We start from the raw sequence: 54,800 nt of genomic DNA on the forward strand, positions 1-54,800 counted from the left end.
CCGGCGCGGCAACTGGGCGATCGCCGCCGACGACACGGGCTACCTGACCTCCGTCGACAAGGTCTATGCCGCCGGCGACGCGCGCCGCGGCCAGTCGCTCGTCGTCTGGGCGATCCGCGAGGGGCGCCAGGCGGCCCGCGCGATCGATCTCGACCTGATGGGCACGACGACGCTGCCGCTTTAGGGCATCCTCGGCCGGGGCGCCGCTTCGGCGCCTCGCTCGTCCGTCCCGTCGCAGGCTCGGAGCCTCGCGCTCGCGCCGCGGCGAGCGGTCCGGCGCGGCAGCCGGTCTATGGCGTGGCGGGGGCGGGCGCTGCAGGCCCTGCCGCGCCGCCGCGCGCGGCGGCGTTCTCGCGATCCCATTCGTTGATGATCGCGTCCATGATGTCGGGCATTTCGGGCGGCGGCGTCAGCGTGCCGCGGCGCAGCGTGTCGAGGTCCACCGAGCCGCGCGCGGCGATCGGCGCGCCCGTGGAGGAGGTGACGGCCGAGGACTTGTCGTTCCAGGCGAAACTGTCGGCGCGCCCGGCGAGCTGCCCGGTTCCCGCGCCCGAGAGCACCAGCTTGTCGCGCGGCGAGAGGGCGCCCGCGTCTCCTTTGCCGGCAGGACCGCCCCCCAGAAGCGCCTCGCCCCCGTCGAAGGAGGGATCGCTCAAGGAGATGGGCGGCTTGGCGACGATGGACGCCAGATCCAGCGTCGGCGCGGCGGCCGGGGCGGCCGCGAGCATGGCCTGGGCCTCCGGACCGCTGCGCAACAGGCGCAGGATCGGCTTCTCGGCATAGAAGGCGAGCTTGTCGTCGCCGGCATCGGTCATGGTGATGCCGTCGGAATTGCGCAGCTGCGCCGTCTGGCCCGAGACGTCGGGCCCCGAATAGGTGAAGACGCCGGAGGCGTCGACGAAGCCGTCCCAGACATCGACATAGTCGCCGTTGCCGCTCACCGCGTTGCGGTAGAGATCGTTCAGGAAGACCACGTCCTCGTTCATCTGGTCGAACTTGAAGGACGGCATGCCGACCCAGACGAGCGGGATCTTGCGCTCCTTGGCGAGATCGACGATCGCCGCGATGCGACCCTTGTAGGCCTCCACCCAGCCGTCCGAGCGCGGCTGCAGGCTGGCGCCGCCCGTCTCGATGGGCTGTCGGTCGTTGGAGCCGATCATCACCACCATGACGTCGGGCTTCTCGGCCTCCACGATGCCGGAGAGTTCCTTGCCCCAGTCGAAGTGATCGGTGCGCACGAGGCCGGAGGAGCCTTCGCTCTTCTCCACGACCACGAGGTTGGGATCGTCGGCGAGACTGTTGCGCAGGCCGTCGGCCAGCGCGTCGGCCATGAAGTCGCCGACGACGAGGATCTTGCGCGCGTCCGCCACCTTCTCGGGCGTTTCCGGTGCGGCGGTGGCCGCCGCGGCGACGGAGGCCGCGGCAGCGCCGCGGCGGCTCGCGGCGCGGGCGGGGGCTGCGGGCTTGGCCTTGCGTCCGCGCGCGGCGGTGGTGGCCGGCGAGGCCTTGCGGGGGCGCGTCGCCGCGCGCGGCGGAGGCCGCTCTCCCACCCGACCGCGCACGGTGACGCCGGGCGGAGGACGACGGTCCGAGGGACCGCCGAACAGCATGTCGAAGACGGTTCGCGAGCGCTCCTGCGCCTGCGAGGCCTCGGGCTGCAGCAGGAGGCCCGCGGCAAGGGAGACGCAGAGCGTGCGGGCGATCGCCGAGACGATCGTTCGCCGGACCCGCCCTGCGGTCTTCCCCTGCATCATGCGGTCAGTTCCCTCTGAGGAAGTCCAGAAGCGCCTTGGAGGCGTTCCCGTCGGGCGACAGGCCGGCCTGGCCCTGGAGCGACATGATCGCGGTCTTCGATCCCGAACCTATCTTACCATCGATCTTGCCATCATAAAGGCCGCGGCTCGTCAGGTGTTTCTGCAGCTCCTGGCGCTCGGCGACCGAGAGCGGCGTGTAGCCGCGCGGCCAGTCCATCGCGAGCCCGCGATAGCCGGCGATGCGGTCCGCGAGGAGGCCGCCGGCCAGCGCGTATTTGTCGGCGTTGTTATAGGCCTTCAGGACGAAGAAATTCTTGGTCAGAAGGAAGGCCGGGCCCGAATCTCCGGCCGGGCGGTAGAGGTTGCCGCGGTCGCCCGGGCTGGAGAAGGGCTGGCCGTCCGGCCGCTTGAAGCCGAGCTTGGCCCAGGCGCCGAGCGTGCGGTTCTCTCGCTCGCCCTTGCCGCGCCAGGAGGGCGGCACGATCACTTCGTAGCCCCAGGTCTTGCCGGACTGCCAGCCGTTCTTGCGCAGGAGGTTGGCGGCGGTGGCGAGCGCGTCGGGGACCGAGCCCCAGATATTGGGATGGCCGTCGCCGTCCATGTCGGCGGAATAGGCCAGATAGCTCGTGGGGATGAACTGGGTGTGGCCCATGGCGCCGGCCCAGGAGCTGATGAGGCCCTTGGCCGAGACGTGGCCGGCCTGCACGATCTTCAAGGCCGCGATGAGCTGCTGGCGCGCGAAGCCCGCGCGCTTCTTGTCGAGATAGGCCAGCGTCGCGAGCGAGCGCGGCAGGTTGCGCATGACGTCGGGTCGCTCCAGCGCCTTACCGTAATTGGTCTCCATCGACCAGATGGCCAGAAGAATGTCCTCGTCCACGCCGAAGCGTTTCTCGATCCGGTCGAGCCACGGCTTGTAACGGGCGCGCATGGCCTGACCTTCGGCAACCGTTTCTTCGTTGACGCGGTTGTCCATATAGTCCCAAACCTTGTCGCGGAACTCCGGCTGGAAGCGAGCTTTCTCGATCACTTCCATGTCTGGTTCCGTGATGCCGGCGAAGGCGGCGCGATAGACGGACCGATTGATGCCACTTTTCGCAGCGACGTCTTCGAAATTCGCTATCCAGGCCGTGAAGCCGGGATCGGCGGCGGCAGGGCTGGCAGCGAGGGGTCCCAGGAACAGCATGACGGCCGAGCCGATTTGCAAAAGGCGCGATGCGGTTCTTCCAGGCATGAGCGTTCTCCCGTCCGTGACGAAATCAAGAATGGACCGCCGAGGCTACGCGAAGGACGTTAAGAGAGCGTTTACCATCTTCGCCCGCGTTTCCGGTCCGAACCGCCGATGGAAAGTCTTTATCCAATCCTTCGCGGCCAAATGGCGGCGACACGCCTTCGCGGCGCGATGAGTCGCGCCCGTTTCCTTGGGATTGACGGCGTCGCCGACGCCTCAGCTCACGATGACCCGCCCAACGAGGCCAACTGAGAGAGACCATGAAGAAAGTACGCAAGGCCGTCTTCCCCGTCGCCGGGCTTGGCACGCGCTTCCTGCCCGCCACCAAGGCGATCCCCAAGGAGATGCTGACGGTCGTGGACCGGCCGGTGATCCAGTATGTCGTGGACGAGGCGCGCGAGGCGGGCATCGAGCACCTGATCTTCGTGACGGGCCGCAACAAGGGCGTCATCGAGGACTATTTCGACATCCAGTACGAGCTGCAGAACACGCTGGCCGAACGCGGCAAGACGATGGAGCTGACGCTGCTCGAAGACCTGCAGCCGCGCGCCGGCACCGCGAGCTTCACGCGCCAGCAGGCCCCGCTCGGCCTCGGCCATGCCGTCTGGTGCGCGCGCGACCTCGTCGGCAACGAGCCCTTCGCCGTGCTCCTGCCCGACATGATCATGCAGGCGCAGAAAGGCTGCCTCGCCGAGATGGTCGAGCTCTACGAGATCGCCGGCGGCAACGTCGTCTCGGTCGAGCAGTGCGATCCGGCCGAGACCAACAAATACGGCATCGTCGGCAAGGGCGAGACCGTCGGCAACGGCTTCAAGATCGAAGGCATGGTCGAGAAGCCCAAGCCCGCGGACGCGCCGTCGAACTTCTACATTTCCGGCCGCTACATCCTGCAGCCCGAGATCTTCCAGATCCTGGAGATGCAGGAGAAGGGCGCGGGCAACGAGATCCAGCTGACGGACGGCATGCTCAAGCTCGCCGCCCAGCAGAGCTTCAGCGCGCTGCCCTTCTCCGGCCGCACCTTCGACTGCGGCACGAAGGAAGGCTTCATCGAGGCGAATGTCGCCTTCGCGCTCTGGCGTTCGGACATCCGCGACAAGGTCATCGGCAATATCGAGCGCCTGCTCGAGACCGTCGAGCCGGTCTCGGTGCGCAACGCCGCCGAGTAGGGCGGAGGCGTTTCGCGGCGGGGCAGGGCCCTGCCGCGACATCCGTCAGCGCTGCAGCTTCACGCCGAGGCGGGCGCCGGTGGCCGAATAGTCGTCGGCGCTCGTCGCGCCGACGAGGAAGGACTGCGACACGAGGCCGGTGAACGCGGCGTTGCGGTTGATCCAGTAGGTGAAGCCCGCCTCGGCCGAATAGGTCGTCTCGTCGTCGGCATCGCGGGTGGAATCGGCGTAGCGCAGGGTCAGCGCGCCGTTGAGGTCCGTGCGCGCCGTCAGGATGTGGCGCAGGCCGAGGCTCCCCTCGTAGTCGACTTCCGCCGCCGAACTCGACAAGTCCGGCTGGAACGCGGTGCGAAGCCCCAGCGTGACGTCCGTGCCGCGCTGCGGCGACCAGGCGAGCGAGGCGTCGATCGTGGGGGCGGACGTGTCGCGCGCGCCGTCGTCGTCCGGGCGGTTGGCGGCATAGCCGAGCGCGAGTTCCCCGGCGAGCTTCTCCGACAGATCGAGCGCAAGCCCCGCCCGCACAGACGGGATCAGCGAATCGCGCCCCGGCGACGCCGCGCCGAAGGGCTGGTCCTCGTCGAACAGGCGCCGCCCGAGGCTCGCCTCCACGAAAGGCTGGAGCGCGGGGGAGAGCGTGTAGCCGGCCCGCAGCCCCGCCGTCAGAGTCGTGTAGTCGTCGTCCTGCGGCAGCGGCTTGTCGCCGTAGCTGGAGCGCGCGATCGTGCCGGTGCCGCGCAGCGCGAAGCGGCCGAGATCGCGCTCCAGATCGCCGGAGACCGAGCCGAGGAAGCGGTCGACCCGCTCCGTGCCGAACGCGGTGCCGTCGAGCGCGCTCGCGATGTCGGAGGCGTCCTCCTGCCGGTATTCGAGCGCGCCGCGAACGGTGGCGCGCGTCAGGTGGTCGATCTCCAGCCGGTAGCGGCCGTCGAGCGTGGCGCGCGGGTCGTTCTCGGGCTCGCCGGCGAAGTTGCGGCGCCAGGTGAGCCCGGCGTTCAGTTCGGCCTCGTCGGCGGAAAAATCCGACAGGAGGCGGGCGTTGAGGCTCGTCTCGCTGAACAAGCCGCTTCGGCCGCCCGGCTCGTCCTCCAGATTGGAGGAGATGCCGAGCGTCTGGATGAGTTCGGGATAGAGGATGAAGCGCCCCGCGGAGAGGCCGACGGGCGCGAAGGGATCGCCCTGCGGGCGGCGCAGCGTCTGTTCCAGCGCGGTGCTGGTGCGCCCGGCCCGGCGCGAGTCGAAGCCGAACTGCACCTCGTCGGCGATGCCGGCGGCCAGCGGCGGGTTGGGCGGCTGCACGAGGCCGAGCCCCGTCGCCGCCTCCGGCTCCGCGAACGGGACCGCGGCGCCGTCGTCCTCGGCGGCGAGGGGGGCGCCGGTGCGCGCGCTCGCCCGCGCCGTGGCGCGCGTGCGCGGGTTGAGGCGCGCCGGAGCGTTCGCCGTCGGCGTTTCGGGAGCCGCGAAGAGATCGAACGTGCGGCGCCTGGGCTCGGGCGTCTCGTCCTCGGCCGGCTCGCGCTCGGGCTCGGGGCGGATGTCCGCGCGGGGCGCAAGGGTCTGGCGGGCGGGTGCGAGCGTCCGGAGCGGCCCGATCTGCCCGGTAGTGGACAGATCGGTGTCCTCGGCCGGCCCCTCGCGCAAGGGTCCGCTCTGCCTGCGCAACTCGTCGAGCATGGACGTCTGGCCGAGCGCCGCGCCCGCCCAGAGCTCCAGCGCGAGGATCGCCAGCCCGGCGGCGGCGAGCCTCGGGGGCGGCAGGCAGGGGAAGGTTCGCATCGCAGGGCCTTCGGCTGGCCGGACGGTCGGCACGCGCCCCTCGCCTCACGCGGCGCAGGGATCGCCTCCGCCTTATCCTCCCGCATCATGGATCGAGCCTTGCGCGCGGGGCACGAGGCTCGACCGTCCCGGCCTGTCAGTCGAGCCAGCCCTTCAGCTCGCGGCGCACCATGGCCTCGATCACGTCCATGCCCGGCTCCGAATCGTTGAGGCAGGGAATGTGGCTGAAGTTCACGCCGCCCGCATGGTGGAAGATCTCGCCGACTTCGCCGGCGATCTCCTCCAGCGTCTCCAGACAGTCGGAGACGAAGCCGGGATTGAGGACGGCGATCGACTTCACGCCCTCCTTGGCCAGCGCCTCGACGGTCTTGTCCGTATAGGGCTGCAGCCATTCCTCGGGGCCGAAACGCGACTGGAACGTCGTCATCAGGCGTCCCTTCGGCCAGCCGAGACGCTCCTCGAGAAGGCGCGATGTCTTCTGGCAATGGCAGTGATAGGGGTCGCCCTTGCGGAAATAGCTCTGCGGAATGCCGTGATAGGAGGCGAGGACGCGCTCGGGCTCGAAGTCGAGCGTGGCGAGATGGGTCTCGATGGAGCGGGCGAGCGCATCGATATAGACGGGCTCGTCGTGATAGGCGGGCACCGTGCGCACCGCCGGCATCCAGCGCTTGCCCAGCATGTGCTCGAAGAACTTGTCGTTCACCGTCGCGGTCGTGGAGGCCGAATATTGCGGGTAGAGCGGGTAGACGAGGATGCGGTCGCAGCCCTGCGCCATCAGGGCGTCCGTGCGCTCCGCGATCGAGGGCGTGCCGTAGCGCATGGCCCAGTCCACCGCGACCTCGCCCTGGCCGGCCATGCGGATGGCGAGCTTCTCGCCCTGCGCCCGGGTGAAGGTGCGCAGCGGCGACTCGTTGCGCTCCTTGTTCCAGATCTGCGCATAGGCCGCGCCGGACTTCTTCGGCCGCGTGTTGAGGACGATGCCGTAGAGGATCGGGTACCAGGCCGCGCGCGGCCATTCGATGACGCGCTTGTCGGAGAGGAACTCCTTGAGATAGCGGCGCATCGGCTTGAAGTCGGTGCCGTCGGGCGTGCCGAGATTGACGAGGAGTACGCCGATCCGCGGCTTCTTCACGGGCGGGTGTCCGGCGGGCAGGGGCCCCACGCTCCGTTCGGCGACCGTCTTCGTCAGCGCGTTCATGGCATCCTCGACATAGGAATGGATCCCGGCGCCCATGCGGGCCCCGGGCATGTCCGTTTATAGGGTTCGGCGCCGCCGGCGGCAGGCGCCGAAGGCGCGGCGCAAGGTCGCCCTTGGCGGGCTCAGGCGCGCACGAGGTCGAAGGTCGAGCCGTTCGACGAGGAGCAGGAGAGGCGCGCCGGCTGGACCTGATTGCAGTTCGCCGCCACGCGCTGGCGCGTCGTCTCGGACGTGTAGGTGATGGTGATCTGGCCGGGCGCGATCTGGCTGTAGGTGCCCGACGCCAGGAGCGCGCTGGTCTTGCTCTCGACCGACTGGAACTGGCCGTTGCGGAAGGTGGCGTTGTAGGCGACCGGGCCGGCGGTCGACGCCCAGCGGCCCTCGACGCCGGCAGGCGCTGCCGGCTGCACCTGGGCGATCTGGCTGCCGGTCTGGCAGGCGGCCAGCGCGATCGGAAGGAGGAGGATGGCGAGGCGGCGCATGGGAGAACTCCTTCGGGCGCTGACGGGGCGCCGACGCACAAGATAGAGCCCGCGGCGCCGGAGGGCGACACGGGCGAGCGGGTCTAGCAAGGATCGCGGGTGAGGCGAAGGTCCCGCCGCCCCGGCGGCGACGCGAACTCCCCGGCAAAGGCCGGCCGTCCGACGACGCACGACCCTCACCCACGGACCTTGCCGGCGATAGATGGGACAGGCTCGCCGAGACGCAACGGCGGACTGGAACGATTCTCGTTTCGCCGTCCGCGCGCCTCGATCCGCCTCACAGGGCCAAGCTACTGCGCCGCTTCCAGGCGCCGCGAGGGGATGACGGAATGGATCGACCCGATCGTCTCGATGGAGCGGATGCGGTCGTCGCTCGTGAAGGCGAACCAGTACATGGTCGTGCCGGTGATGAGCGTGCCGGTCTTCTCGTCGAGCCGCGTCCAGTTGCAGCGGCTGGCGGCGCAGTCGTCCTCGACGAGGATGCCGCGCTGTTCGTAGGAAATGTAGGAGGTGCGCCGGATCAGCTCGTCCAGGAAGGCCTTGGCTTCTTCCTCGCCATGCAGGCGGAACTCGCCTTCGAGACGCCCGTACCAGGGCGCGTCCGTGCCTGCATTCATGCGCTGGTTGAACACAGCGCCGGGTCCGAAATGCCTCGCGATGGCGCCCTGCCGGCCTGCCATCACCGCTTCCATCACCTCTTCGACCACCAGGCGCTTCGCGTCGGTGTCACTCATCGGCTTCTCCATGGGAGCCGGCGATGGGCTCCGTTCGGAGCGTCCCCGCTGCCGTCGCAGCGAGAAAGCTCGGCCATGGCAAGAACCACGGCCGAGCGAAGAACGATCAGCGAACCAGAATGTTCCGGAACTGCCAGGGATCCTTGTCGTCGATGTCCTCGGGGAAGAGGCCCGGCCGGTCCTGCAGCGGCGTCCAGTCGGTGTAGTAGCCCTTCACCGGGCCGAGATAGGGCTTCTGCACCTCGAGGCAGCGCTTGTAGTCGATCTCGTCGGCCTCGACGATGCCGGCCTCCGGGTTCTCCAGCGCCCAGACCATGCCGGCCAGCACGGCCGAGGTGACCTGCAGGCCCGTCGCGTTCTGATAGGGCGCGAGGCGGCGCGTCTCTTCCAGCGAGAGCTGCGAGCCGTACCAGTAGGCGTTCTTCTCGTGGCCGTAGAGGAGGACGCCGAGCTCGTCGATGCCCTCGACCAGCTCGTTCTCGTCGAGCACGTGGTGCTGCGGCTGGATCTTGCCTGCGGCGCCGAACAGCTCGTGCAGCGACAGGACGGCGTCGTTGCAGGGATGGTAGGCGTAGTGGCAGGTCGGACGATAGGTGACTTCGTCCTCCTTGTTGCGGTGGGTGAAGTAGTCCGCGATCGAGATGGACTCGTTGTGCGTCACCAGGAAGCCGTACTGGGCGCCCGGCGTCGGGCACCAGGAGCGTACGCGCGTGTTGGCGCCCGGCTGCTCCAGGTAGATCGCGGCCTGGCAGCCCTTCTTGTGCTCCTTGGCGTTCTTGGGCATCCACTTCTCGTGCGTGCCCCATCCGAGCTCGGCCGGCTGCATGCCCTCGGAGAGGAAGCCCTCGACCGACCACGTGTTCCAGAACACGTCGCGCGGCTTGGGCTTGGCGGCGACCTGCGTGTCGCGCTCGGCGATGTGGATGCCCTTGACGCCGACCTTCTTCATCAGCTTGGCCCAGCCCTCGCGGTCGGACGTGGCCGGCTCCTCGAAGTCGAGCCCGGTGTCGCGGGCGATGTCGACGAGCGCCTGCTTGACGAACCAGGAGACCATGCCCGGATTGGCGCCGCATGTGGAGACGGCCGTGGTGCCGCCGGGGTTCTTGCGCTTCTCCTTGCGCAGCGTCTCGCGCAGCGCGTAATTCGTGCGGTCGGCGTTGGAGAGCGTCTCGTCGAAATAGAAGCCGAGCCAGGGCTCGACCACGGTGTCGATGTAGAGGACGCCGAGCTCGCGGCACAGGCGCATGAGGTCGACCGACGAGGTGTCGACCGAGAGGTTCACGCAGAAGCCCTGGCCGGCGCCCTCGGTGAGGAGCGGCGTCAGGAGATCGACGTAGTTCTTGCGCGTCACGGCTTCCTGCACGAAGCGGACGCCGCGCTCGTCGAGCAGCGCCTTGTCGCGGTCGAGCGGGTCGATGACGGTGAAGCGCGAGCGGTCGTATTCGAAATGGCGCTCGATGAGCGGCAGCGTGCCCTTGCCGATCGATCCGAAGCCGATCATGACGATCGGGCCGGTGATCTTGCCGTGGACCGGATGCTTCTCTTTGGCCATCGTGTCTTCTTCCCTGTGGCGTGGCAGGCCGAACGCGGCCGGCGATGCTCAGCGGCTAGACCAGTTCGCTGTCAAATAAAAGGGGAGGCGCTGCAGCCCTCTCATGTGTTCCCGTGCGCGGACGGGGCCGGCAGGTGACTTCCGGGCGATGGCCGGGCAAGGAAGCGGCATGGATCTTCCCGCCCCCCTCCGCCAGGCGATCGCCGACCTTCTCGACCCCGTGCCGCTCGCCGACCTGAAGGCGGCGGGTTTCGCGCTCTCGGCGCGCTACCGGGCCGAGACGCGCGACGGGCGCCTGCACCTGTCGGACGACCTCCTCGCCATGGCCTATCTCGCGACGCGCCTTCCCGCGACCTATGCCGCCGTCCGCGCCAGCCTGTCGGCGCTGGCCGAAGCGCGCCCCGACGTCTCGCCCGCGAGCCTTCTCGACATCGGCGCCGGCCCCGGCACGGTGCTGCATGCCGCGCAGGACCTCTGGCCCGGGCTCGGCGAGGCACGGCTGGTGGAGGCGAGCGCGCCGATCCGCGCGCTCGGCGAGCGCCTTCTCGCCTGCCTGCCGACGGTGAGCGCGCGCTACGAGGCGCGGGACCTGCGATACGGCACGCCCGGGCGGGCCGACCTCGTGACGGCAACCTACCTGCTCGACGAACTGTCGCCCGGCGAGCAGGGCGCGCTGGTCGATTCGCTCTGGCAGGCCTGCGGCGAGGCGCTTCTCCTCGTGGAGCCCGGCACGCCCGCCGGCTGGCGGCGCATCCTCGCCGCGCGCGACCGGCTGCTGCGCGCCGGCGCGTCGATCCTCGCCCCGTGCCCGCACGCGCTGGCCTGTCCGCTCGCGGCGCCCGACTGGTGCCACTTCGCCGAGCGCCTGCCGCGCTCGCGCCTGCACCGCCTCGCCAAGGAGGCCGACGTGCCCTTCGAGGACGAGAAGTTCGTCTATCTCGCCGCCGCCCGCAGGCCCGGCGAGCCGCCGGCCGCGCGCGTCCTGGCGCCGCCGCGCGCCGGCAGCGGCAAGGTTCAGCTGAAGCTCTGCCGCAGTGACGGGCGCTGCGGCGAACGCCTCGTCACGCGGCGCGAGGGCGAGGCCTTCCGGGCGGCCCGGCGGGCGGAATGGGGCGACGGGTTCGCCTGACGGCCCCGCCGGCCCTGGTCCGTCAGGGCTCCATGCCCTCCAGCTCGTCGATGAAGCCGGAGATGACGGCCAGACCCTTCGACCAGAAGGCCGGGTCGGAGGCGTCGAGGCCGAAGGGGCGCAGCAGTTCCGAATGGTGCTTGGTGCCGCCCGCCGTCAGCATCTCGAAATACTTCTCCTGGAAGCCGTTCTCGGACTGCCGGTAGACGGCGTAGAGCGAGTTCACGAGGCAGTCGCCGAAGGCGTAGGCGTAGACGTAGAAGGGCGAGTGGACGAAGTGCGGGATATAGGTCCAGTACGTTTCGTAGCCCGCGCCGAGATGGATCGCCGGCCCGAGGCTGCGGCCCTGCACGTCCAGCCAGAGCTCGCCGATGCGCTCGGCCGTCAGCTCGCCCTCGCGCCGCTCGGTGTGGAGCGCCCGCTCGAACTCGTAGAAGGCGATCTGGCGCACCACCGTGTTGATCATGTCCTCCACCTTGGAGGCGAGCAGGGTGCGCCGTTCCTGCGGGGTGCGCGCCCCGTCGAGCAGCGAGCGGAAGGTCAGCATCTCGCCGAAGACGGAGGCGGTCTCGGCCAGCGTCAGCGGCGTCGCGGCCATCAGCGCGCCCTGCCGACCGGCCAGGACCTGATGGACGCCGTGGCCGAGCTCGTGGGCGAGCGTCATCACGTCGCGCGGCTTGCCCATGTAGTTGATGAGAACATAGGGGTGCACGCTCGGCACGGTCGGGTGCGCGAAGGCGCCCGGCGACTTGCCCGGCCGGTTCGCCGCGTCGATCCAGCCGCGGTCGAAGAAGCGCTCGGCGATCTCGGCCATGTCGGGCGAAAAGCCGGCATAGGCCTCCAGGATCGTGCGGCGCGCCTCGCCCCAGGAGATGTCGCGGCGCGACTGGTTGGGCAGCGGCGCGTTGCGGTCGTAGTGTTCCAGCCGGTCGAGGCCGAGCCAGCGGGCCTTCATCGCGTAGTAGCGATGCGAGATCGCGGGATAGGCGTCGGCGACGGCCGCCGCCAGCGCATCCACCACGCCGCGCTCGACGCGGTTGGCGAGATGGCGCGAGTCGGCGACGTCCGAGAAGCCGCGCCAGCGGTCGGAGATTTCCTTGTCCTTGGCGAGCGTGTTGGTGATGAGCGTGAACGTGCGCAGGTTCTGCGAGAAGACGTTGCCGAGCGCGACCGCCGCCTTGCGGCGCGTCTCGCGCTCGGGATCCTGCAGGAGGTTCAGCGTGGCCTCCAGCGCCATGTCGTCGCCGTCGACGGTGAAGCGCAGGGCCGTCATCGTCTCGTCGAAGAGGCGGTTCCAGGCCGAGCCCCCGGTCATCGACTTCTCGTGGAACAGTTCCTCGACCCGGTCCTCGAGCTGGTGCGGCTTGTCCTTGCGCAGGTCGACGATCCACGGCCGGTAATGGGCGAGGGCGGGGTCGCGCTCCATGGCGGCGTCCATCGCCGCGTCGTCGACGCGGTTCAGTTCCAGCGGGAAGAACAGGAGGCGGGCGGAGATGTCGACGATCCTGCCCTGCACGTCGCCGTAGAACTTGGAGCGCACCGGATCGGACGTGTCGCCGGAATAGACGAGGCCGGCATAGGAGATGATGCGGCCGAGAAGGTCCTCCAGCGCCTCGAACTCCTTCAGCGCCTCGCCGAGCCCGCCCGCCGGAGAGGCCGCGACCCCTGCGAGCGTGCCGCGCCACCTGGCCTGGAAGGCGGCGGCCTCGAGCCCGGCGCGCGACAGGTCCTCGGCGAGCAGCGGACTGTCCATCGACGGGTAGAGATCGTCGAGGTTCCATTCGGGAAGGGTTTCGGTCAGCCCGCCGGCTGCCTCCAGGGCAGAGCGTAGAATCCGCAGGATCGGGATCATGCAATCGGTCTCGTCTGGTTGCGACGCCCTTGGGAAAGCGTCTCTCTATGTCTTCGGTCAAAAGATCGGGAGTTTGGAAGATACCGTTGTCCGTGCCGCTTCAGCCGGCCTTCACGCCCTTCGTGCCAGATTGGCACGTATCGAGATAGCGCAGGGAACAGGCGGCTGGCATGACCGAAATGGTCCTCATCGTCGATGACGATCCTATACAGCGTCGCTTGCTGGACGCACAGGTCTCGCGCATGGGGCTGACGCCGCTCGTCTGCTCGGGCGGGGCCGCCGCGCTGACGCTGCTGCGCGCCAAGGCCCAGGAGATCGGGGCGATGGTGCTCGATCTCGTGATGCCCGATCTGGGCGGGCTGGAGGTGCTGCGCGAGATGGACGCGGCCGGAATCCAGGTGCCCGTCGTCGTGCAGACCGCCAAGGGCTCGCTCGAGACGGTGGTGGAGGCGATGCGCGCCGGGGCCTTCGACTTCGTGGTGAAGCCCGCGAGCCCCGAGCGCATGGCGCTCGCCATCGACGCGGCGGTGCGGCTCAGCCGCGCCGGCGGCCGGGCTCATGCCGCAGGCGCCGCTTCGCAGGCCTTGCCGGACCGCCCGCCGCTCGACATGCCCGATGCCGGCCCCGCCATGCGCCCGCTCCTCGCCATGGCCGAGCGCGCGGCCGGCTCGTCCATTCCGCTCCTCATCGGCGGCGAGACGGGCGTGGGCAAGGAATGGCTCGCCCGCGCGATCCATGCTGCGGGCCCGCGCGCGTCACGGCCCTTCGTCGCGGTGAACTGCGGCGCCGTGCCCGCCGATCTCGTGGAGAGCATCCTCTTCGGCCATGCCAAGGGCGCCTTCACGGACGCCCGCGAAGCTCAGCCCGGACGCTTCGTGGAAGCCGACGGCGGGACGCTGCTCCTCGACGAGATCGCCGAACTGCCGCTCGCGGCGCAGGTGAAGCTCCTGCGCGTCCTTCAGGACGGCGCGGTCGATCCGGTCGGCGCCCGGGGCAGCGTCGCGGTCGACGTGCGCGTCGTCTCGGCCACCAACGGCAACCTCGCCGCGGCGGTGGAGACGGGGACGTTCCGCCAGGATCTCTACTATCGCCTCGCCGTCCTCGAACTGACCGTTCCGCCGCTGCGCGAGCGGCGGGAAGAGATCGCGCCTCTCGCCCGGTCGATCCTCGCCCGACACGCGCGGGACGGGCGCGGCTTCCATCTCGACGCGCAGGCCGGGGCGCTCCTGGAAGCCTACGACTGGCCCGGCAATATCCGCCAGCTGCAGAACGTCCTCCACCGCGCCGCGGTGCTGGCGGACGCGCAGGTGCTCACGGTCGAAGATTTTCCGCAGGTCCGCGACGCGATCGGCGTGGGCGGGGAGGCGCGCGCGAAACTCCCGCCGGCCGGCCGGCCGGGGGCTGAGGCCGATCGCGAGACGGCCGTGCCGGCCAGGGGCGCGGGCGGGCTCGTCCTGCCGATCGACCTGTGCGGGCCGGACGGGGAGATCCGCACGCTCGAGGCGGTGGAAGGGGACGTGATCCGGGCCGCGATCGCCCGCTACCGGGGGCGGATGAGCGAAACCGCGCGCCGGCTCGGCATCGGACGCTCGACATTGTACAGGAAAATGCGCGATCACAAGATCGACCTCGTCTGAGACGACACCATCTCTCCCGGGACCGACGCCCGGCTCGAACGGGGCGGCGACGTGCTTGCGCTCTGCAAGACTAGGTTAGGCTTAATGGAGGCTTAACGCTTTTCTTGAAGAATCGTGGGACGGCGCTTCGGGTGTCATCATGGTGCCGCAGTCTGATTCAATCTGGACTGTGGCAGGACGGGAACGATCTGCGCGTGGCGGTCCGGGGACCTCCCGGCACCGCGCCGCGAAGATGAGGGGGATAGCGCATGTTCGGACGAACCGCTGGCGCGGGCCTTAAGGGCTGGCGCATCGCGATGGCGACGGCCGCAGCGATCATGGCTCTCGGGGTCATGACGCAGGCGGCGAGCGCCGAGGTCCGGACGCTGCGCTTCTACAACCTTCATACCAAGGAGCGCGCGAGCTTCGCCTACAAGAAGAACGGTCGCTACGACCAGGGCGAGTTGAAGCGCATCAACTGGTTCATGCGCGACTGGCGCAAGGCCAAGGCGACGAGCATGAGCCCGCAGCTCATGGACCTGATCTGGGAAGCCTACCGGCAGTCCGGCTCGCGCGACTACATCAACGTGATCTGCGGCTACCGCTCGCCCGCCACCAACGCCATGCTGCGCTCGCGCTCCTCGGGCGTCGCCCGCGAGAGCCAGCACACCGCGGGCAAGGCGCTCGACTTCTTCATCCCCGACGTGCCGCTGTCCAAGATGCGCGCCATCGGCCTGAAGATGCAGGTGGGCGGCGTCGGCTTCTATCCGCGCTCGGGCTCGCCCTTCGTCCATTTCGACGTCGGCAATGCCCGCCACTGGCCGCGCATGAACCGGCGCGAGCTGATGGCCGTCTTCCCGAACGGCAACACGATCCACGTGCCCTCGGACGGCAAGCCGCTGCCGGGCTACCAGCAGGCGCTGGCCTCCTACAAGCAGCGCCGCGGGGCCGCTTCGCTCGAAGTCGCCAATGCCAGCGCCTCGGGCGGCGGCGGCGGCCGGAGCTTCCTCGCCATGCTCTTCGGCGGGGGGGCCGACGAGGCGGACGACGAGGCCGAGGCCGTGGCGACCCCGGCGCCGGCCGCGCCGAAGGTGCGCGAGCGCGCCGTCGAGACGCCCGCGACGGCAGTCGCCGCCGCCAAGCCCGTGCCGCCCGCCAAGCTGCCGAACGGCGCCGCCGTCGGCGTGCCCGATACGTTCGACACGGGCGCCCCGGCGCCCCGCGCCGTCGAACCCGAGGCCAAGCCCGACACGCAGGCCGAGACCGAGGTCGCGATGCTGACCCGCGTGCCCGTGCCGACCTTCGCGCCGGTGCGCGCTCTCGAAGCGGCGCCCGCGCCCGTCCAGATGGCGAGCGCCGCGAGCGTCCCGGTGCCGGCCGTGCCGGTGCCCACCGATCCGATCGTCGAAAAGCGCGTCGATTCCGTCGCGAGCCTCGTCGCCGCGCTGGACAAGCAGGCCAAGGAAACGGTCGCGAGCGGTCAGATGGCCTATGCCGTGCCGATGCCGCGCGAGCGCCCGCCCTTCGCCAGCGTGATGAAGGAAGCGGCGCTGGAACCGCAGGCGAGCGCCGAAAGCCTCAAGGCGACCGTCGCGGCCATCACGCCGAGCGAGCGGCCTGTGGCAGCTTCGGCCAAGCCCGCTCTCGCCGTGCCGGCCGCCCGCGTCGCCGCGGCCGCAGTGCCGACGCCCGCCCTTCTCAAGACGGCCTCGAACGAGGTGCGCAAGCCGGCGCGGGCCGCAGCGCCCGCCGCGAAGGCCGCCCCGAACGGATCCGGCAAGTCGGGCCGCGTCGGTCCCGCCGACAGCCTCGCCGAGGTCCAGCCGAAGGCGAACGTGATCGATCCGCAGGATGCGATCGCACAGCGCATCGCGCTCGCGGCCATCGTCACCGACCCGCAGGCGCGCGCGGTCGAGACGATGAAACGGCCGAGCGCCGACCGTCTCGTGGGCGAGAAGCCGGGCACGGTCTTCGTCGGCGGCTTCTCCTCGGAGCCGGCGAGCGGCAAGAGCGATCGTTTCGCCGGCAAGGCGGTGAATTTCCTGCCCGTGGCCCGGCTCGACTGACCGACGCGCCCTCCTGATATTTCAGCGGCCCCGCCTCGTTCGAGGCGGGGCCGTTTCTTTTCGGGCCATCTTCGCTTTCGTCGGCGGCCGGAGGTTCTCTCTCGCAGGCGGACTTGCCCGACCAGGGGCGGGATCCGTGCGGGCCGGTCGCCGACGCCGATGGCGCCTGATGCTGCAACTCGGTCTCCGCCGTCGCGCCAGCGGCTTGGCGCTCCGGCGGCCGAGGCGACGAAGCGGGCCGTCCCCGCGCATCCGACGGCCATGCACCCCGCAGTCGCCGGGCCGGCGACCCCCTTGCGGCCGGATCAGTATCGTACAATCCAAGGTGGCATAGACCGTCTCTGGACGTGACGGGTGGATGGCGGTCTCGCTGACCCAGTTCGACCAGCATTCCCTCTCGATCGCTCCCTGCGATCTCGCCAGCCGTTGCAGGACGGGATGAAATCTTCCGCCGAGCAACGACGAAGCGAGAGCCATACCGACAATTGTCGAGATCCTCGCAGGCCGATCCCGGATGGGAACCAGCGGTCGCCGCTTGTTTCGATATGGCTCGGCGGCCTCGTCGTTTGCTTGGAGCGCTGCCGGAGAGCGGATGCTCCAGACGCGGGAAGGTTGTATATTGTGACAGGCCGGCCTCAATTATTGGCAAGAACGACTGAGCATCACGCAGGTTGCGGCAGTCCGCGCCAAGGTTTTGACGTCTCGCCTTCAGTCGTCGAAGGTCAAGCTTTACTGGTATGACCACCGTCCGGACGAATGGAGCTAAGGCGGGCGAATGACCGCTTTCGACTTCGCGAGAAGTTGAACAGTATGCGATGTGTTTCGCCTCGCGGGCATCATATTTCAGGAATGCTTGGCGACTGCCGCGTCCTCCCTGCCGCCGGTTGTGTAACGGCGCGCCGTCGTAGGCGACGCGTCTTGAAGCGCCGCGATCCTTCGCAGTCCGGATGACCAGTGGAATTGTTGCGTCGATACTTGACATCAAGTATTGCCGGGCCAATACAGGTACACATATAGCTTGGCGGCGTGCCCGAAAGTGGTATGCGAGGCTTACGTAAATGTCATTGATGATTGAGGGACAGATGGAACAGCTTGAATCGGTCGACAACAACGAGATGCTGATGGGTCTGACCGCCGAAGTGGTGGCCGCCTATGTCAGCAACAATTCGCTACCGGTCTCCGAACTCCCGGCTCTCATCTCGGACGTCTACGGTGCGCTCGGTCGCACGACGGTCGCGCCCGCAGCCCCGCAGGCGGAGAAGCCGAAGCCGGCAGTTCCGGTGAAGAAGTCCGTGACGGACGACTACATCATCTGCCTGGAAGACGGTAAGAAATTCAAATCTCTGAAGCGTCACCTGATGACGCATTATAACCTGTCGCCCGAGGATTATCGCGAGAAGTGGGACCTGCCGGCCGACTATCCGATGGTCGCGCCGAACTATGCGGCCGCCCGCTCGCGCCTCGCCAAGCAGATGGGCCTCGGCCACAAGCGCCGTCGCGGCCGCTGAGCGGCCCGATCGGGTCCGAACAGTCCCGCCAGTCCCGCCCCCGGCGCTCCGCGTCGGGGGTTTTTCTGTTTTGGCGTTCGGGATGGTTCGTCACGGCCGTCGGAAGGGCGTTCCGCGCTTGCGACGCTTTTGCGACACCGGCTGATCGGCGCTTTCGAAGTCTCGCTCCGACCGTCGGGACGCCGGTCTGCCCTTCCGTGGCGAAACGTCGCAGGGTCCGGTCCGGTGTCGGTCGCGGCGCGCGATGGAGGGCCGAAGTGTCGAAAAACGTCCAACCGGGCGTTGTCCGGCCGACGCGCCGCCGGACATGCGGATGAGCGGCTGTCGGACGGGCGGGCCTTCCCCCTGGACGGTCCGGTCGGGCGGCAGACGTCGGCCGCCCCCTATGACCGCCGTCTTCGTTCGCGCCGCCGCTCGCGGCCTCAGGCGTCGGAGAGGCTGGGCGCCATGCCGAGCGCCTGCAGGTAGAGGTCGAGGATCGCCTCCTGTTCCTGCCGCTCGTTCACGTCCTGCTTGCGCAGCGAGATCACCTTGCGCAGCACCTTGGTGTCGAAACCGTTGCCCTTGGCCTCGGCATAGACGTCCTTGATGTCGTCGGCGATCGTCTTCTTCTCCTCTTCCAGTCTCTCGATGCGCTCCACGAAGGAGCGGAGCTGGTCCTGGGCGACATCGGTGACGTCGGTGACATCGGACATGGCATGGGTCTCCGCATGAGGGCGTTCGGTCGAAGGACGGTGCCCTATCAGGTCGAATCGATTCTTTGAATGGTGCGGAGCTTGCGCGTCCCTGGACGGGGCGCGCATTCGCGGCGGGGCCGGCGTCGTGCCGAACGGCCGACCTCAGTGTTCGGAGCGCGCGGCGAAGGCGGTCGCGGCCTCGGGCGTGGCCTCGTTCTGGTGGAGGCGGCGCCATTCCTCGTAGGGCATTCCGTAGACGATCTCCCGCGATCCTTCCTTGGACAGGGCCGTCCCGTCCGCTTCCGCCGCCTCGCGGTACCAGTTCGACAGGCAATTGCGGCAGAAGCCCGCAAGGTTCATCAGGTCGATGTTCTGCACGTCGTGGCGCTCGCGCAGATGGGCCACGAGGCGGCGGAAGGCGGCGGCCTCGTAGTCTCGGCGCTGGTCTTCTGTGAGGTCGTCCATGGCCTCGTCTCCTGTTTTGTCCCGGGTATACGTGCATATCGAGCCTCGACCCGCCCGCATCAAGCGCCGCGTGCCGTTCGCGCCAGCCGCGCATCGCGGTCGAATTCGGCGCGGCGATGGTCTAAGGAGGGCGCGCGCCGGGCGCCCGAGCCTCGATCGAGATCCGCCGCGTCTCGCCGCCGTTTCCTCGCGAGGACAAGCGATTGACCCTGACCGACGACAGTGCCGCCGGAGCTGAGAGACCGCCGGTCGGCGCGCGCGCCGCGGTCGGCGGCGGCCTTGCCGTCGCGGCCCTCCTCGTCGGGGCGGCCGCGATGGGCCTTTCGCCCGTCTTCGTGCGCAATGCCGAGGTCGGCCCCTTCGCCAGTGCCTTCTGGCGCGTGTTCGGAGCATTGCCGCTTCTGGCGCTCTGGGCGGTCTGGGAAGGCCGGCACGGCGCGGCGTCTCCATCCGAGCCGCCGGCTGGCCCGAAGGCGCGGCTGCGCGCACCCGTTCTCCTTGCCGGACTGTTCTTCTCCGGCGACCTCCTCTTCTGGCACCTCGCCATCCGCGACACGTCGATCGCCAATGCCACGTTCCTCGCCTGTCTCGCGCCCTTCTGGGTGGCGCTGCTGTCACGGGTGACCATCGCCGAGAGCGTCGCGCCGACGACGCTTCTCGGCCTTCTCGTCTGCCTGCCGGGGGCCGCTCTCCTCGTCTTCCATTCGGGAAGCCTCGGGCAGGGCGCCATGGGCGACTTCTACGGCCTTCTCACCTCGTTCTTCTTCGGGCTCTTTTTCCTCGCCGTGCGCGAGGCGCGCCGCACGATGGGGGCGGGCGCCATCACCTTCCGCTCCACCGCCATCACCTCGGCCGTCCTGCTCGTGGCGGCGCTTCTGGCCGGCGAGAGGCTGCTGCCGCCCGGTGCCTCGGGCGCGGCAAATCTCGCGGCGCTCGCCACCGTCAGCCATGCCGGCGGGCAGGGGCTTCTGGCCTTCGCGCTCGGCGCGCTCTCGGCCTCCTTCTCCTCGCTGGTCATCTTCGCCGAGGCCGTGGCGGCCGCCCTCTTCGCCTATCTCTTCGCCGGCGAGAGCCTGTCGCTGGCGCAGGGCGCCGGCGGTCTCCTGATCCTGGCCGGCATCTTCGTGGCGCGGCCGCGGGCGCCCGTCGTCCCGCCGGCCGTCGCCGCGAGCGAGGTTCGCGGCCGATGATCGCCCCCGCCGCGTTGACACGTCCCCTGCCTGTGCGAAGACTGCCGCAGCGCATCAACGCCTCATCCAGACGTCGCCGAATCGCTTCTCAAGGACTGCCGACATGACATCGCGTTCACGCCGCCGCCTCGGCGTCGGAGCCCTCTCCCTCCTTGCCGGTTGCGGGCTCGCCACCTTCGTCGGGACGGGAACGGCCAAGGCCGATTTCCGCGTCTGCAACGGCACGAAGGCGCTGGTGGGCGTTGCCATCGGCTACCGGGCCGAGGCGGGCTGGACCTCGGAAGGCTGGTGGCGCATTCCCGCCACGACCTGCAAGTCGATCATCGAGGGGCCGCTCGCCTCGCGCTACTACTATCTCTACGCCGAGGACGCCGACGGCGCCGGGCGCTGGGCCGGCCCCGTCGATCTCTGCATCGCGGAGAACGAGTTCAAGATCGCCGGGGTGAAGGATTGCTTCAAACGGGGCTATCAGAAGATGGGCTTCCGAGAGTATGACACCGGCGAGCAAGGCAGCTGGATGGTTCAGCTGACCGAGGCTCCGCGCGAGGGTGCGGATACGCAATGAGACGAAATCGTCGCGTCAAGATCCTGGCTACGCTGGGGCCGGCCTCTTCCTCGGAAGAGATGATCCAGAAGCTGCATCGGGCCGGTGCCGATGTGTTCCGCATCAACATGAGCCATGCCGACCACGACCTGATGCGCGAGCTCGTCAAGCGCATCCGCAACGTGGAGGAGGCCGTCGGCCGCCCGATCGGCATCCTCGCCGACCTTCAGGGACCGAAGCTGCGCGTCGGCAAGTTCCAGGACGGCAAGATCGAGCTTTCCGCCGGGGACGAGTTCACGCTGGACGACGATCCCGCGCTCGGCTCGCAGACCCGCGTGAACCTGCCCCATCCCGAGATCCTCGAGGCGGTGAAGCCCGGCCACCGGCTGCTCATCGACGACGGCCGCCTGGAACTGCGCTGCCTGGAGTCGGACGGCAAGCGGCTGCGCTGCGTCGTCGTCGCCGGCACCAAGATCTCCGACCGCAAGGGCGTGAGCCTGCCCGACACGACGATCGCCACGGGCGCCCTCACCGAGAAGGACCGCCGCGATCTCGACGCGGTGCTCGCCGAGAATGTCGACTGGGTGGCGCTCTCCTTCATCCAGCGCCCGGACGATCTGGCCGAGGCGCGCAAGATCGCGCGCGGCCGCGCCTTCCTGCTCGCCAAGATCGAGAAGCCGCAGGCCGTCGAGCGTCTCGACGAGATCATCGAACTCTCCGACGCCATCATGGTGGCGCGCGGCGATCTCGGCGTCGAGCTGCCGCTGGAAATGGTGCCCGGCATCCAGAAGCAGATCACCCGCGCCTGCCGCAAGGCCGGCAAGCCGGTGGTCGTCGCCACGCAGATGCTGGAATCAATGATCACCGCGCCCGTGCCGACGCGCGCCGAGGTCTCGGACGTCTCCATCGCCGTCTACGAGGGCGCCGACGCGATCATGCTCTCGGCCGAGTCGGCCGCCGGCGACTATCCGGTCGAGGCGGTGTCGATGATGGACCGCATCGCCCAGCGGGTCGAGAAGGACCCGCTCTATCCCGGCATCATCTTCGCCCAGCGCCCCGATCCCGAGCCGACCGGCGCGGACGCGGTCTCGCTGGCGGCGCGCCAGATGGCCGAGACGCTCGGCGTCTCCGTCATCGTCACCTATACGGCGACGGGCACGACGGGCCTTCGCACCGCGCGCGAGCGTCCGCAGATTCCGATCCTGGCGCTGACGCCGGTCGTGCGCACGGCCCGCCGGCTGTCGCTGGTCTGGGGCCTGCATTGCGTGGTGACGGAAGACGCGCAGAATCTCGACGACATGGTCGACCGCGCCTGCCGCATCTCCGTTCAGGAGAATTACGCGCGGGCCGGCGAGCGCCTGATCGTGACCGCCGGCGTGCCGCTGCGCACGCCCGGCGCCACCAACATGCTGCGCATCGCCTATATCGGTTCGGACGGCCTCTCCGCCGTCTGAGATCCCTTGCGACAAGCCTCCGGCCGGCCGCCCGGGAAAACCCGGCGGCCGGCTTTCCTTTGCCCTCCGCCGGTTCGCTGCGACCCTTTGCGGCCTACAGCGTCGGCCCCAGCAGCTCGTCGGAGAGGCGGGCGACGGCGTCCTGCGCCGATTTCAGCGTGGGATAGACTGAGAGCGCCCGCGCGTAGGCCTCGAGCGCGCGTTCCTTGCGGCCCATGCGCTCCAGGATGAGGCCCAGCCCGACCAGCGCTCCGAAATGGCGCGGCTCGCGCGACAGGGTCTGCTCGATGTCGGCGAGCGACTTGCCCCACTGGTCCGTCGCGAAATTCAGCGTCGCTCGCCGGTTCCAGGCTTCCGCGTAGTCCGGCGCGAGGACGAGGGCCGAATCGATCATGTCGTAGGCGGCCGCGGTCTGCTTGTGGCCCATGGCCCGCGCCGCCCATTGCATCAGGAGATCGACGGTGGCGCTGCCGCTCTTGCGCCATTCGGCCTCGATGCGCCCGGCGATCGCCTTGGCCTTCTCGGCATCGGGCTCGCGCGAAAGCTCGGTGAAGAGCCGGTCGAGCCGCGCGCGGGGCGTCTCGTCCGCGCGGGCCGGGGGCTCGTCCGGCGAGGGCATCGGATCGGCCGCGGGCGGGCTTCCGAAGGCCTCCGGCAGGCTTTCGGGGCCGTCGCCCGTGTCCGGCGGGGGCACGACCATCGGCGGCGTGCGCTCCTGCAGGCCGGGCGGCGCTGCCGGCGGTTCGCCGGGCAGGGTCTGGGAGGGGGCCCGGTCCTGCGCGCGCGCAGCGGGCGCGGCGGCGAGGAGGCAGATCAGGGCGAGGGATGTCGAAACGAGAACGGCGCGCATGGGGGGAGACTATCCCCCGAATGCGCGCCGTCAAACTCACTTTGCATGTGAGGCGCGCCTTGGCGCCTCTTCAGCCAGCCGTCCGTCCGGACGGCTGCCCGCGTCAGCCCTGGCGAGCCTTGTAGCGCGGGGCTTCCTTGTTGATGATGTAGATGCGGCCCTTGCGGCGGACCAGGCGGTTCGCACGGTGGCGCGCCTTGAGGGACTTGAGCGAATTCTTGATCTTCATGACAACACCGGATCGCCGATCGCGACGACCGGGTTCACTCCGTTCCGCCGCAGGATTGAAGGCGCGTCAGCAACGCACCGAAAGATGGGCGGGACATACCGGGGCGTCACCGCACTGTCAAGAATTGGACGCGTTCCGAAGCCCGCCGCGCCCTTGCGCGCCGAAGGCGCTGCATGGGGCGGTCGACTCGCACCACGCGGACGCGGGCCGACGACCGTGGCGTCGCCTCTTGGCGAGCGAGAAAGACGCGTCGGGACGATCCCGAGCCTTCGGATCGGCAGCGGCGGAAAGGGGGCGAAGCGTGGTGCGGGTGGTCGGGCTCGAACCGACACTCCTTGCGGAACCGGATTTTGAGTCCGGCGCGTCTACCAGTTCCACCACACCCGCACGGCGAGGCGGAGCGCCGAAGCGCCCGTCGCGGTGAACTATATCGGCGGGGCGGGCAGCGTCAATGCGCGAGAGCCGGGGCGCCATTGCCGAGAGGCGGGCGGCGGGGGTAAGCAGCGAAACGCGCTCCGGATCGCCGGGGCGCCGCCGCATCTCGTCCGAAGGCTGCCATGGCTCTCCTCCAAGCGTTTCGCCGGCCGACGGGCCTGCGCCAGACCCTCGCCTCCGCCATTCTCCTGGCGGGCATGGCGGGAACGGTCGGCACCGCGCTCCTCTTCCAGCATGTCGGCGGCTTCATTCCCTGCGCTCTGTGCCTCGGCCAGCGCGTTCCCTATTATGTGGCGGTGCCCGTCGCGCTCCTGGCGCTCGTGTCCGCGGCCGGGCGCGGCAAGGCGGCGATCACGCGCCTTCTCCTTCTCAGCGTCGGGCTCCTCATGGTCTGGTCGCTCTATCTCGCCGTCTTCCATGCCGGCGTCGAATGGGGCGCCTGGCCCGGCCCGACCGACTGCGCGAGCGTTCCGGGCGGCGATCTTCTCGGCGGCGACCTTCTGTCGGCCATCGACGCGGTTCGCCCGCCCTCCTGCGACAAGGCGGCGGGGCGTTTCCTCGGCCTCTCCTTCGCCGGCTGGAACGCCATCGCCTCGGCGCTCTTCGCGGGGCTGGCGCTGTTCTCCGCCTTCGCCCGCGCCGACCGCTTCACGCGCTGACGCGGCGTCGGGATCAGCCCGCCGCCTTCGCCTTGACCGCGGCGGCCGCCGCCGAGTAGCCGCCCGTCGCCCCGTCGACGAAATGCACGTGGTCGCTGCGCGAGGCGGAGGGCACGAAGCAGGTCATCAGCGCCGCGTCCTGGCGGTGCGTGCCCTGCAGCGCGATCCCCTCCCGTTCGGCCTCCGCGAGACGGCGCTCGATGGCGTCGGCGGTGGCGGGCGTGCAGTCGAGCGTCATGCGCAGGCCGTCGTCGAACTTGCGGAAGTCGGTATTGGCGACGAGCTGGCGCCGGTAGCGCGCGGGATCGAAGGCGCCGACGCGAAGGCCGCTGACGAAGAGGATGTGGGCGAAGAGCGTGTGCAGCGCGACGCGCAGCCGGGCGAGCGAGAGCGGGCCGCCGGAGCGCGAGCGCCGGGCGCGCGCCTCCAGCGTCAGCGCCTGCCAGGAGGGCGGCCAGGTGAGCCGCGGCCCTTCCGCCGGCACGGGACTGCCGGCCTCGGCGCCGTCTCCGGCGAGGCGCAGCACCTCGCCGATCAGGGCATCGAAGCGCGCCGCCGGCGCGCCGGGCGCCGGCAGGGCGATGACGGAGAGGATCACCCCGCGCTGCGCGGCGATCTCGGCGAAGCGGCAATTGAGGCCCGAGAGATCCGGCGGAAGCACGGTGGCCGGCCTGTCCACGGCATAGTCGCCCGCCTTCATCCGCGCCTCGGCGAAGGCGAGACCCCCGCCCGAGAACATGGCGTAGGCGACGTCCGGCGAGGGCGCGTGGCGGGCGACGCGCACGTCGAATCCGTGGCGCCGGATGGCCGAAACGGGAAGGACCGCGACGCGCATGACCATGCCGAGATCGCGCGACACCCAGGCCGCGACGGAGGCGAGCACCCCGCGCGCCTCGCCCTCGTAGCGGCCGGGCAGGGCGAAGCTCGCGCCGTCCCCGGCAAAGACGAAGGGGAAGTCCTCGCCCTTCAGCGCGTTGGACAGCGCCGCGATGACGGCCGCGGCGGCGGTGTTGACGCTCTTGTAGCGACCGGCTTCGACGGCGCCGGTCGAATCGACGATGTCGGAGACGCCGACGATCCAGTCTGGCGGGAGCGGCGCGTAGGCCGTTTCGTGGCGCAGTTCGGAGAAGTCGGTATGGGCGGGGAGGCTTTCGTAGAAGGCGAGCGAGGCCTCGTCGTCCCGTTCCCTGTCCAAGCCCGTGCCTCCCGTCTCCGCGCGCCCCGCGAGAGGAACGCGCATCGTCCCTCGCAGAGATAGGGCGCAAACCCTCCATCCGGACAGGGCGGAGAGTGACGTTCGCGTCATCGCGGGACCCTCGGGCGCGATGCGGGGACGCGCGTTCGGCTTTCCGGCGGCGCCTATTCGGGATCGAGCTCGGAATCCCAGTAGAGATAGTCGAGCCAGCTGTCGTGCAGGTAGTTCGGCGGGAACAGGCGGCCGTTGTTGTGCAGGTCGTGCACGGTCGGCTGGTAGGGCTTCTGCTGCGGGATCATGCCGGCGGCCTTGGGCATGAGGCCGCCCTTCCTGAGATTGCAGGGCGAGCAGGCGGCCACGACGTTCTCCCAGGTCGTCAGGCCGCCGCGCGAGCGGGGGATGACGTGGTCGAAGGTCAGGTCGTGCGGCGAGCCGCAATACTGGCATTGGAAGCGGTCGCGCAGGAAGACGTTGAAGCGGGTGAAGGCGGGGTGCCGGGCCGGCTTCACGTAGGATTTCAGGCAGACCACGGAGGGCAGGCGCATGGAGAAGGTCGGCGAATGCACCGCCCGGTCGTATTCGGCGAGGATCGTCACCCGGTCCAGGAACACCGCCTTGATCGCGTCCTGCCAGGACCAGAGGGAAAGCGGGTAGTAGCTGAGGGGACGATAGTCTGCGTTCAGGACGAGCGCCGGGGCAAGCTCTTGTGGAACCGCGATCGTCAAGGACGTCTCTCCCTACTCACAGCGATGCTCTACTCGTGCATTGGCACTATCGTGCTCCAACGTGTCGCCTTTGTGAAGTCTGTCCATTTGGCGCGCCGCGGCCGAATGGCGCGGCGGCAAGTGGAGGGGCGGACAGAACTGGCGCGGATCTGCGCACCGGGTGCATGAAACCCGTCGTCAAGCCGCAATCCCGGGGGCGGGAGCTGCATCGCGCCCGCCGGTCGCTGCGTAATAGCGCCAGAACAGCCTTGCCGCGACCGAGCGGTGCGGGGAGAAACCCTCGGCAAGGGCCGCGAGCGCCTTCTCCGTCGGCCGCGATTCGAGCCCGAAGGCGCGCTGCACCGCGATCTGCAGCGCGAGGTCGCCGGCCGGAAAGAGGTCGGGATGGCCGCAGGCGAAGAGGAGGTGGCACTCGGCCGTCCAGCGCCCGATGCCCTTCACCGCAGCGAGTTCGGCGATGGCGGCGGGCGCGGGGAGCGTCTCCAGCCGCGCGAAATCGAGACGGCCCTCGCGAACGGCCTGCGCCAGCGCCCGCAGCGTGCGCATCTTGGGGCGGGAGAGGCCGGCGGCGCGCAGGCGCTCCTCTCCGGCATCGAGGATCGCCGCGGCGTCGTGAAGCGGGACGGAAGCCGAGAGTCGCCCGAAGATCGCCTCCGCGCTGGCCTTGGAGACCTGCTGCGCCATGACGATCGCGATCAGCCCCGGCAGGCCGCCGGCGCTCGCGCGCAGCGGCACCTCGCCCGCGACGGCGGCGACCGCCGCAAGGCGCGGGTCGAGGCGGACCAGGGCCGCAAGACCGGCCTCGATGTCGCGCTGCGTGGCGATGCGCATGGGCGTTCGGGTCTCCTTCGCGCCGTTCGGCGATGGACGGCGTCGCCCGCCGAGACTAGATGCCTCGCCACGACCACGGAAGGGACATCATGCCGCCGGTCTTCCGCTTCGCGCCCTCGCCGAACGGCCCGCTCCATCTCGGCCATGCGCGCAGCGCGCTCCTCAACGCCCGCGCGGCGCGGCGCTCAAGGGGGCGGCTTCTCCTGCGGCACGAGGATATCGACACGATCCGCTGCACGCCGGCGCTGATCGAGGGCGTGGAGCGCGATCTCGCACGGCTGGGCCTCGCCTTCGAGCGTCCGGCGCGGCGCCAGTCGGAGCATTTCCCGGCCTATCGCGCGGCGCTCGGCCGGCTGGTGGACGAGGGCCTCGTCTACCCGTCCTTCCTCTCGCGCGGCGAGATCCGCGCCCATGTGCGCGCGATGGAAGAGGAGCGCGGCACGCTTTGGCGGGCCGACCCGGACGGAACCCCGCTCGCGCCGACCTTCGAGCGCGCCATGCCGGCGGCGCGGCGCGAGATGCTGATCGCGGCGGGGATCGCCCATGTCTGGCGGCTCGACATGGACAAGGCGATCGAGCGCGCCGGGCCGCTGTCCATCCGCAGCGCCGCGACTCCCGAGGGACAGGGCGTCGCCCTGGTGCCCGCCCGTCCGCAGGACTGGGGCGACGTGGTGCTGGCGCGGCGCGAGACGCCGACGAGCTATCACCTCTCGGTCGTCGTCGACGACGCGTCGCAAGGCGTCAGCCACGTCGTGCGCGGAGCGGATCTCGAAGCGGCGACGAGCGTCCACCGCCTCCTGCAGGCGCTGCTCGGCCTGCCCGACCCGGTCTACCACCACCACGCGCTTCTGCTCGGGCCGGACGGGCGCAAGCTCTCCAAGAGCACCGGGGCGGCGGCGCTGTCCCGCCTGTTCGAGTCGGGACTCGACGCGCGGGCCGTGGCGGCGCTCGCCGGCGTCGGGCCGGAGCCTGGCGAGGCGCCGTTCCCCTGAACGCCGTCAGCCGACGAGCGTCAGCCAGACGCTGAGCGTGACCACCGAGGCGAGGGTGGAGACGAGGATGGAGGTCGAGGCGAGGCGCTCGCCGGACTTGAAATGGGCCGCCAGCAGATAGGCGTTGACGCCGGCGGGGCAGGCGGCCGTCATCACCGCGCCCTTCAGCCAGTGCGGGGGCAGGGCGAACTGGCCGACGCCCCAGACGAGCGCGGGCAGGACGACGAGAGACAGGGCCGAGGTGAGGGCGGCGGCGCGAAGATCGCCGCGCAGACCGTAGCGCGTCAGCGACATGCCGAGCGAGAAGAGCGCGACGGGCCCGGCCGTGCTGCCGAGAAGCGTCACCACCTCGCCCGCCGGGCCCGAAATGCCGAGACCCGTGAGGCGCCAGAGAACGCCCGCCACGATGCCGGCGACGATGGCGTTGGTGGAGAGGTTCCGCGCCACGCGCGAGAGCACGGCCTTCATCGAGGGCGAGGCGGCGCCCGTGCCGGCCTCGCGCGCGTCGAGGCTCGCGGCGCGCTCCATCAGGAGCGTCGAGGCGATCATCATCAGCGGCAGATGGACGGAGATGAGGAGGAGAAGCGGCTCCAGCCCCGCCTCGCCATAGGCGCGCTGGAGGAGCGGCACGGCCACGAAGACCGTGTTCTTGAAGGCCGAGGAGATGCCGGCGACGACGCCCTTGCGCCGGTCGGCGGCGAGCAGCCGCCGGGCGATCATCGTGCCTGCGGTCCAGACGAGGGCGACCGAGCCGAAATAGCAGCCCCAGAGCCAGAAGGGGTTGGCGCCGGCGAAGCTCGCGCCCGCGAGCGAGCGGAAGATGAGGACCGGCACCGCCACCACGAAGACGTAGCGGCTCAGCGCGTCGCCCGTCGCCTCCGAGAGGAGCTTGAAGCGGGCGACGAGATAGCCCACCGCCATCAGGCCGAAGATCGGGACGACGACGTCGAGGATTTCCTGCATGCGTCCCCGTCTCCTGCCGCCGCCGCTCGCCCCTGCGATATCGGGGCGGGACGTGCGGCGCAATCGACGCGCGCGGCGCGAGCGGGCGGCTTTGCCGGCGGCAAGGCGGGTGCTATGGCCGCCCTCTCCCTGCGCCGGCCGTCCCCGGCGCCGCTCCGGCCCCGGCGGGCGGACCTTGCGAAGGACCCGTGCGTGCAGCGTTTCCTGCCCTTCTTCCCGGCGACCTTCGTGCTCCTGTGGTCCACCGGCTTCATCGGCGCGCGCTACGCGATGCCCCATGCCGAGCCCTTCACCTTCCTGAGCCTGCGCTACGGGCTGGCGCTGATCCTCCTACTGGGCGCCGTCCTCGCGGCGCGGGCGCCCTGGCCGGACCGGCGCACTGCCCTGCACGCGGCGATCGCCGGGGCGCTCATCCACGGCGCCTATCTCGGCGGCGTGTTCTACGCCGTGCGACACGGCCTCTCGGCGGGCATCGTCGCGCTGATCGTCGGGCTGCAGCCGGTGCTGACGGGCCTTCTGGCGGCCAGCGTCCTCGGCGAGCGGGTGGGGCCGCGGCAGGTGGCGGGGCTCGCGCTCGGGCTGCTCGGCGTGGCGCTGGTGATCCTGCCGAAGATCGGCGACGGCGGACAGATGAGCCTCGCCACGCTCGCGCCGGCCTTCGTCGCGGTCGCCGCCATCACGCTCGGCACGATCTGGCAGAAGCGGTTCGTCACCGGGGTGGATCTGCGCACCGGCACGGCGCTGCAATATCTGGGCGCCCTCGCGCCGACCGCGCTCCTCGCCTACGCCACCGAGACGATGGTCGTCGACTGGACGGGCGAGCTCCTCTTCGCGCTTCTCTGGCTCGTGCTCGTCCTGTCCATCGGCGCGGTGTTCCTGATGCTGGTGCTGATCGAGCGCGGCGCGGTCTCCTCGCTCGCCTCGCTGATGTATCTCGTGCCGGGCGTGACGGCGGTGCTGGCCTATCTCCTCTTCGGCGAGACGCTGACGCTCCTGCAGCTCGCCGGGCTCGCCATCGCCGGAATCGGCGTCGCGGCCGCCACGCGGCGCTCCTCGGCGCGGGCGGCGATGGAGACGCCCGCGCCGTGACCGATCGACGCCGCGCGCATGGACGCGCGCCAAGGGCGCCTATATCGACAGCGCACGCCACCCGACGGAGCCTGCCGACGCCATGTCGAGCTTCCTGACCTATCTCGCCCTCTTCGTGATGATCGCGACCGCGATCGTCCTTCTGCTCGGGCTCTTCAACATGATGCGCGACGGCGACGCCAACCGCTCGCAGCAGCTCATGCGCGCCCGCGTCATGCTGCAGGGCGTGGCCGTCATCATCATCGTCAGCGTCCTGCTCCTGGCGCGCTGAGCGCGCCCGTCTCGAGGAAGAACCCGCCATGGTCCGGCTGAACCGCATCTACACCCGCACCGGCGACGGCGGGCAGACCTCGCTCGGCAATGGCGAGCGGCGCCCGAAATTCGACCCGCGCATCGAGGCGATCGGCACGGTGGACGAACTGAATTCCGTCATCGGCCTCGCCCGGCTCGCCGCAGAGGGCGCGATGGACGAGAGCCTCGCGCGCATCCAGAACGAGCTCTTCGACCTCGGCGCCGATCTCGCCACCCCCGAGACGGGCGAGCCTCTGCCCTACGAGCGCCTCGCCATCCTGCCCTCGCAGGTCGAGCGGCTGGAGGCCGAGATCGACGCGATGAACGAGCGGCTGGAGCCGCTGAAATCCTTCGTGCTGCCGGCGGGCTCGGCGCTCGCCACCCATCTCCATCTCGCGCGCACCGTCGCGCGGCGGGCCGAGCGGCAGATGGTGGAACTGGCCGCCCGCGAGGGCGAGACCGTCTCCACGGCGGCGCTCACCTATGTGAACCGGCTCTCCGACCATCTCTTCGTGGCCGCGCGCATCGCCAACGACGAGGGCCGGGCCGACGTCCTCTGGGTGCCCGGCAAGAGCCGCTAGGACACGCCGGCGGTGGTGTTCCTGCCGCTCCACGACGCCAACGGGCTGAGGCGCATCCGCGCGCCTTTCGCCACGCGCGCGATCCTCGCCGTCAATCTCGGCGTCTTCGCCGTCACCTTCCTGGCGCTGCGCGCGGGCTGGCTGCCCGAGGCCTACGAGATCTCCTACGGCTACATCCCGGCTGTCGCGAGCGGCCTTGCCGACCTGCCGCCGGCCTACCGCATTCTGCCGCAGCCGCTGACGCTCGTGACCTATTCGGTCCTGCATCTCGACCTCTGGCATCTCCTCGGCAATCTCGTCTTCCTGTTCGTCCTCGCCGACAATGTCGAGGACGCGATGGGGCCGTGGCGCTTCGTGCTGTTCTATCTCGGCTGCGCGGCGGCAGGCGCGCTCTTCCACGGCGCGTGCCAGCCCGATTCGCAGGCGACGCTCGTCGGCGCCTCCGGCGCGGTGTCGGGCACCGTCATGGCCTATCTGATGCTGCATCCGCGTGCCAAGATCTGGATCCTCGCCTTCCTGCGCGTGCCCCTGCGGCTCCCGGCCTTCCTCGTTCTGGCCGCTTTCGTGCTCACGCAGCTGGTCTTCTTCGTCGCGGGCGCCGGCGACTATTCCTATGCCGCCCATGTCGGCGGGCTGGCGGCGGGCGCGGTGCTGACGCCGGTCCTACGCCAGCCGGGCGTTCCGCTCTTCGACTGGTCGCCGCGGCCCGCGAACGCGCCGACCGGCGAGGGTGGGGCTTGAAACGCGGCCTGCGAGCCTGTTTGAAGAGCGGCACGACGTGCCGAAACATTCGACGCGCCGGGTCGCCGCCTCCCAGGGAGGGGCGGGCCGGCACGTCCGGAGGGCGGGCCGGAGACCTGCCATGGGAGAAGCGTTTTCGATGAAGGTCCTAGTCGCGGTGAAGCGCGTGGTCGACTACAACGTGAAGATCCGGGTGAAGCCGGACGGTACGGGCGTCGACCTCGCCAACGTGAAGATGAGTATGAATCCGTTCGACGAGATCGCCGTCGAAGAGGCGATCCGCCTGAAGGAGAAGGGCGCCGTGACGGAGATCGTCGCCGTCTCCATCGGGCCGGCGCAGGCGCAGGAGACCATCCGCACCGCGCTCGCCATGGGCGCCGACCGCGGCATCCTCGTGAAGACCGACGCGGTGGTGGAGCCGCTCGCCGTCGCCAAGATCCTGAAGGGCGTCGTCGAGGCCGAGGCGCCCGGCCTCGTGCTCCTCGGCAAGCAGGCCATCGACGACGACTGCAACCAGACCGGCCAGATGCTCGCCGCGCTCCTCGGCTGGGGGCAGGGCACCTTCGCCAACACGGTCGTCATCGAGGGCGAGAGCGCCACGGTGACGCGCGAGGTCGACGGTGGCCTGCAGACCGTGTCGCTCAAGCTGCCGGCCATCGTGACGACCGATCTTCGCCTCAACGAGCCGCGCTACGCCTCGCTGCCCAACATCATGAAGGCCAAGAAGAAGCCGCTCGAGGAGAAGAGCCCGGCCGATTTCGGCGTCGACGTCGCGCCGCGCCTGACGGTTCTCTCGACCGTGGAGCCGAAGAAGCGGGCGGGCGGCGTGAAGGTCGCCTCGGTCGACGAGCTTCTGTCCAAGCTGAAGGAGGAGGCCGGCGTCCTCTGACGCCGCGCCGGAGATCGAACCCATGACCACGCTCCTCATCGCAGATCACGACAACCAGAGCCTCTCGCCCGAGACCGCCAAGGCGCTCACGGCGGCCTTGGCCCTCGGCGCCCCGGTCGACATCCTCGTCGCCGGCGAGAACGCCTCCGCGGCCGCCTCGGCCGCCGCCGCCCTTTCGGGCGTCGCCAAGGTCCTGACCGCCGACGCGCCGCTCTACGGCCATGGCCTCGCCGAACCGCTGGCCGACCTCGTCGTCTCGCTCGCCGGCGGCTACGACGCGCTCGTCGCCCCGTCCACTGCCGCCGCCAAGAACGTCATGCCGCGCGTCGCCGCCCTCCTCGACGTGATGCAGGTGTCGGACGTCGTGGCCGTGGACGGGCCGGACACGTTCCAGCGCCCGATCTATGCCGGCAACGCCATCCAGACCGTGCGCTCGGCCGATGCCAAGAAGGTGCTGACGGTGCGCACCACCGCCTTCGCGGCTGCGGCTGAAGGCGGCTCGGCCCCGGTCGAGCCGGTCGAGGTGAAGGGCGATCCGGGCCTTTCCGCCTTCGTGGAGGACAAGGTCGCGGCCAGCGACCGGCCGGACCTGACCTCGGCGAAGATCATCGTCTCGGGCGGGCGGGCGCTCGGCTCGAAGGAGAAGTTCGAGGAGGTGCTGCTGCCGATCGCCGACAAGCTGGGCGCGGCCATCGGCGCCAGCCGCGCGGCGGTGGATGCCGGCTACGCGCCGAACGACTGGCAGGTGGGCCAGACCGGCAAGGTCGTGGCCCCCGACCTCTACATCGCCTGCGGCATTTCCGGCGCGATCCAGCATCTGGCCGGCATGAAGGATTCCAAGGTGATCGTCGCGATCAACAAGGACGAGGAGGCGCCGATCTTCCAGGTCGCCGATTACGGCCTCGTCGGCGACCTCTTCACGCTCCTGCCCGAACTGAAGGACAAGCTCTGACGGTTCGGCCGGGCGGCCTTCGGGCCGCCCGGCGCATCTTTGACGGGCCGGACGGCATCCGGCTATGCTGCATCGCAGCAAGCGGGAGGAAATGACATGGACGGGTCCATCCGGAAGATCGGGATCGTCGGCGCCGGGCAGATGGGCTCGGGCATCGCGCATGTCTGCGCGCTGTCCGGCTACGACGTCACGCTCTACGACGTCTCGGACGAGCGCACCGCGGCGGGCCTCGACCGGCTCACGTCGACGCTGGACCGCCAGCTCTCCTCCCAGAAGATCACGCCCGCCGAGCGCGACGCGGCGCTGGCGCGCGTTGCGACCTCCAGCCAGCCGCAGGCGCTCGGGCAGGCCGATCTCGTGATCGAGGCGGCCACCGAGGACGAGATCGTCAAGCGCAAGATCTACCGCGAGATCTGCCCGCACCTGAAGCCGTCGGCGATCCTGGCCTCCAACACGTCCTCCATCTCCATCACGCGCCTCGCCGCCTCCACGGACCGCGCCGAGCGCTTCATGGGCATCCACTTCATGAACCCGGTTCCGGTCATGAAGCTCGTGGAGCTCGTGCGCGGCATCGCCACCGAGGATGCGACCTTCGCCGCCGCCCGTGCCTTCGTCGAGACGCTCGACAAGACCATCACGACCTCGGAGGACTTCCCCGCCTTCATCGTCAATCGCATCCTGCTGCCGATGATCAACGAGGCGATCTACACGCTCTACGAAGGCGTCGGCTCGGTCGAGTCGATCGACACGGCCATGCGGCTCGGCGCCAACCACCCGATGGGCCCGCTCCAGCTCGCCGACTTCATCGGCCTCGATACCTGCCTCTCCATCATGCAGGTGCTGCATGACGGGCTGGCCGATTCGAAATATCGCCCGTGCCCGCTCCTGGTGAAATATGTCGAGGCCGGCTGGCTCGGCCGCAAGGTCGGGCGCGGCTTCTACGATTATCGCGGCGAAACGCCGGTTCCCACGCGCTGACGCGTTTCGGGCAAGGCGCCGGCGCCTTGCCGCCCGGCGGTGCGCCTCTTTCATCGACCGTGCCTCTTCGGCCGAGCGCGAAGTCGAGGCGCGAGTTCCGGCGCCGGCGGGTCTCAGGCGTTTGAGAATAGCGTCAGATTAACGAGAGCATTCGGTGCGGTTTAACGGCCGCATAAGCTGTCCGTGCCACGGTCCGGCATCGTCACTCTCGGAACGGACATCTGACGTGCGCCTGACCATCAAGCTTAAGCTTGCCGCCGCCTTCACGGGTCTTCTCGTCCTGATGGGAGGCACGGGCTACTATGGCTATTCCGGGTTGCGGTCCTCCAACGAGAACATGCAGGCCTTCATAACGCAGCCCTATGCGCAGACGAAGCGGATGGAGGATGCCGCCCGCGGCATGCAGAATATCGGGCGCAGCGTGAACCGCATGCTGGCCTCCATCGACGACGCCGAGATCGCCAGCGTGCGCGCGGAGATCGAGCGGAGCATCCGCGCGCAGCTCGAGACGATGGGCACCTACCGGGCCGGCCTGGCGCCCGGCAGCACCGAGGCCCTGGCCGAGACCGACGCCATCGTCGCCGCCATCGGCAGCTGGCAGGCGGCGGCCGGAAAGGCGATGGACCTACTGCAGCGGAACTCCACGACCCGTGCCAACGAGAGCCTCGCCCGCGAGGCGATGCCGCTCTTCGAGGAGATGTCGGAGGACTTCGTGAAGATGCGCGCGGATGTCGAGAACATGCGGGGCGCCGAGGGCTTGCGCGATGCCGTCTCGCTCCTGCGCGCCAATCTGCCGACGACGATGTTCCGCCTGACGGCCGTCATCGCCGAAGCCGAGCCGACCCGCCTCGACGAAGCGAAGGCGGCCTTCGACAAGACCCTCGTCGATTTCGACAGGGCGATGACGGCCTATATCGCCTCGGCTCCGGGCACGCCGATGGCCGCCGCCGTCGCCGAACAGGCCGAGGACTGGAGGATGCTGAAGCCCATCGTCGAGAAGATCGCGGTGCTGGCCGAGACGAACACGTCGCTGACGGCCAACAAGGACTATGCGGCGACGGGACGTCCCGTCCTTCTGCAGATCATCGAGCGGATGGACCGGCTGATCGCCATGGAAGGCGCCTCGGCGGAAGCCCTGGCGAGCGCCACGCAGCACGAATACGTGACGACCCGTTCCGTGATGATCGGCCTCGTGGCGTTCGCGCTCGTGCTGGGCGCGGCGGCCGCCTTCGCCCTCTCGCGCTCCATTTCGCGGGGCCTCGCCCTCGTCACGGACCATGCTCGGCGCATCGGCGCGGGCGATATCGCCGCTTCGGCGGCGGTGAAGCGCGACGACGAGATCGGCGATCTCCTCTCGACCATGGACCAGATGCGCCAGAAGCTGAACGCGGTCGTCTCGACGATCCTGACCTCCTCCTCGCAGGTCGCGTCGGGTTCCACCCAGTCGGCCGCGACCGCCGAACAGCTCTCGTCCGGTTCCACCGAGCAGGCCGCCGCCTCCGAGCAGGCCTCCGCCGCGGTGGAGGAGATGGCGGCCAATGTGCGCCAGAACGCCGACAATGCCGGCGCGACCGAGAAGATGGCCACGCAGGCCTCGGGCAGCGCCGAGAAGACGGGCGCAGCCGTCGCGGCCTCGGTGGAGGCCATGCGCACCATCGCCCAGAAGATCTCGGTCATCCAGGAGATCGCCCGCCAGACCGACCTTCTCGCCCTGAACGCGGCCATCGAGGCCGCACGCGCCGGCAGCCACGGCAAGGGCTTCGCGGTGGTCGCCTCCGAAGTGCGAAAGCTTGCCGAGCGCAGCCAGCACGCCGCCCAGGAGATCGGCACGCTGTCGTCGGAGACGCTCGTCACCTCCGAGCAGGCGGGCGAGATGCTCGAGGCGCTCGTGCCCAATATCCAGCGCACCGCCGAGCTCGTCTCGGAAATCTCGGCCGCCTGCCGCGAGCAGTCGATCGGCATCGAGCAGATCAACCAGGCGATCCAGCAGCTCGATCAGGTGACGCAATCGAATGCGGGCGCTGCCAACGAGATGGCGGCGACGGCCGGGCAGCTCTCCTCGGAGGCCTCGCTCCTCGCCGAGAGCGCCGGCTTCTTCAAGCTCGACGCGTCCGCCCGCGGTGCGGCGCCGGCGGCTTCGGCGCCCACCGTCCCGGTCGGCGTGCGCGCGCTCCAGGCGAAGGCGCAGACCTTCGCGCCGAGCCGCCCGGCGCCGCGCCGTCCCGCGCCCGCGCCGGTCAAGGCCGCCTCGGACGACGGTTTCGATCTCGACCTCGGCGAGAGCGCCGGGTTCGAGCGCCTCAGCGCCTGAGGACAGGCGGCCGGCAACGACGGCGCGCGGCGGAACGGCCGCGCCCGCTCAGACGGCCGGCGCCGTGCGCACGGCCTCGATGAGGCGCACCGCGTCCTCGCTCGCCCATTCCGCCGGCCCGTTGATCGCCGCCCGCGCGCAGCCGTCCGGGCCGACGACGAGCGAGACGGGAAGGCCGAGCGCCACGCCCTGGCGCTTCAGGTCGTTGAAGACGCCCATCGTCTCGTCGCGGTAGAAGGGCAGGGCGGTCAGGCCCGTCTCGGCGTAGAAGGCCTTCGGCTTCTCGTCGCTGCCCAGTTCCACGTTGATCGGCACGACGGCGAAGTCCTCGCCCCCTTCGGCGGTCTCCAGGGCCTCCAGCGCCGGCATTTCCTGGCGGCAGGGCACGCACCAGGTGGCCCAGAGATTGACGAGGAGGGTGGAGCCCTTGAACGCTCCGAGCGTCGTGGCGCGGCCGTTCTCGTCCTTGAAGGCGATGGTCGAGGCGTCGAACGGGCGCTCCAGGACCTGCACGGCCGCCACCTCGCCGCGCGCGCGCTCGTTCAGCGCCGCGCTCAGCGTCGCCGAGAGCGGGCAGGCGCTCGCCGTTTCGTTGCCAGAGCGCGTTTCGATCACGTATAGGACGGCTCCGCCCGCCACGATCCCGGCGACGAGGGCGGCGATGCCGACGAGGCCGAGCCTTAAGGCGGAGCTTCTTTCCTTCGCCGTCCCGCTCATGTTCCGCGAACCTTTCCGAGTTTCCATGACCACCAAGTCCAGCAACGAGATGTGGGGCGGCCGCTTCGCCTCGGGCCCCGCGGCGATCATGGAGGAGATCAACGCGTCGATCGATTTCGACAAGCGCCTGTATGGCGAAGACATCGACGGATCGAAAGCCCATGCCGCCATGCTCGTCGAGCGCGGCATCATTGCGGCGGAGGACGGCGCGCGGATCGCGGAAGGGCTGGAGACGATCCGGACCGAGATCTTGGAAGGGCGCTTCGCCTTCTCGCGCCGGCACGAGGACATCCACATGAACGTGGAGGCGCGTCTCGCCGAGCTGATCGGCCCGGCGGCCGGGCGCCTGCACACGGCACGCTCGCGCAACGACCAGGTGGCCGTGGACTTCCGCCTGCATGTCAAGGCCGCCTTCGGCCAGGTGGAGGCGGGGCTTCTCGCCTTCATCGCGGCCCTTCTCGACAAGGCCGAGGCCCATGCCGAGACGGTGATGCCCGGCTTCACCCATCTGCAGGTGGCCCAGCCCGTCACCTTCGGCCACCATTGCCTCGCCTATGTGGAGATGGCCGCGCGCGACCTGTCGCGCTGCCGCGACGCGCGCACCCGCATGGACGAGTGCCCGCTGGGCGCGGCCGCGCTCGCCGGCACGGGCTTTCCCATCGACCGGCACAGGACGGCCGCCGATCTCGGCTTCCGCGAGCCGACGCGCAACTCGCTCGATTCGGTCTCGGACCGCGACTACGCGATCGAGTTCCTCGCCATGGCCTCGATCGCGGCCATGCACCTGTCGCGGCTGGCCGAGGAGATCGTCATCTGGTCGACGCCGCAATTCGGCTTCGTGAAGCTCTCCGACGCCTTCTCCACCGGCTCCTCCATCATGCCGCAGAAGAAGAACCCGGACGCCGCCGAACTGGTGCGCGCCAAGCCCGGCCGCATCAACGGCGCGCTGGTCTCGCTGCTGACGGTGATGAAGGGCCTGCCGCTGACCTATTCGAAGGACATGCAGGAGGACAAGGAACAGGTCTTCGACGCGATCGACAGCCTGGCCCTGGCTCTGGCCGCCTCCACCGGCATGGTGCGCGACATGGAGATGCAGGTGGAGGCCATGGCGCGCGCCGCCGGCCACGGCTTCTCCACCGCGACGGATCTGGCCGACTGGCTGGTGCGCGAGGCGGGGCTCCCCTTCCGCGAGGCCCATCACGTCACCGGCCGCGCGGTGGCGCTGGCCGAGGAGTACCAGGTCGGCCTCGAGGCGCTGCCGCTCGACGTCCTCAAGAGCATCGACGCGCGGATCGACGAGCGGGTCTATGCCGTCCTCTCGGTCGAGGCCTCCGTGCGCAGCCGCCGCTCCTTCGGCGGCACGGCGCCCGACAACGTGCGCTCGCAGATCGCCTACTGGCGCGCGCGCCTTGCCGAAGACGCCTGACGACGGCTCTCAAACCTCTCGCGGACGGGTGATTTTACCGCCGCGACAGGCTATCAGATCGAACAGGATGTCCCTTCAGGGGACGGGCCGGCTCGTCCGGCGCGGGTGAAGGCCGGCGGTGCATGATCACGGATCTCAGACTTTCCATCGGACGGCTCGTCCTCGGCTTCGGCGCGCTCAGCCTGCTGGCCGCCTGCGGCGTGAAGGGCGACCCGATCCCGCCGGGCGCCGACAAGCCCTCGAGCGTCGTCTCCTCCACCGCCGCCGCGCGCGGCAGCGGCCTTGGCCGCGACAGCGTCTCGGCCGTGCGCGGCAGCCGCATCGCCGGCAACTCCAGCACCACGATCACCAATGCCGAGGTGACGCGCAATCTTGGCGCCTCGCGCAAGAGCTTCCTGCTCGATCCGCTCCTGAACTGACGTCACCTTTCCCCCGCCGGACCCGACGCAAATGAACCATTTCCAGTACCGGGACGGCATCCTGCACGCCGAGGACGTCGATCTGCGCAGCATCGCGGCGGCGGTCGGCACGCCCTTCTACTGCTATTCGACCGCCACGCTGACGCGCCACTACCGCGTCTTCGCGCAGGCCTTCGCCGATATCGACGCGCTCGTCTGCTACGCGATGAAGGCCAATTCCAACCAGGCCGTGCTGGCGACGCTGGCGCGCCTCGGCTCGGGGGTCGACGTCGTCTCCGGCGGCGAGCTGCGGCGGGGTCTTGCCGCCGGCGTCGCCCCGCAGAAGATCATGTTCTCCGGCGTCGGCAAGACGGCGGACGAGATGGATCTGGCGCTCGAGGCGGGCATCTTCTGCTTCAACGTCGAATCCGAGCCCGAGCTCGAGCTTCTCTCGGCCCGCGCCGTCGCCCTCGGCCGCACCGCGCATGTCTCCTTCCGCATCAACCCGGATGTCGACGCGCGCACCCACGCCAAGATCTCCACCGGCAAGAAGAGCGACAAGTTCGGCATTCCCTACGGCCGCGCCATGGCGGTCTACGGGCGCGCCCGCGACCTGCCGGGGCTGACGGTCTCCGGCATCGACATGCATATCGGCAGCCAGATCACCGAGCTGCAGCCCTTCGACGAGGCCTTCGCGCGCCTCGCCTCGCTGGTGGCGGACCTTCGCGCGGCGGGCCACGCCATCTCCCATGTCGATCTCGGCGGCGGGCTCGGCGTGCCCTACAGGCTCGACAACGAGCCGCCCCCGGGGCCGGACGCCTATGCCGAGACCGTGAAGCGGCACGTGCGCGACCTCGGCTGCAAGGTCGTCTTCGAGCCGGGACGCCTCATCGCCGCCAATGCGGGCATCCTGGTCGGCTCGGTGCTCTACGTGAAGGAGACGGAGGGCAAGACCTTCCTGATCGCCGACACCGCCATGAACGATCTCGTGCGGCCGACGCTCTACGAGGCCTGGCACGACATCCGCCCCGTCGCCGAGCCGGCGCCGGGCGCCGCGCAAATCGTCGCGGACGTCGTCGGCCCGGTCTGCGAGAGCGGCGACTTCATGGCCAAGGACCGGTCGCTGCCCGCCATGGCAGCGGGCGATCTCTTCGCCATCGCCTCCGCCGGCGCCTACGGGGCCGTGCAGGCGGGAACCTACAACACGCGGGCCCTGGTGCCCGAAGTGATGGTGAACGGCGAGGACTTCGCCGTGGTGCGCCCGCGCGTCGACACCGCCGACCTCATCGCCCTCGACCGCCTGCCGTTCTGGCTCGACGCCGCCGCCTGAGGCGCCGGGTCCCGTCCCGGCCCTGTCACAACGGCGTCAGCGCCTCGCCTTCGCCTCAAAAGCTGTTACTCTTCAACCCGATCGACTTGGGGAAGGCGGCTTGATGGCGGAACGCGACCGGCAGGACGATGCGCAAGAGCGCGGCCGCTTCGACGCGCCCCGCCGCGCGGCCTTTCTGGCGCTGACGCTGGAAGCGGCGTGGCCGCTGGTTCTGCCGCTGGCCTGCCTCGCGTCTCTCTTCCTCGTCCTGTCCTGGTTCGGCCTCTTCGCGGCGCTGCCGCCCTTGGCGCGCCTCGTCGTCGTCGGGCTGCTCGGCCTCGCCGCGCTCGTGGCGATCGTTCGCAACCGCCATATCCGCCTGCCTTCGGCCGAGGCGGTGGACCGGCGCATCGAGGCGCGCAGCCGTCTCGACCATCAGCCGCTCCGGGCCCAGAGCGACCGGCAGAGCGGCGAGGACCCCTTCGCCGCCGCGCTCTGGCGCGAGCATCAGCGCCGCATGGCGGACCGGCTCTCCGACCTTCGCGGCGGCGCACCGGACACGCGCAGCGAGCGGCTCGATCCCCTGGCGCTGCGTGCCGTGGTGGCGCTGCTCCTCGTCACCGCCTTCGCCTTCTCCTACGGGCCGGGCGGCGGGCGCGTGTCGGACGCCTTCGCCGTCCCGCCGGGCCTCGAGATCGCGCGCGCGCGCGTCGATGCCTGGGTGACGCCGCCCGGCTATACGGGCCGGCCGCCGATCTTCCTCACCGATGCCACGGGTCCGGCCTCGGGGCCGATCGCCGTCCCCGAAGGCTCCGTCCTCTCCGTGCGCCTCTCGGACCGCTCGGGCGCCGAACTCGCCTTTACGCCGGAGGGCGCGGCCAAGGGCGAGGCCGTAGCCCCCGTCGCCAAGGACGAGGCGCCGGCCGCGACACCGGACGGCGCCGCCGCGGTGCCGGTCTCCGCACCGGCGACCGGTCCGGTCGAATACGAGTACAGGGTGATGGTGAGCGGCACGGCGCGGCTCGCCTCCGGCTTCTCCGCGCTCGGCGACTGGACCTTCGCGGTGACGCCCGACGAGGATCCCGCGATCGGTTTCAAGGACGAGCCTTCCACCGCGCGCAACGGCGCGCTGCAGCTGACCTATCGGGTCACCGACGACTACGGCGTTCGCCAGGCCAAGGGCGAGATCGCCGTCTCCGGCGCGGACCGGCCGGCGCCGGGCGCCCGTCCTCTCTTTGCAGCGCCCGACCTGAAGCTCTCGCTGCCGCGCCGCACCAAGGGCACGGCGGAGGGTCGCACCAGCGCGGACCTTACCGAGAGCCCCTATGCGGGCGCCACCGTCGACCTGACGCTCGTGGCCACCGACGATGCCGGCCAGACCGGGCGCTCGGCGACGAAGACGATGGTGCTGCCGGAACGGCGCTTCACCAATCCGCTGGCGCGCGCGGTGATCGAGCAGCGGCGCATCCTGGCGCTCGACGCCAACACCGTGCCGCGCGTCGTCTCCATGCTCGACGCGGTCACGCTGCGCGGCGAGGAGTTCATCGAGACCCCGTCCGACTATCTCGCGCTGCGCGCCGCCCGCACCCGCATCGCGACGGCCGCGAACGACGACGCGCTGCGCTCTTCGGTGGACTTCCTCTGGGAGATCGCCCTCGGGATCGAGGACGGCAACCTGTCGCTGGCCGAGAAGCGCCTGCGCGACGCGCGCGAGAATCTGTCGGAGGCGCTGGAGAACGGCGCGTCGAGCGAGGAGATCGACAAGCTGATGGCCGAGCTGCGCGAGGCCATGCAGGACTACATGCAGGCCATGGCCGAGGCCATGCGCAACCAGCCCCCGGGCCAGCAGCCGCCGCAGAACGCGCAGGAGATCCGCCCGCAGGACCTCGACAAGATGCTCGACCGCATCGAGGACCTCGCCAAGTCCGGCTCGAAGGACGCCGCCCAGCAGCTCCTTTCCGAACTGCAGCAGATGATGGACTCGATGCAGGCGATGCGCCCGGGCCAGCAGCGGCAGCAGCAGGCCGGCGAGAGCCCGATGCAGGAGCAGATGAACAAGATGGGCGAACTGCTGCAGAAGCAGCAGCAGCTCATGGACCGGACCTTCGATCTCGGCCGCCAGCGCTACCGGCAGGACGAGGGCGGCGCGCCGCAGGAGGGACAGGAGGGACAGCCGCAGCAGGGCGAGGGCGGCCAGCCGATGACCGAGGAACAGCTGCAGCAGGCGCTGAAGGACCTGCAGCAGCAGCAGGGCCAGCTGCAGAAGGACCTTGAGGCCATGCAGAAGGGCATGGAAGGCATGGGCATGAAGCCCGGCCAGGGTCTGGGCGAAGCCAAGGACGCGATGGGACAGGCCGAGGGCGCGCTCGGGCAGGGCGAGGACGGGCAGGCCGTGGACCAGCAGGGCCGGGCCATGCAGGCGCTGCGCCGCGGCGCGCGCGACATGATGCAGCAGATGCAGCAGGCCATGCAGCAGGGCCAGGGCCAGCCCGGCCAGCAGCCCGGCGGCCAGCCGGGCCAGGGCTTCGGCGGCCAGCAGCAGCAGTCCGGCCGCGATCCGCTCGGCCGGCCGCGCCAGACGCAGGGGCCCGATTTCGGCCAGGATGTCGGCGTGCCCGACGAGATCGACGCCCAGCGCGCGCGCGCCATTCTCGACGCCATCCGCGAGCGTCTCGGCGATGCGCTGTCGCCGCAGATGGAGCGCGACTATCTGGAGCGGCTGCTGCGCACGCCGTGAGGCGATTCACGCCGGGCACGCGGGCGGACGGTTCCAAGCCCTCCGCGAGACTTGCAGCACGTCGCCTCGGCTCGTCGGAGGCGCAGCGGGAGGGATGCCGGGTGCCTCTGCCCCCGCGGCCTTCGCCGCCGGTCCGTGTTTCCGCGCCCAGCCCTCGCCGGGACGTCCCGAGAACCGTTGCCAGGACGAGGTCGCGCGACGTTTCGCCGGGCTTGCCGAAGGCGCCGACACGCCTGTCGCCGCCTGCCGATGGAGACGCGCGAGCGGTCGTGCCGTCGCGGCTCCGGGCGCTCAGCCGTAGAGGCGCAGGTCCGTCTCGTCCGGCTCCGCCTGGGCCCGCGGGCGGCGGGCGGCAAGGACGCGTCCGACCTCGCGGCGCACGGTGGCGATCGGGAAGGGCTTCTCCAGGACGCCCTCGATGACGGCGGCGAGATCGGCCGCCGCTTCCTTCTGCTCGGCATAGCCGGTCATCAGCAGGATCGGCAGGTCCGGCCAGACGGCCGCGATCTCGTAGGCGATCTCGATGCCGGTGAGGCCGGGCATGCGGATGTCGGACAGGACGAGGTCGAAGGCGCCCTTGCGCTCCACGAGGATCTCGAGGGCCGCGTCGCCGTCCTCGGCCTCGGTCACGACATGGCCTTCGAGGCGCAGGGCACGCGAAACGAGAAGGCGCACCGCCATCTCATCCTCGGCGAGAAGGATCTCCGCCACCGCACTCTCCCGCTTCGGGGGGTTCAAATCAGTCCCGGACTCCGCGCGTAGCCTTCGAAGCTGGTGCGAAGCTGGGCGAGCCGCCCACGGGCGGCCCACGGACCTCAATGCGGCGGAAAGACTGAAGGCGGCGTTAAGGCTCACGTAAGTTCGGCGCGGCGGCGCCCGTCTCGCGGCTGGCCGTCACGCCTCGTCGGGCAGCACGTGGCCGACGAAGGGGAGTTCGCGGAAGGCATGGCCGACATCCATCCCGTAGCCGACGACGAAGAGGTCCGGGCAGTCGAAGCCGACATAGTCGGCCTCGATCGGCGCGACCCGGTGCATCTTCTTGTCGAGGAGGGCGGCGAGTTCGACGCTGGTCGCGCCGCGCGAGAGGAGGAGGTCGCGGGCGAAGGCGAGCGTGCGGCCCGATTCCAGGATATCGTCCACGAGAAGCACGGCGCGGCCCGCCACGGGGCCCTCGATGTCGCGCACGACGCGCACGTCGCCCCCTTGCGTGCCCGAACCGTAGCTCGACAGCGAGATGAACTCGACCTCCGGCGCGAGCCCGTTGCGATGCATGGCGCGGATGAGATCGGCCGCGAAGACGAAGGAGCCCTTCAGCACGGCGACGACGAGGATCTCGCGCGGCGGGCGGGCGGCGATCTCGGTGGCGAGCCGTTCGACGGCGGCCGCGATGGCGGCTTCGTCGAAGAGCGGTTCGATGCGGCGGCCGCGGATCTCCCTCACAGCGATGTCTCCTGCGGCACGAGCTTGATCGAGACGGCGCCCGCGAGCTCGGCCGGCACCGCGATGCGGGTGGAGAAGGCGAGCGTTTCGCCCGCGGCCAGCCTGTCGCGTGTCGGGCGGAAGGGGCGCTGCAGCGTGCGGCCGGCCTCGTCGGTGAGGGCGATGCGCATGGTCGGCACGAGGCTGGGGGTCTGCAAGGCATTGCGCAGCGTGCCGGAGACGGTGAGGACGGCGCCCGCGCCGCGGGTCGTGATGGCGCTCGTCGCGTTCTCCACCGCGATGCCGCCCACGAGGGTCGCCGAGATGTCCGGCGCGGCGAGCGTCGCGGCGACGGGCGCGCCGAGCATCGTGAGGAGAAGGGCCGGTACCGAAAGAAGTCCGATGAGGAAGCCGCAGGCGAAGAGCGCGCGGCGGGCGAGCGGGGCGCCGCGCGCGAGCTCGGCGAGCGCGGCCAGCGGCGAGCGGCGGCGGGGAACGAGGCGCCGCAGCTGCTGGACGCCCTGCGGCTGGAACACGAGATCCACCGGCGGCGCCATCCGGCGGCCGAAGTTCGCCGTGGGTGCCGGTGCCGCGGGCGCCGCAGGCACTGCCGGCGGGGGCACCTCGTAGACGGGCGACAGGATGCGCTCGGTCGGGCGGGCGCGCGCGGTCGTCACGATCGGGCGGCTCGACAGGCGCTCGGCGGTCGCATCGATCACCCGCGCCGGGCGTCGGGCGGTGCGGTCTCGCGCGTCCGGCCGGCCGGGGGCGGGCTTTTCCTGCGATGACGACATGGCGGCGTTCCCTGTTCCTCGTTCACCAATCGGTAAGGAACTATGCTTAACAAAGGGTGAAGCGGTGGGCACCGGCCTGCGGGAGCCTTGCCCTCGAAAACACCACAGTCGCACCGACGATGGAGCGCCTTGCCCCAGACGCCGCGCCGAGGCCGGCGCCCTGCGGGCCGAACCGCGCGAGAAGGATCGCCAAGCCTTGATTCGCTTCGAGAATGTCGGCCTTCGCTACGACATGGGACCGGAAGTGCTGCGCGATCTCTCCTTCGAGCTCCGCAAGCAGTCCTTCCAGTTCCTCACCGGTCCCTCGGGCGCGGGCAAGACGAGCCTCCTGCGCATGCTGTTCCTGGCGCTCAAGCCGACGCGCGGGCTCATCACCATCCTCGGCAAGGACGCCGCCAGCCTCTCGCGCCAGGACCTGCCCTCGATCCGCCGGCGCATCGGCGTCGTGTTCCAGGACTTCCGGCTCCTCGACCACATGACCACCTACGAGAACGTCGCCCTGCCGCTGCGCGTGCGCGGCAAGGAGGAGGCGAGCTATCGGCAGGACGTGGTCGACCTCATCAAGTGGGTGGGGCTCGGCGAGCGCATGAACGCGCTGCCCGTCGTCCTGTCCGGCGGCGAGAAGCAGCGCGCGGCGATCGCGCGCGCCCTCATCGACCAGCCCGACGTGCTCCTCGCCGACGAGCCGACCGGCAATGTCGACCCGCCGCTCGCCCGCCGCCTCCTGCGCCTCTTCCTGGAGCTGAACCGCACCGGCACGGCCGTCGTCATCGCCACCCACGACCTCACCCTGATGGACCAGGTGGACGCGCGCCGCATGATCCTTTCCGACGGGCGGCTCGAGATCCATGACTGACATCGCCCACCGCATCGGCCGCAGCCTGTCGGCCCGGCGCGCCGAGCGCCAGACGCCGATCGTGCCGCCCGCCAATGTCGCGGGGCGGGCGCTGATGACCGTCATCGCCATCATGACCTTCCTCGCCAGCCTCACGGTCGGCGCGGTGACGCTCGTCTCCGACACGGCGAGCGCCTGGCAGAGCGACATCTCGCGCGAGATCACCGTGCAGGTGAAGCCGGAGGAGGGGCTCGACATGGCCGGGGCTCTGGCGAAGGTGCAGGCCATCGCGCTCGGAACGCCGGGGGTCACGAGCGCCGGCGTCCTCGACGACGCGGCGACGGGGCGTCTCCTTCAGCCCTGGCTCGGCGAGGGGCTCGATCTCGACGAACTGCCGGTGCCGCGCCTCGTCGTCGTCTCGATCGACGAGAACGCCCCGCCGGACTTCGCCGAGATGGGCCTGCGGCTGAAGAGCGCGGTGCCCTCGGCCGAGCTCGACGACCACCGCGCCTGGGTCTCACGCCTCGTCTCCATGGCGCATGCGACCGTTCTGGTGGGCGCGGCGATCCTGGCGCTGGTCATGGTCGCGACGGTCCTCACCGTCGTCTTCGCCACGCGCGGGGCGATGTCGGGCAATCGCCAGATCATCGAGGTGCTGCATTTCGTCGGGGCGCGCGGCTCCTTCATCGCCGGGCAGTTCCAGAGCCACTTCTTCCGGCTCGGCCTGTTCGGTGCGCTCGCCGGGGGGCTCGCCGCCACGCTCGTCTTCGTCGCGATGGGCCTGTGGACGCGCTCCAACCAGGCGACGCCCGAGGCAGACCAGATCAGCGCGCTTTTCGGCGCCTTCGCCATCGGCTGGACGGGCTATGCCGGCGTCGGCCTGCTCATCGCAACCGTCGGCGCCTTGACGGCGTTGACATCGCGTTGGACGGTACAGCGTCAGCTCGCGGCGATCGACATGATCTCGCCGGTCGAGGCCTGACGGAACGAACGGCCGTTGACGAAGCCTTAACGATCCTTGCTGAAACTTCGTGCACGATGACGCGACATTCTTCCTCCCGCCGCGACTGCGGCCCGACAGTGCGGATCCGGCGGTGAGCGCCGCGGCGCGGCTGCCGGCGGCTGTCGGTGCGAGGCGGCGGCGGGCCCGTGTCGCGACGCTGAAGAGCGTCGTCCTCGTCATCCTCCTCGTCGCGGTGCTGGCGGCCGGCTACCTCGCCGGCGGGTTCCTGCGCTTCACCGAGGAGGTCAGCCGCTATGCGCAGGCGCGCCAGGAACAGCGGGCGGATGCGATCGTCGTCCTCACCGGCGGCTCGGCCCGCATCGACCAGGCGATCGATCTCCTCAAGCAGGGCTGGGGCGACAGGCTCCTCATCAGCGGCGTCAATCCCGGCACCAGCATCGCCACGCTCGCCCGCATGACGGCGACGGACCGGTCCTGGTTCGACTGCTGCGTGGACATCGACTATGCCGCGCTCGACACGATCGGCAATGCCGAGATCGCCGCGCAATGGGCCCGCCGGCGCGGCTTCGACGACCTGATCCTCGTCACCAGCGACTACCACATGCCGCGCTCGCTGCTGGAATTCACCCAGCTCTCTGGCCTGCATTCGGTCATCCCCCACGCGGTGCGCCGCAGCGACCTGTGGAAGGGCGAGGCGGTGCCGAGCGTGCCGGGGCTTCGCGTCCTCCTCGTCGAATATGCCAAGCTCGTGGCGGTGCGCCTTCGGTCCGGCATCGGCCTGCCGGTCGGATCGGCGACGAGTTCGCAGATCGCCCGCCTCGACCTGTAGAGCATCGGACGCGGGTTTGCCTTCCCCTCCGCGATGGGGCCGCACGGCGCTTCAAATCGGGGCGCACCCGTCGTAAAGCGATGCCGTCCTGCCGGTCGCGGCTCTTCCCGCACCGCCCCCCGCATCGATGCCCGGAGCGCTCCCGACGATGACCTTCCTGCGCTCGCTCGCCTTCAACGTCCTCTTCTACCTGAACCTCGCCCTGCGCCTCATCGTCCTGGCGCCCATCTTCGTCTTCGTCTCGGAGGCGCGGGGCTGGCGGATCGTCAAGGCCTGGGCCCGGTCCAGCCTCTGGCTCCTCGACAAGGTGGCGGGCACGCGCTCGCTCCTCACGGGGCAGGAGCACCTGCCGGCCGGCGGCGTCATCGTCGCGGCCAAGCACCAGTCCTACTGGGATGTGCTCGTGCTGGTCCCCGAACTCGACCGGCCGACCTTCATCCTGAAGAAGGAGCTGATGGCGGTGCCGCTCTTCGGCTGGTTCGCCCGGCACATGGGCATGATCCCGATCGACCGTTCCAAGCGCGCCGGCGTCCTGCAGGCGATGACGGGCGCGGCCCACAGGGCCGTGGAGGAGGGGCGGCAGATCGTGATCTTTCCCGAGGGCACGCGCACCGAGCCCGGCGCGGAGGCGACCTATCGGCAGGGCGTCTTCCGGCTCTACGAGGCCCTGAACCTTCCGGTCGTGCCGGTGGCGCTCAATTCCGGCCTCTACTGGCCCCGGCGCTCGCTGCTGCGCCGGCCCGGCACGGTGCGCGCGGAGTTCCTGCCGGCCATCGCGCCGGGCCTTGGCCGGGCGGAGTTCCTGGACGCGCTGCGCAATGCCATCGAGAGCCGCACGGCCGAACTCGTCGCCGAGGCCGTGGTGCGGGACGGCTACGGCGAGGAGGCGGCCAAGCGCACGGCCGCGCGCCGGCGCGTGGACACGCCCGCCGCCTGAGACGCGGCCCCCTCAGAGCCTCGCCACGACGTCCTCGAGCCAGGGGTCGCGAAGGCCGAGCGCGCGGATATGGTCCAGCGCGCTCGTGACGTAGTCGATATTGGCGCCCGACCGGCCATGGGCGGAGGCGACGATGCGCGCGGCGTCGGCGACCGCGATCCGGCCGGCATATTGCGCGTGGCCCCGATCCACCACATAGGCGAGCGCGTGCACGCTCGTGCCGCCGTCGAGGCGCACGGCGAGCGCGGTCTCGCGATAGACATTGGTGACGAGTTCGCGCTCGCGGAGATAGGCCGTCACCGCCTCGCGCTCCGCCCCGGCGACGCGGAAGGCCATGCCGACGCAGGAGCCGCCCCGGTCGAGGCCGAAGACGAGGCCCGGGCGCTCGGGCGTGCCGCGATGGACATGGGAATGGATGCAGAGCGAGCGATGATAGCCCCGCGCGCGCGCCTTCGTCGCTTCCAGGAAGGCGAAACCCGGCCGCCACATCAGCGAACCGTAGCCGAAGACCCAGAAATCGTTCATCGCCTTCAAATCGCCTCTTGCGCCATGGAGCGCCGGTGCCGAAGTCCGGCCCGGCAGGGTGCAAAGACACGAAGGATGAGCGGCATGGCAAGTGCAAGCGGACGGGACGGGCGGGCGCAGAGGGCCTTTGTCGTCATCGGCCTCGTGGCGATCCTCCTCGCCGCCCTCCTGTCCGGCGCCTGGTACTATCTGGCGCGCCAGCTCGACGCGCGCGCGGCGTCCGCGATCGAGGAGGCTGCGGCACGGGGCGTTTCGGTGGATTGCCCGCAGCGCGAGGTCTTCGGCTACCCGTTCCGGCTCGGCCTGCGCTGCGCCGCCTTCGGCCTCGACGTGCCGGGGGAGACGCTGCGCCTGACGGGCGGGGCGCTGCGCACCGCCGCCCAGATCTATCGTCCGAACCGCGTCGTCGGGGAGCTCGACGGGCCGGTGGTCGTCACCCGCGCCGACGCGCCGCCCGTGACGCTGACCTGGTCGCTGGCGCAGGCGAGCTCGACCTTCTGGACGCAAGGGGTCGATCATTTCGCGCTCGTCCTCGACGGCCTGTCGGTCGGTGCGGGGGAGCCGGGCGCGGGCGTCTCGCCGCTCGCCGAAAGCGCGCGGGTGGAGGCCCATGGCCGTCGCCGGGAGGCCGATCTCGATCTCGCCCTGTCGGCGCTGCAGCTGCGCGCGCTCGTTCCGGCCGCCGCCGGCCTGCCCGCGGCCGACACCGCGCTCGACGTGACGATCGCGGGCGCGGCCGACTGGCTCGGCGGCGCGGCCGCCGGGCGCTCCATTCCCGAGCTGATGGCCGGGCGCTCCGGCACGTTGCGTGCGATGCGCATCGATCTGGGCGCCAGCGACGCCGATCTTTCCGGCCCGTTCGAGGTCTCGCCGGAGGGCGAGATCAGCGGGCGGCTGCAGCTCGCCGTCACCGATCCGGCGGCCGTGGCCGGGACCGTGGCCGCCGCGGTGCCGGCGCTCGCCGGCGTGGCCAATGCAGTGGCCTCGGCCATCTCGTTCGCGGGACGCGAGGTGGACGGGCGCCGCGTCGTCGATCTCACGCTCGACGAAGGGCGGCTTTCGGCGGGCTTCCTGCCGCTCGGCCGCATCCCGCCGCTGCGCTGAGCCGTTCAGGCCTTCTTCGGGTGCTCGCGCCCGAAGTCCGGCTGCGCCGTGTCCTGCCCGGCCTGGATGATGCCGCGGCGGATGGCGCGGGTGCGCGTGAAGAGGTCGAAGAGCGTGTCGCCGTCGCCCCAGCGGATCGCGCGCTGCAGCAGCGCCAGATCCTCCGAGAAACGGGCGAGCATCTCCAGGACCGCGTCCTTGTTGGTCAGGAAGACGTCGCGCCACATGGTCGGGTCGGAGGCGGCGATGCGGGTGAAGTCGCGGAAGCCGGAGGCGGAGAACTTCACGACTTCCGACTGCGTGACGGTCTCCAGATCGGCGGCGGTGCCGACGATATTGTAGGCGATGAGATGCGGCACGTGGCTGACGATCGCCAGCACCAGATCGTGGTGCTCCGCCGTCATCGTCTCGACATTGGCGCCGCAGCCCTGCCAGAAGCGCCGGGTGGTCTCGACGGCCGCGACATCCGTCTCCTCGCCGGGCGTCAGGATGCACCAGCGGTTGACGAAGAGTTCGGCGAAACCTGCGTCCGGCCCCGAATGCTCGGTGCCGGCCAGCGGATGGGCCGGCACGAAATGCACGCCCGCCGGGATATGCGGCGCCATGGCCGCGATGACCGCGCCCTTCACCGAGCCGACATCCGAGACGATGGCGCCGGGCTTCAGCGCGCCGGCGAGGCCCGCCGTCACCGCGCCGCAGGCGCCGACCGGCACGCTGAGGATGACGAGATCGGCATCGCGCACGGCCTCCGCCGCCTCGGCATGGTAGCTGTCGCCGAGGCCGAGCGCTTGCGCCCGCGCCAGCGTCTCGGCGCTGCGCGTCGAGATGGCGACATGGCGCGCGAGCCCCTTTTCCCGCGCGTTCAGCGCGATCGAGGCGCCGATCAGGCCGATGCCGATCAGCGCCAGACGCTCGACGACGGGTTCGCTCATCGCGCCGCGCCGCCCATGAAGTCGGCGAGCGCGGCCACGACGCCGCGATTGGCCTCGTCGCTGCCGACCGTCAGCCGCAGCGCGTCGGGAAAGCCGTAGCCGGCGACCCGGCGCAGGATGAAGCCGCGCGCGGTGAGGAAGGCGTCGGCCGCCGCCGCCGTGCGCCCGCCCTCGGCCGGGAAATGCACGAGGACGAAGTTCGTCACGCTCGGCGTCACGCGCAGGCCGAGGGCGGAGAGATCCGCCGTCAGGCTCTCCAGCCAGCCGAGATTGTGCGTCACCGCGGTCTCGACATGGGCGCGGTCGGCGATGGCCGCGGTCGCGGCGGCGATGGCGATCGTGTTGATGTTGAAGGGACCGCGGATGCGCTCGACCGCGTCGACGATCGTGTCGGGCGCATACATCCAGCCGACGCGCAGCGCCGCGAGGCCATGGATCTTGGAGAAGGTGCGCGTCATCACGACGTTCTGGGCGCAGGAGACGAGCTCGATGCCCGCCTCGTAGTCGTTGCGGCGCACGTATTCGGCATAGGCCGCGTCGATCACCAGGACGACGCTCTTCGGCAGGCCCTCCTGCAGGCGCCGGACCTCGTCGAAGGGAATGTAGGTGCCGGTCGGATTGCCGGGATTGGCGATGAAGACGAGCTTCGTGCGCTCCGTGACGGCGGCGAGGATCGCGTCGACGTCGATGCGCGCGTCCGTCTCGGGCACGCAGACGGCCGAGGCGCCCGTCGCCAGGATCGCCGTGCGGTGCAGGAGGAAGCCGTGGGCGGTGTGGATGCCCTCGTCGCCGTCGTCGAGATAGGCCTGCGCCAGAAGCGTCAGGAGTTCGTCCGAGCCGTTGCCGCAGACGATGTTGCGCGGGTTGAGGCCGTAGCGCTCCGAGATCGCCGTCTTCAGCGCGCCCGCCTGTCCGTCGGGATAGAGCTCGAGCCGCTCAACGGCCGCGGCGGCCGCCGCGCGCGCGGCCGGCGAGGAGCCGAGCGCGCTCTCGTTGGAGGAGAGCTTGTGCAGCGTCACGCCCTCCGGCGCCTGGCTCTTGCCGGGGACATAGGCCTCGATGTCGAGGATGCCCTTCTTGGGAACGGGTCTCATGGCTGGCTCGCGACCTTGCTGCTGGCGGGCTGGCGGCGGCGCGCGAGATCGCCGACGGGGCCTTTCGCGCGCGCTCGCGGGGATGGCGCCCCCTTAGCGCCGCGGCGCCCCCTTGTCGAGGCGCCTGGGGGGCTGCGGCGTTGCGGAGGCCCGCGCCAGAGCCTATCAAGGCCGCGACAAGGGACGCGGCCGCAGGCGCCCGTCCGCATCGCATTGGTCCCGCCATGACGCTCCATGAGACCCCCGACACGATCGCCGAGGCCGCCGCGCGCGAGGCGGCGGGCCACGGGCTCGTGGCGCATTTCGGCGAGGGGGAGCCGCTGCTCCTCGACGCCGGCCGCGAGCTCTCGCCCTTCCAGATCGCCTACGAGACCTACGGCACGCTGAACGCCGGGAAGTCCAACGCCGTCCTCGTCTGCCACGCGCTCACCGGCGACCACCATGCCGCCAGCCCGTCGCCCGTCACCGGCAAGCCCGGCTGGTGGTCCTCGATCATCGGGCCGGGCAAGCCGATCGACACGGACCGATACTTCGTCGTCTGCTCCAACGTCATCGGCGGCTGCATGGGCTCAACGGGCCCGGCCTCGACCAATCCGGCGACGGGCGAGCCCTACGGCATCGACCTGCCGGTTCTGACCATCCGCGACATGGTGCGGGCGCAGGCGATGCTGATCGACCGGCTGGGGATCGACACGCTGTTCGCCGTCGTCGGCGGCTCGATGGGCGGCATGCAGGTGCTGCAATGGACGGTCAGCTATCCGGAGCGCGTCTTCTGCGCGCTGCCGATCGCCACCGGCGCGCGCCATTCCTCGCAGAACATCGCCTTCCACGAGGTCGGCCGGCAGGCGGTGATGGCCGACCCCGACTGGCGCGGCGGGCGCTACCTCGCGCAAGGCACGGTGCCGCGCAAGGGCCTCGCCGTCGCGCGCATGGCCGCGCACGTCACCTATCTCTCGGAGACGGCGCTGCAGCGCAAGTTCGGCCGCAACCTGCAGGATCGCGATTCGCTCGGCTTCGGATTCGACGCCGAGTTCCAGATCGAGAGCTACCTGCGCTACCAGGGCATGACCTTCGTCGACCGGTTCGACGCCAATTCCTATCTCTACATGACGCGGGCGATGGACTATTTCGACATCGCGGCCGATTTCGGCGGACGCCTGGCCGACGCCTTCCGCGGCTCGAGGACCCGTTTCTGCCTCGTCTCCTTCTCGTCCGACTGGCTGTTTCCCACCGAGGAGAACCGCGCCGTGGTGCATGCCCTGAACGCGGTGGCGGCGGACGTCTCCTTCGTCGAGATCGAGACCGACCGCGGACACGACGCCTTCCTTCTGGACGAGCCGGAATTCCACGCGGCGATCGACGGGTTCCTCTCCTCGGCGGCACGGGCGCGGGGGCTGTGAGCGCGATGGACGCCAGCCCCTCCGTCCGCCCCGCCGTCTCCACCGCCGAGGAGGCCGAGGAGGCCGCGCGCGTCGATCTGCGAATCGTCTCCGACCTCGTGGCCCGCGGCGCGCGCGTCCTCGACGTCGGCTGCGGCGACGGCTCGCTCCTGGAGATCCTGCGCCGCGAACGGGGCGTGGACGCGCGCGGCATCGAGATCGGCCAGCCGAACGTGAATGCCTGCGTGGCGCGCGGCCTCTCGGTGATCCAGGGCGATGCGGACCGCGACCTCGTTCACTAT

Annotated in this window: 53 protein-coding genes and 1 tRNA gene (2 of these 54 cut by a window edge); 30 read left to right on the forward strand and 24 right to left on the reverse strand. The window is 70.3% G+C overall.

Going from position 1 to position 54,800, the window contains the following annotated elements; translation table 11 throughout:
• Nucleotides 1-184, forward strand: partial view of a glutamate synthase subunit beta gene (locus ASG48_RS05220; RefSeq protein WP_055846313.1) — the 3' end only. It extends 1,271 nt beyond the left edge of the window; only the last 184 of its 1,455 coding nucleotides appear in the window; the start codon falls outside the window, past its left edge; its stop codon occupies nt 182-184.
• A gap of 106 nt (nt 185-290) precedes the next feature.
• Here the strand turns inward: ASG48_RS05220 and ASG48_RS05225 are convergent, their stop codons facing one another.
• Both ASG48_RS05225 and ASG48_RS05230 read right to left on the reverse strand, forming a co-directional pair.
• Nucleotides 291-1,754: a DUF459 domain-containing protein gene (locus ASG48_RS05225; RefSeq protein ID WP_055846315.1), complete on the reverse strand. Its 1,464-nt coding sequence runs from the start codon at nt 1,752-1,754 to the stop codon at nt 291-293.
• 4 nt (nt 1,755-1,758) lie between these two features.
• Nucleotides 1,759-2,985 (reverse strand): lytic murein transglycosylase, encoded by a 1,227-nt coding sequence (locus tag ASG48_RS05230; RefSeq protein WP_055846316.1) that lies wholly within the window; start codon nt 2,983-2,985, stop codon nt 1,759-1,761.
• Nucleotides 2,986-3,242: 257 nt separating this feature from the next.
• Between ASG48_RS05230 and galU the strand changes: the two genes are divergently transcribed.
• Nucleotides 3,243-4,148: a UTP--glucose-1-phosphate uridylyltransferase GalU gene (gene galU / locus ASG48_RS05235; protein WP_055846318.1), complete on the forward strand. Its 906-nt coding sequence runs from the start codon at nt 3,243-3,245 to the stop codon at nt 4,146-4,148.
• Nucleotides 4,149-4,193: 45 nt separating this feature from the next.
• On the opposite strand, the gene ASG48_RS05240 is transcribed toward galU, so the two are convergent.
• The 5 genes from ASG48_RS05240 to ASG48_RS05260 form a co-directional block, all read right to left on the reverse strand.
• Nucleotides 4,194-5,921 (reverse strand): outer membrane beta-barrel protein, encoded by a 1,728-nt coding sequence (locus tag ASG48_RS05240; RefSeq protein WP_055846322.1) that lies wholly within the window; start codon nt 5,919-5,921, stop codon nt 4,194-4,196.
• Nucleotides 5,922-6,057: 136 nt separating this feature from the next.
• On the reverse strand, nt 6,058-7,119 hold the full coding sequence (gene hemH / locus ASG48_RS05245) for a ferrochelatase (RefSeq protein ID WP_156381505.1): 1,062 nt from the start codon (nt 7,117-7,119) through the stop codon (nt 6,058-6,060).
• 122 nt (nt 7,120-7,241) lie between these two features.
• On the reverse strand, nt 7,242-7,601 hold the full coding sequence (locus ASG48_RS05250) for a hypothetical protein (RefSeq protein WP_055846326.1): 360 nt from the start codon (nt 7,599-7,601) through the stop codon (nt 7,242-7,244).
• 290 nt (nt 7,602-7,891) lie between these two features.
• Nucleotides 7,892-8,335 (reverse strand): nuclear transport factor 2 family protein, encoded by a 444-nt coding sequence (locus ASG48_RS05255; protein ID WP_156381460.1) that lies wholly within the window; start codon nt 8,333-8,335, stop codon nt 7,892-7,894.
• Between the two features lie 106 nt (nt 8,336-8,441).
• A complete protein-coding gene (locus ASG48_RS05260) occupies nt 8,442-9,887 on the reverse strand; it encodes a homospermidine synthase (protein ID WP_055846332.1) in 1,446 nt (481 codons plus the stop codon).
• A 169-nt stretch (nt 9,888-10,056) separates the two neighbouring features.
• Between ASG48_RS05260 and ASG48_RS05265 the strand changes: the two genes are divergently transcribed.
• Entirely contained in the window at nt 10,057-11,016 is a 960-nt protein-coding gene (locus ASG48_RS05265; RefSeq protein ID WP_055846345.1) for a small ribosomal subunit Rsm22 family protein, read from the forward strand.
• A 22-nt stretch (nt 11,017-11,038) separates the two neighbouring features.
• Here the strand turns inward: ASG48_RS05265 and ASG48_RS05270 are convergent, their stop codons facing one another.
• Nucleotides 11,039-12,868: a M3 family oligoendopeptidase gene (locus ASG48_RS05270; RefSeq protein ID WP_156381461.1), complete on the reverse strand. Its 1,830-nt coding sequence runs from the start codon at nt 12,866-12,868 to the stop codon at nt 11,039-11,041.
• A gap of 170 nt (nt 12,869-13,038) precedes the next feature.
• Here ASG48_RS05270 and ASG48_RS05275 point away from each other — a divergent pair, with 170 nt between their 5' ends.
• The 3 genes from ASG48_RS05275 (at nt 13,039) to ASG48_RS05285 (ending at nt 18,058) form a co-directional block, all read left to right on the forward strand.
• Nucleotides 13,039-14,505 carry a sigma-54 dependent transcriptional regulator gene (locus tag ASG48_RS05275; RefSeq protein ID WP_055846348.1) on the forward strand — a complete coding sequence of 489 codons (1,467 nt, stop codon included), beginning with the start codon at nt 13,039-13,041 and terminating at the stop codon, nt 14,503-14,505.
• Nucleotides 14,506-14,753: 248 nt separating this feature from the next.
• Nucleotides 14,754-16,550, forward strand: coding sequence for a DUF882 domain-containing protein (locus ASG48_RS05280; RefSeq protein WP_082529261.1), 1,797 nt, complete (start codon nt 14,754-14,756; stop codon nt 16,548-16,550).
• A gap of 1,082 nt (nt 16,551-17,632) precedes the next feature.
• Complete coding sequence (locus ASG48_RS05285; RefSeq protein ID WP_055846351.1) at nt 17,633-18,058, forward strand: MucR family transcriptional regulator; 426 nt, start codon at nt 17,633-17,635, stop codon at nt 18,056-18,058.
• Nucleotides 18,059-18,480: 422 nt separating this feature from the next.
• Here the strand turns inward: ASG48_RS05285 and ASG48_RS05290 are convergent, their stop codons facing one another.
• Nucleotides 18,481-18,753 (reverse strand): DUF2312 domain-containing protein, encoded by a 273-nt coding sequence (locus ASG48_RS05290; RefSeq protein WP_055846354.1) that lies wholly within the window; start codon nt 18,751-18,753, stop codon nt 18,481-18,483.
• Nucleotides 18,754-18,897: 144 nt separating this feature from the next.
• On the reverse strand, nt 18,898-19,200 hold the full coding sequence (locus tag ASG48_RS05295; RefSeq protein WP_055846357.1) for a DUF1244 domain-containing protein: 303 nt from the start codon (nt 19,198-19,200) through the stop codon (nt 18,898-18,900).
• Nucleotides 19,201-19,403: 203 nt separating this feature from the next.
• Here ASG48_RS05295 and ASG48_RS05300 point away from each other — a divergent pair, with 203 nt between their 5' ends.
• From ASG48_RS05300 to pyk, 3 genes are all read left to right on the forward strand, one after another.
• The gene (locus ASG48_RS05300; RefSeq protein WP_244486767.1) at nt 19,404-20,390 is read left to right on the forward strand and encodes a DMT family transporter; all 987 of its coding nucleotides are present in this window, start codon (nt 19,404-19,406) and stop codon (nt 20,388-20,390) included.
• 103 nt (nt 20,391-20,493) lie between these two features.
• The gene (locus ASG48_RS05305) at nt 20,494-20,955 is read left to right on the forward strand and encodes a DUF1036 domain-containing protein (protein WP_055846360.1); all 462 of its coding nucleotides are present in this window, start codon (nt 20,494-20,496) and stop codon (nt 20,953-20,955) included.
• Nucleotides 20,952-22,388, forward strand: coding sequence for a pyruvate kinase (pyk, locus tag ASG48_RS05310; RefSeq protein WP_055846363.1), 1,437 nt, complete (start codon nt 20,952-20,954; stop codon nt 22,386-22,388). Before ASG48_RS05305 ends, pyk begins: the two co-directional genes overlap by 4 nt.
• Before the next feature lie 94 nt (nt 22,389-22,482).
• On the opposite strand, the gene ASG48_RS05315 is transcribed toward pyk, so the two are convergent.
• From ASG48_RS05315 to ASG48_RS05325, 3 genes are all read right to left on the reverse strand, one after another.
• The gene (locus ASG48_RS05315; RefSeq protein ID WP_244486768.1) at nt 22,483-23,238 is read right to left on the reverse strand and encodes a tetratricopeptide repeat protein; all 756 of its coding nucleotides are present in this window, start codon (nt 23,236-23,238) and stop codon (nt 22,483-22,485) included.
• Nucleotides 23,239-23,341: 103 nt separating this feature from the next.
• Nucleotides 23,342-23,467, reverse strand: a complete 126-nt coding sequence (gene ykgO, locus ASG48_RS05320) for a type B 50S ribosomal protein L36 (protein ID WP_055846366.1) — start codon at nt 23,465-23,467, stop codon at nt 23,342-23,344.
• A gap of 302 nt (nt 23,468-23,769) precedes the next feature.
• Nucleotides 23,770-23,854 (reverse strand) — tRNA-Leu (locus ASG48_RS05325).
• A gap of 170 nt (nt 23,855-24,024) precedes the next feature.
• On the opposite strand from ASG48_RS05325, the gene ASG48_RS05330 reads away from it, so the two are divergent.
• Nucleotides 24,025-24,561 (forward strand): disulfide bond formation protein B, encoded by a 537-nt coding sequence (locus tag ASG48_RS05330; RefSeq protein WP_055846369.1) that lies wholly within the window; start codon nt 24,025-24,027, stop codon nt 24,559-24,561.
• A 13-nt stretch (nt 24,562-24,574) separates the two neighbouring features.
• Here the strand turns inward: ASG48_RS05330 and ASG48_RS05335 are convergent, their stop codons facing one another.
• From ASG48_RS05335 to ASG48_RS05345, 3 genes are all read right to left on the reverse strand, one after another.
• Nucleotides 24,575-25,756 (reverse strand): DUF3095 domain-containing protein, encoded by a 1,182-nt coding sequence (locus tag ASG48_RS05335; RefSeq protein ID WP_055847861.1) that lies wholly within the window; start codon nt 25,754-25,756, stop codon nt 24,575-24,577.
• Between the two features lie 164 nt (nt 25,757-25,920).
• A complete protein-coding gene (locus ASG48_RS05340; protein ID WP_055846371.1) occupies nt 25,921-26,481 on the reverse strand; it encodes an HNH endonuclease in 561 nt (186 codons plus the stop codon).
• A 177-nt stretch (nt 26,482-26,658) separates the two neighbouring features.
• Nucleotides 26,659-27,312, reverse strand: coding sequence for a DNA-3-methyladenine glycosylase (locus ASG48_RS05345; RefSeq protein WP_055846375.1), 654 nt, complete (start codon nt 27,310-27,312; stop codon nt 26,659-26,661).
• A gap of 86 nt (nt 27,313-27,398) precedes the next feature.
• Here ASG48_RS05345 and gluQRS point away from each other — a divergent pair, with 86 nt between their 5' ends.
• Nucleotides 27,399-28,304, forward strand: a complete 906-nt coding sequence (gluQRS, locus tag ASG48_RS05350) for a tRNA glutamyl-Q(34) synthetase GluQRS (protein ID WP_156381509.1) — start codon at nt 27,399-27,401, stop codon at nt 28,302-28,304.
• 6 nt (nt 28,305-28,310) lie between these two features.
• Here gluQRS and ASG48_RS05355 read toward each other — a convergent pair whose 3' ends face one another.
• On the reverse strand, nt 28,311-29,267 hold the full coding sequence (locus ASG48_RS05355) for an AEC family transporter (protein ID WP_055846379.1): 957 nt from the start codon (nt 29,265-29,267) through the stop codon (nt 28,311-28,313).
• 192 nt (nt 29,268-29,459) lie between these two features.
• Between ASG48_RS05355 and ASG48_RS05360 the strand changes: the two genes are divergently transcribed.
• From ASG48_RS05360 to ASG48_RS05395, 8 genes are all read left to right on the forward strand, one after another.
• The gene (locus ASG48_RS05360) at nt 29,460-30,356 is read left to right on the forward strand and encodes a DMT family transporter (protein WP_244486769.1); all 897 of its coding nucleotides are present in this window, start codon (nt 29,460-29,462) and stop codon (nt 30,354-30,356) included.
• Between the two features lie 82 nt (nt 30,357-30,438).
• The gene (locus ASG48_RS05365; protein WP_055846382.1) at nt 30,439-30,627 is read left to right on the forward strand and encodes a twin transmembrane helix small protein; all 189 of its coding nucleotides are present in this window, start codon (nt 30,439-30,441) and stop codon (nt 30,625-30,627) included.
• A gap of 28 nt (nt 30,628-30,655) precedes the next feature.
• Nucleotides 30,656-31,228 (forward strand): cob(I)yrinic acid a,c-diamide adenosyltransferase, encoded by a 573-nt coding sequence (locus tag ASG48_RS05370; RefSeq protein ID WP_055846385.1) that lies wholly within the window; start codon nt 30,656-30,658, stop codon nt 31,226-31,228.
• Nucleotides 31,229-31,240: 12 nt separating this feature from the next.
• The gene (locus ASG48_RS05375; RefSeq protein ID WP_244486770.1) at nt 31,241-31,969 is read left to right on the forward strand and encodes a rhomboid family intramembrane serine protease; all 729 of its coding nucleotides are present in this window, start codon (nt 31,241-31,243) and stop codon (nt 31,967-31,969) included.
• Between the two features lie 139 nt (nt 31,970-32,108).
• Nucleotides 32,109-32,858: an electron transfer flavoprotein subunit beta/FixA family protein gene (locus tag ASG48_RS05380; protein ID WP_055846387.1), complete on the forward strand. Its 750-nt coding sequence runs from the start codon at nt 32,109-32,111 to the stop codon at nt 32,856-32,858.
• A 22-nt stretch (nt 32,859-32,880) separates the two neighbouring features.
• Complete coding sequence (locus ASG48_RS05385) at nt 32,881-33,810, forward strand: FAD-binding protein (RefSeq protein WP_055846390.1); 930 nt, start codon at nt 32,881-32,883, stop codon at nt 33,808-33,810.
• A 96-nt stretch (nt 33,811-33,906) separates the two neighbouring features.
• On the forward strand, nt 33,907-34,788 hold the full coding sequence (locus ASG48_RS05390) for a 3-hydroxybutyryl-CoA dehydrogenase (RefSeq protein ID WP_055846393.1): 882 nt from the start codon (nt 33,907-33,909) through the stop codon (nt 34,786-34,788).
• A gap of 226 nt (nt 34,789-35,014) precedes the next feature.
• Nucleotides 35,015-37,099 (forward strand): methyl-accepting chemotaxis protein, encoded by a 2,085-nt coding sequence (locus ASG48_RS05395; RefSeq protein ID WP_055846395.1) that lies wholly within the window; start codon nt 35,015-35,017, stop codon nt 37,097-37,099.
• A gap of 48 nt (nt 37,100-37,147) precedes the next feature.
• Here the strand turns inward: ASG48_RS05395 and ASG48_RS05400 are convergent, their stop codons facing one another.
• Nucleotides 37,148-37,816, reverse strand: a complete 669-nt coding sequence (locus ASG48_RS05400; RefSeq protein ID WP_055846398.1) for a TlpA disulfide reductase family protein — start codon at nt 37,814-37,816, stop codon at nt 37,148-37,150.
• Nucleotides 37,817-37,841: 25 nt separating this feature from the next.
• Between ASG48_RS05400 and argH the strand changes: the two genes are divergently transcribed.
• The 4 genes from argH to ASG48_RS05420 all read left to right on the forward strand — a co-directional run bounded on the left by argH (nt 37,842) and on the right by ASG48_RS05420 (nt 43,686).
• Complete coding sequence (gene argH, locus ASG48_RS05405; protein ID WP_082529319.1) at nt 37,842-39,242, forward strand: argininosuccinate lyase; 1,401 nt, start codon at nt 37,842-37,844, stop codon at nt 39,240-39,242.
• Between the two features lie 122 nt (nt 39,243-39,364).
• Complete coding sequence (locus ASG48_RS05410) at nt 39,365-39,661, forward strand: lipoprotein (protein WP_055846401.1); 297 nt, start codon at nt 39,365-39,367, stop codon at nt 39,659-39,661.
• 31 nt (nt 39,662-39,692) lie between these two features.
• Entirely contained in the window at nt 39,693-40,970 is a 1,278-nt protein-coding gene (lysA, locus tag ASG48_RS05415; protein ID WP_055846404.1) for a diaminopimelate decarboxylase, read from the forward strand.
• A 103-nt stretch (nt 40,971-41,073) separates the two neighbouring features.
• The gene (locus ASG48_RS05420) at nt 41,074-43,686 is read left to right on the forward strand and encodes a TIGR02302 family protein (protein ID WP_055846407.1); all 2,613 of its coding nucleotides are present in this window, start codon (nt 41,074-41,076) and stop codon (nt 43,684-43,686) included.
• 291 nt (nt 43,687-43,977) lie between these two features.
• Here ASG48_RS05420 and ASG48_RS05425 read toward each other — a convergent pair whose 3' ends face one another.
• The 3 genes from ASG48_RS05425 to ASG48_RS05435 all read right to left on the reverse strand — a co-directional run bounded on the left by ASG48_RS05425 (nt 43,978) and on the right by ASG48_RS05435 (nt 45,899).
• On the reverse strand, nt 43,978-44,397 hold the full coding sequence (locus ASG48_RS05425) for a response regulator (protein ID WP_055846410.1): 420 nt from the start codon (nt 44,395-44,397) through the stop codon (nt 43,978-43,980).
• Between the two features lie 183 nt (nt 44,398-44,580).
• On the reverse strand, nt 44,581-45,126 hold the full coding sequence (gene hpt, locus ASG48_RS05430; protein WP_055846414.1) for a hypoxanthine phosphoribosyltransferase: 546 nt from the start codon (nt 45,124-45,126) through the stop codon (nt 44,581-44,583).
• Entirely contained in the window at nt 45,123-45,899 is a 777-nt protein-coding gene (locus ASG48_RS05435; protein WP_156381462.1) for an FxLYD domain-containing protein, read from the reverse strand. The genes hpt and ASG48_RS05435 overlap by 4 nt, the downstream gene beginning before the upstream one ends.
• Before the next feature lie 196 nt (nt 45,900-46,095).
• On the opposite strand from ASG48_RS05435, the gene ftsE reads away from it, so the two are divergent.
• From ftsE to ASG48_RS05455, 4 genes are all read left to right on the forward strand, one after another.
• Nucleotides 46,096-46,755 (forward strand): cell division ATP-binding protein FtsE, encoded by a 660-nt coding sequence (gene ftsE, locus ASG48_RS05440; RefSeq protein ID WP_055846420.1) that lies wholly within the window; start codon nt 46,096-46,098, stop codon nt 46,753-46,755.
• Nucleotides 46,748-47,716, forward strand: coding sequence for an ABC transporter permease (locus ASG48_RS05445; protein ID WP_055846423.1), 969 nt, complete (start codon nt 46,748-46,750; stop codon nt 47,714-47,716). Before ftsE ends, ASG48_RS05445 begins: the two co-directional genes overlap by 8 nt.
• 112 nt (nt 47,717-47,828) lie before the next feature.
• A complete protein-coding gene (locus tag ASG48_RS05450; RefSeq protein WP_055846426.1) occupies nt 47,829-48,527 on the forward strand; it encodes a YdcF family protein in 699 nt (232 codons plus the stop codon).
• Between the two features lie 148 nt (nt 48,528-48,675).
• The gene (locus tag ASG48_RS05455) at nt 48,676-49,464 is read left to right on the forward strand and encodes a 1-acyl-sn-glycerol-3-phosphate acyltransferase (protein ID WP_244486771.1); all 789 of its coding nucleotides are present in this window, start codon (nt 48,676-48,678) and stop codon (nt 49,462-49,464) included.
• 12 nt (nt 49,465-49,476) lie between these two features.
• On the opposite strand, the gene ASG48_RS18195 is transcribed toward ASG48_RS05455, so the two are convergent.
• Nucleotides 49,477-49,989, reverse strand: coding sequence for a gamma-glutamylcyclotransferase (locus ASG48_RS18195; protein ID WP_055847873.1), 513 nt, complete (start codon nt 49,987-49,989; stop codon nt 49,477-49,479).
• Nucleotides 49,990-50,073: 84 nt separating this feature from the next.
• Between ASG48_RS18195 and ASG48_RS05465 the strand changes: the two genes are divergently transcribed.
• Entirely contained in the window at nt 50,074-51,093 is a 1,020-nt protein-coding gene (locus ASG48_RS05465) for a DUF2125 domain-containing protein (RefSeq protein WP_055846431.1), read from the forward strand.
• A 5-nt stretch (nt 51,094-51,098) separates the two neighbouring features.
• Here the strand turns inward: ASG48_RS05465 and ASG48_RS05470 are convergent, their stop codons facing one another.
• Together ASG48_RS05470 and ASG48_RS05475 are read right to left on the reverse strand one after the other, a co-directional pair.
• The gene (locus tag ASG48_RS05470) at nt 51,099-52,025 is read right to left on the reverse strand and encodes a prephenate/arogenate dehydrogenase family protein (RefSeq protein WP_055846434.1); all 927 of its coding nucleotides are present in this window, start codon (nt 52,023-52,025) and stop codon (nt 51,099-51,101) included.
• Nucleotides 52,022-53,119, reverse strand: coding sequence for a histidinol-phosphate transaminase (locus ASG48_RS05475; RefSeq protein WP_055846437.1), 1,098 nt, complete (start codon nt 53,117-53,119; stop codon nt 52,022-52,024). Before ASG48_RS05475 ends, ASG48_RS05470 begins: the two co-directional genes overlap by 4 nt.
• Nucleotides 53,120-53,343: 224 nt before the next feature.
• Here ASG48_RS05475 and ASG48_RS05480 point away from each other — a divergent pair, with 224 nt between their 5' ends.
• Nucleotides 53,344-54,519 (forward strand): homoserine O-acetyltransferase, encoded by a 1,176-nt coding sequence (locus ASG48_RS05480; RefSeq protein WP_055846441.1) that lies wholly within the window; start codon nt 53,344-53,346, stop codon nt 54,517-54,519.
• Between the two features lie 5 nt (nt 54,520-54,524).
• Nucleotides 54,525-54,800, forward strand: partial view of a methionine biosynthesis protein MetW gene (gene metW / locus ASG48_RS05485; protein ID WP_055846444.1) — the 5' portion only. 381 nt of this gene lie beyond the right edge of the window; the window shows 276 of its 657 coding nt (coding positions 1-276); its start codon is at nt 54,525-54,527; the stop codon falls past the right edge of the window.

The organism is Aurantimonas sp. Leaf443 (genome assembly GCF_001425575.1).
In the GTDB taxonomy this organism is placed as follows: domain Bacteria; phylum Pseudomonadota; class Alphaproteobacteria; order Rhizobiales; family Rhizobiaceae; genus Leaf443.

What these genes read in the sequence shown, in the direction of transcription:
- ASG48_RS05225 (WP_055846315.1), bottom strand. Translation starts at nt 1,754, where the DNA reads ATGATGCAGGGGAAGACCGCAGGGCGGGTCCGGCGAACGATCGTCTCG.
- ASG48_RS05230 (WP_055846316.1), bottom strand. Translation starts at nt 2,985, where the DNA reads ATGCCTGGAAGAACCGCATCGCGCCTTTTGCAAATCGGCTCGGCCGTC.
- galU (WP_055846318.1), top strand. Translation starts at nt 3,243, where the DNA reads ATGAAGAAAGTACGCAAGGCCGTCTTCCCCGTCGCCGGGCTTGGCACG.
- ASG48_RS05240 (WP_055846322.1), bottom strand. Translation starts at nt 5,921, where the DNA reads ATGCGAACCTTCCCCTGCCTGCCGCCCCCGAGGCTCGCCGCCGCCGGG.
- hemH (WP_156381505.1), bottom strand. Translation starts at nt 7,119, where the DNA reads ATGAACGCGCTGACGAAGACGGTCGCCGAACGGAGCGTGGGGCCCCTG.
- ASG48_RS05250 (WP_055846326.1), bottom strand. Translation starts at nt 7,601, where the DNA reads ATGCGCCGCCTCGCCATCCTCCTCCTTCCGATCGCGCTGGCCGCCTGC.
- ASG48_RS05255 (WP_156381460.1), bottom strand. Translation starts at nt 8,335, where the DNA reads ATGAGTGACACCGACGCGAAGCGCCTGGTGGTCGAAGAGGTGATGGAA.
- ASG48_RS05260 (WP_055846332.1), bottom strand. Translation starts at nt 9,887, where the DNA reads ATGGCCAAAGAGAAGCATCCGGTCCACGGCAAGATCACCGGCCCGATC.
- ASG48_RS05265 (WP_055846345.1), top strand. Translation starts at nt 10,057, where the DNA reads ATGGATCTTCCCGCCCCCCTCCGCCAGGCGATCGCCGACCTTCTCGAC.
- ASG48_RS05270 (WP_156381461.1), bottom strand. Translation starts at nt 12,868, where the DNA reads ATGATCCCGATCCTGCGGATTCTACGCTCTGCCCTGGAGGCAGCCGGC.
- ASG48_RS05275 (WP_055846348.1), top strand. Translation starts at nt 13,039, where the DNA reads ATGACCGAAATGGTCCTCATCGTCGATGACGATCCTATACAGCGTCGC.
- ASG48_RS05280 (WP_082529261.1), top strand. Translation starts at nt 14,754, where the DNA reads ATGTTCGGACGAACCGCTGGCGCGGGCCTTAAGGGCTGGCGCATCGCG.
- ASG48_RS05285 (WP_055846351.1), top strand. Translation starts at nt 17,633, where the DNA reads ATGGAACAGCTTGAATCGGTCGACAACAACGAGATGCTGATGGGTCTG.
- ASG48_RS05290 (WP_055846354.1), bottom strand. Translation starts at nt 18,753, where the DNA reads ATGTCCGATGTCACCGACGTCACCGATGTCGCCCAGGACCAGCTCCGC.
- ASG48_RS05295 (WP_055846357.1), bottom strand. Translation starts at nt 19,200, where the DNA reads ATGGACGACCTCACAGAAGACCAGCGCCGAGACTACGAGGCCGCCGCC.
- ASG48_RS05305 (WP_055846360.1), top strand. Translation starts at nt 20,494, where the DNA reads ATGACATCGCGTTCACGCCGCCGCCTCGGCGTCGGAGCCCTCTCCCTC.
- pyk (WP_055846363.1), top strand. Translation starts at nt 20,952, where the DNA reads ATGAGACGAAATCGTCGCGTCAAGATCCTGGCTACGCTGGGGCCGGCC.
- ASG48_RS05315 (WP_244486768.1), bottom strand. Translation starts at nt 23,238, where the DNA reads ATGCGCGCCGTTCTCGTTTCGACATCCCTCGCCCTGATCTGCCTCCTC.
- ykgO (WP_055846366.1), bottom strand. Translation starts at nt 23,467, where the DNA reads ATGAAGATCAAGAATTCGCTCAAGTCCCTCAAGGCGCGCCACCGTGCG.
- ASG48_RS05330 (WP_055846369.1), top strand. Translation starts at nt 24,025, where the DNA reads ATGGCTCTCCTCCAAGCGTTTCGCCGGCCGACGGGCCTGCGCCAGACC.
- ASG48_RS05345 (WP_055846375.1), bottom strand. Translation starts at nt 27,312, where the DNA reads ATGCGCATCGCCACGCAGCGCGACATCGAGGCCGGTCTTGCGGCCCTG.
- ASG48_RS05355 (WP_055846379.1), bottom strand. Translation starts at nt 29,267, where the DNA reads ATGCAGGAAATCCTCGACGTCGTCGTCCCGATCTTCGGCCTGATGGCG.
- ASG48_RS05365 (WP_055846382.1), top strand. Translation starts at nt 30,439, where the DNA reads ATGTCGAGCTTCCTGACCTATCTCGCCCTCTTCGTGATGATCGCGACC.
- ASG48_RS05370 (WP_055846385.1), top strand. Translation starts at nt 30,656, where the DNA reads ATGGTCCGGCTGAACCGCATCTACACCCGCACCGGCGACGGCGGGCAG.
- ASG48_RS05380 (WP_055846387.1), top strand. Translation starts at nt 32,109, where the DNA reads ATGAAGGTCCTAGTCGCGGTGAAGCGCGTGGTCGACTACAACGTGAAG.
- ASG48_RS05385 (WP_055846390.1), top strand. Translation starts at nt 32,881, where the DNA reads ATGACCACGCTCCTCATCGCAGATCACGACAACCAGAGCCTCTCGCCC.
- ASG48_RS05390 (WP_055846393.1), top strand. Translation starts at nt 33,907, where the DNA reads ATGGACGGGTCCATCCGGAAGATCGGGATCGTCGGCGCCGGGCAGATG.
- ASG48_RS05400 (WP_055846398.1), bottom strand. Translation starts at nt 37,816, where the DNA reads ATGAGCGGGACGGCGAAGGAAAGAAGCTCCGCCTTAAGGCTCGGCCTC.
- argH (WP_082529319.1), top strand. Translation starts at nt 37,842, where the DNA reads ATGACCACCAAGTCCAGCAACGAGATGTGGGGCGGCCGCTTCGCCTCG.
- ASG48_RS05410 (WP_055846401.1), top strand. Translation starts at nt 39,365, where the DNA reads ATGATCACGGATCTCAGACTTTCCATCGGACGGCTCGTCCTCGGCTTC.
- lysA (WP_055846404.1), top strand. Translation starts at nt 39,693, where the DNA reads ATGAACCATTTCCAGTACCGGGACGGCATCCTGCACGCCGAGGACGTC.
- ASG48_RS05420 (WP_055846407.1), top strand. Translation starts at nt 41,074, where the DNA reads ATGGCGGAACGCGACCGGCAGGACGATGCGCAAGAGCGCGGCCGCTTC.
- ASG48_RS05435 (WP_156381462.1), bottom strand. Translation starts at nt 45,899, where the DNA reads ATGTCGTCATCGCAGGAAAAGCCCGCCCCCGGCCGGCCGGACGCGCGA.
- ASG48_RS05445 (WP_055846423.1), top strand. Translation starts at nt 46,748, where the DNA reads ATGACTGACATCGCCCACCGCATCGGCCGCAGCCTGTCGGCCCGGCGC.
- ASG48_RS05455 (WP_244486771.1), top strand. Translation starts at nt 48,676, where the DNA reads ATGACCTTCCTGCGCTCGCTCGCCTTCAACGTCCTCTTCTACCTGAAC.
- ASG48_RS18195 (WP_055847873.1), bottom strand. Translation starts at nt 49,989, where the DNA reads ATGAACGATTTCTGGGTCTTCGGCTACGGTTCGCTGATGTGGCGGCCG.
- ASG48_RS05465 (WP_055846431.1), top strand. Translation starts at nt 50,074, where the DNA reads ATGGCAAGTGCAAGCGGACGGGACGGGCGGGCGCAGAGGGCCTTTGTC.
- ASG48_RS05470 (WP_055846434.1), bottom strand. Translation starts at nt 52,025, where the DNA reads ATGAGCGAACCCGTCGTCGAGCGTCTGGCGCTGATCGGCATCGGCCTG.
- ASG48_RS05475 (WP_055846437.1), bottom strand. Translation starts at nt 53,119, where the DNA reads ATGAGACCCGTTCCCAAGAAGGGCATCCTCGACATCGAGGCCTATGTC.
- ASG48_RS05480 (WP_055846441.1), top strand. Translation starts at nt 53,344, where the DNA reads ATGACGCTCCATGAGACCCCCGACACGATCGCCGAGGCCGCCGCGCGC.